Raw genomic sequence first — 57671 nt, forward strand, 5'->3', positions numbered from 1 at the left:
CTTTATCAGGGGCGCTGGAAGGGCATCCGCCAGGGTGGGCCAGAGGCCCCTATTATGCTCTACGATCAGCAAAACGATGTCGCAGAAACCACGAATGTGGCCAGGGAACATCCCGAGATTGCTGAGAAAATCAGCTCCTACTTGAAGACAGCCCGAACAGAATTGCCCGAGTGGGAACCTCGCTGGAAGGCTGACGGGAAGAAGAAAAAGAAGTGATCGTCCGCCATCAGTATTTCTCCCCATGAAAGCTGTCTTCTCCCTGTTCTCTGCGGCTTTGTGGCTGCCTTTGGTTCTGCCTGCCGCCGAGGCAAAGCCGCCTAACATCATCTTCATTCTCGCCGATGATCTGGGCTATGGCGACATCGGGGCTTACAAAAAGCAGCCTTCCAAAATCCCCACACCGAATGTGGATCGCATTGCCAAGGAGGGCATTCGTTTCACTGATGCTCATTCACCGGCCTCGGTCTGTTCACCCACCCGTTATGCCTTGATGACGGGGCGTTACGCCTGGAGGTCGAAGTTGCAGCAAGGTGTCGTGGCCCCCTGGGGCGCTCCTTTGCTCCAAGACGCGCAATATACTGTGGCTGAATTGCTGCGTGAGCATGGTTATACCACAGGGCTCATTGGCAAATGGCATCTGGGCATTCAGTGGCCGACGAAGGACGGCCAGCCTGCCGCTGCTGGTGAGGACAGGCTGAGCAATGTGGACTTCACCCAGCCTTTCAAAGGCGGTCCTTTGGACCACGGTTTTGATCATTATTTCGGTGTGGATGTTCCGAACTACCCTCCCTACTGCTTTTTGAAAAACGACCGTACGGTGGGGATTCCTACACTGCCTGATACCGGGCGTGTGGATGGCTTTAATCGCCCTGGTCCCATGATGCCCGGATGGAAGCTGGTGGACATCCTGCCTGAACTGAACCGCCAGGCCGTGAGCTTTGTGGAAACTTCCGCCAAAAGTGGCAAGCCCTTCTTTCTCTACTACGCGCTCACCTCACCCCATTATCCCGTCGTGCCCGCGAAGGAGTTTCAGGGCAAGACGACCGTGGGTGATTATGGCGACTTTGTTTTCCAGACGGACTGGTGCGTCGGCCAGATTCTTGAGGCTTTGGAGCGCGAAGGTATTGCCGACAATACTCTCGTCATCTTCACCAGTGACAATGGGCCGGAAGTCACTGGGGAGGTGAAGCCCGGCGTCTATGATCGTGTGCAACAATACAAGCACCACAGCCTGGATGGTCTCCGCGGGGCTAAACGCGACCTCTGGGAAGCCGGGCACAGGGTGCCCTTCGTCGCCCGCTGGCCCAAAAAGATCGCCGCTGGCAGCGTGAGTGATGAAACCATCTGCCATGTGGATTTCATGAGCACCGCCGCAGCCATCGTAGGTGCTGAATATCCTGCCGATACCGCAGTGGACAGCCACAACCTGCTATCCATTTTATGGAATGAAAAGCTCGGGCGGCCCGTGCGTGAAGCCACGGTTCATCACAGCGGCTCTGGCCGATTTGCCATCCGCAAAGGCGACTGGGTGCTCATCGCCCACATTATCGGAGATGACAACCGCCGCGCAGGAGAGCCAGAGTGGATGAAAAAGCAACGCGGCTACACCGCTCATGATCAGCCTGGAGAACTCTACAATCTCAAAGATGACCTCATCGAGAAGAATAACCTCTATGCTTCCAAACCCGAGATTGTGACCGAACTGCGCACCCTGCTGGAAAAATACGTGGCCGAAGGCCGCTCCACACCAGGGCCTTCCCAGGCCAATGACGTGCCGGTGAGCATCAACAAACCTCTGCCAAAACAGCCTGGTAAAAAAGCCCAGGCCGCCCGCTCATGAAGCTGATCACCCTCTGCCTTTTCCTGTTCGTAAGCCTCCTAAAAGCGGGGGATCGGCCTAACATCTTATGGATCACGAGTGAGGATAATAGCCCTTACCTCGGTTGTTATGGCGACAAGCTGGCCGTGACGCCGCATCTAGACAAGTTGGCATCTCAGGGACTGCGTTATCGTCATGCCTATTCGAATGCACCTGTTTGTTCAACCGCGCGCACCACCCTCATCACGGGTATGTATGCCAGCACCCTGGGGGTGCACAATCACCGCAGTGCCGTGGCCATTCCGCCTGTGTTCAAGCTTTATCCAGAACACCTCCGTGCCGCAGGTTACTACTGTACAAATAACAGCAAGACCGACTACAATGTGGCCGACATTGGTAAGAAGCTTTGGGATGAGAGTAGCAACAAAGCGCATTATAAAAATCGTGCGGAGGGGCAGCCCTTCTTCGCCATTTTTAACTTCACTACCAGCCATGAAAGCCAGGTTGCCCCTAAGCCCGGCAAAACCAGCTTTCGCATCGCGCCGGAGGCCATGCCCCTGCCGCCTTATCACCCGGATACGCCAGAGATCCGCCGGGACTGGGCCAACTATTATGACCAGATGACCCTGATGGATACGCAGGTGGGGCAAGTGCTGGAGGAATTGGAGAAGGCGGGTCTCGCTGATGAAACCATTGTTTTCTACTATGGCGACCACGGCGGTGCTCTGCCGCGTGGGAAACGGAATATCCACGATTCCGGCACTCGTGTGCCTTTGATCGTTCGCATCCCTCAGAAATGGCAGCATCTGGCTCCTGCCAAGCCGGGGGAATGGGTGGACGATTTGGTCAGTTTTGTGGACTTCCCAGCCACCGTTTTTAGCCTCTGCCAGGTCCCCATTCCAGCTCATTACCAGGGGCAGCCTTTCTTGGGTAAAAAGAAGGCCTCCCCCCGCGATCACGTCTTCCTTTACCGGGGGCGCATGGATGAGCGATACGACACCATTCGTGCTGTTCGCGATGCGGACTTCCGCTACGTGCGCAATTACTCCCCACATCGCCCTTGGGGGCAGCATTACAGTTATCCGTTCCAGGTGCAGCCTAGCATGCGTTCCTGGTATGCCGAATTTGCCGCAGGCCGCTGCAATGACGTTCAGTCGGTCTATTGGAAAGCGAAGCCCAGTGAGGAGCTGTACCAGCCTATGGTGGATCCCTTCGAGCTGACTAATCTAGCCCAACAAACGATGCATCAAGATCGGCTGGTCAAGATGCGTCAGGTATTGCGTGAGGAAATGCTGAGTACTCGCGATACAGTCTTCATTCCTGAAGGCATGTACAGTCAGCTCGCAGGCGACCAGACAATCTATGACTATGCTCAGAGTGATGCCTATCCTCTGGAACGGCTCATGGATCTGGCGGGTGCGGCTACAATGCGAAATGCAGCCAATCTTCCAGCATTCATGGGAGCGTTGGGGGATCCGCATCCGCTCATTCGTTATTGGGCTGCCACCGGGTGCTTGATCCTCCAGGAGAAAGCAGCTCCCGCTCAAAAGATTTTGACCTCATTGCTCCAGGACGATTTTAAAGATGTGAGAGTGGTTGCCGCAGAGGCTCTCGCCTATTTAGGCGAGAAAGATTCTTCTTTAGCCGCTGTGAAAGGCGTGATCGAAACAGGCTCCCTTTACGAATCACTGGCTGCGCTTAATGCCCTCGACTTCATGTGGAAAGCAGGACATGTCACGAGAGATGAAGCGAGAGCAATGGTCAAGAACCTGAAGACCAAGGAGCCTAACGATCGCATTCCAAAATACCTTCTATCTGAAGACTGAAAGCTGAGGCTAGGCTCTCAGCGTATCGAGTTTTATCCCGCAACAGCCTCAGACATCCACAGTATCTGAAAGGAACATCTGTTCGCACTTGCCCGTTCTATACGTATCTCTGTTCGCATGAAATTTGTCCCTTTGAGATTGCTTTCCGTTTCCGCCGCCCTGGTGCTGGTCTCGGTTTCCTTTGGTTTTGCGCAGGCACCGGGTGACTGGGCTCATTCAAGAGGGAATGAGGCGATGACGGGAGTTACGCCCACCGAGCTGCGATTTCCTCTGGAACTAGCCTGGGAATTTAAGCTTCAGGAAAAGCCCAAGGGCCAGGGGGAGATGCTTGTCAGCTCGGCTGTCGTGCGCGGGGGGAAAGTCTATGCGGGTTGCAAAGATGGTAAATTTTATGCACTGGATTTAGCCACGGGCGCTAAAAAATGGGAAGTGACTGCGAAAGGTGCTTTCGATGGTGCGGCGTCATTTGCAGGTGAACTCGTGGTCGCTGGTTGTCAGGATGGTTTTGTTTATGCCTGGAATGCGGAAACGGGGGCGGAGGTTTGGAAGTTTGAGACCGAAGCCGAGATTCATGCGGCCTCAAATACTTGGACCGATCCCAAAACCGGTGAACAGAAAATCCTCATCGGAAGTTATGACTATAATGTGTATTGCCTGGATGCGAAAACGGGCAAGAAGGCCTGGTCAGCCGAGACGGGATATTACATCAACGGAGGCTCTGCGGTGGGAGATGGGATGGTGGTATTTGGTGGCTGTGACAGTGTTCTTCATGTCCACGATGTCCAGACAGGTGTAGAGAAGCGCCAGATCGAAGTGGGCTCCTACATCGGTAATAATGTGGCCATTTCAGATGGGGTGGTGTATGTCTCCCATTACGGAAATCGAGTGGGGGCTTACAGCCTCAGCGATGGTGCTAAGGTGTGGGAGTATGGTGAACGTGAATTCGAATTTTACGCCGCTCCTGCGATCTGGGAAAAAGCCGTTTATGTAGGCGGACGTGACAAGAGATTTCACGCCATTGACCGAGTGACTGGGGCTAAGCTGTGGGAATATCGCTGCCGGGATCGCATAGATAGCAGTGCTGTTGTCTGTGCAGGTAAAGTGGCCCTTTTTGGTAGCGACGACGGTTATGTGTATGCCCTAGATCTGAAGGATGGCAAAGAGCTCTGGCAGTATGAAATCGGTGCGCCGGTAAAGACCTCTCCAGCAGTAGCTGGGGACTATGTGATTTTTGGCGCTGATGATGGGGTGCTGTATGCTTTTAAAAACGCAGCTATGAAGTGAACGAGTAAGCTGGTGAGTGGAGCTGACCAGTGAGATCTCAAGGGTGAAGACGTTCGCTTCTTTAATCCTATGAACTTCACCATCTCTAAATACCTTTGTGCAGTCCTAACCAGCCTGGTCCTAGGCCTCAGTTCGATAGTGATTGGAGCAGATGTCATTCGGGCTGATGTGTGCGTTTATGGTGGGACCAGCGGTGGAGTCGCTGCGGCTGTGCAGGCAGCGCGTATGGGGAAGAAAGTGGTTTTGGCTGAACCTGGGCGTCATTTGGGTGGAATGACTTCGGGCGGACTCAGTGCCGTGGATATTGGTGAGCCACGTAGCGTAGGTGGCATTGCTCGGGAGTATTTCACCCGACTGGCAGCCACCGTTGGGACCACTCTTTCATGGGACAAACCTTTCAACAATAAAGGAGGAGGCCCTGCCACAGGTGGAGCCTACGCAATCGAGCCTCACAAAGCCGAAGCAGTCTTCGATCAGATGGTTAACGAAGCGGGTGTTCAGCTTCATTTCCAGGCGAAGTTAGCCAAGGTCCTCAAAAAAGACGCGCGCATCACCGAATGGGAAGCGGAAGATGGGACGATCTTCCGGGCCTCCATGTTTATTGATGCCACGTATGAGGGGGATCTCATGGCTAAGGCGGGTGTCAGTTATACGGTCATGCGTGAGGGCAATGCGAAGTACGGAGAGACCTACAATGGCATCTATTATGATGCCAAATACACGCCTCGTTTAGATCACCTCCAGCCAGGTGAAAACGGACGTGTCAAAGGTGGGCAAGGGGTGTGGGACCGTGATTTTCCTCTAGACCCTTATCAAATCAAAGGCGATCCCAACAGTGGTCTGTTGCCGCTCATTCAGGCCGGTGACCCTGGGTTGGTCGGGGCTGCGGCTCCAGGCGTCCAGGCATATTGTTTCCGTTTGTGTTTAACGGATGATCCGGCCAATCGCCTCCCCATTCAGCCACCTCCCGATTACGATCCTAAAACGTACGAACTCGTGGTTCGATTCATAGATGCCTGCAAAGCCAATGGCGACGATATGGACCTTCGCTGGTTTTCCAAGTATGATGCATTGCCTAACCATAAATGGGATTTTAACACCGCCACTTTTGGAGGTAACTTGCCTGGGGCGAGTCGTGAGTGGCCGGAGGCCAGTTATGCACGCAGGGGGGAGATCGCCAAAGAGCATGAAAACTACCATCGTGGTCTATTGCACTTTTTAGCCACCGACCCACGCGTTCCTCAAAAAGTACGTGCTGACATGCAGCGTTTCGGGCTGCCTCGGGATGAGTTTACAGACACTGGAGGCTGGCCTCACCAGATCTATGTCCGTGAAGCACGCCGGATGATCAGTGACTTGGTGATGACAGAACACCATACCTTTGGGCGACAAACAGCCCCCAAGTCTGTGAGTCTTGGGAGTTACGGCACAGATACGCATGAGATTCGGCGCATCGTGAAAGACGGTGTGGTGACTCGCGAAGGAAAAACGGCCGGGGGTAGGGGAGGTTTTGGGCCTTACCCGATTGGCTACGACTGCATCGTGCCAAAGCAGAAAGAGTGTGAAAATCTTCTGGTGACTTTTGCTCTCAGTTGCAGTCACACAGCCTTTAGCAGTCTGCGAATGGAACCGGTCTTTATGGTGACCAGTCAAAGTGCCGCTACGGCTGCCGTTTTAGCTTTGGACGATGACTTGCCCGTGCAAGCATTGGACTATGAAAAATTACGCTTTCGATTGGAAAAAGATGGTCAGGTTTTGACCTGGAAATTTAAGGACAGAGGGAGCCACTGAATCATTCGTTTCGGCTCTCGATGCATAACAAAAAGCAGGAAAGGCCAGCGCCCTTCCTGCTTTTGGGAATCAATCTGCGAATCAGCCCAGATCGGCGATTGCCACAGGCTTGCCGCCTAGCTCAGCGCTTTTGTCAGAGGCGAAGATAACTTCAAATGTCCGGAGCGATTCGGTGAAACTCGTCAGAGGCATGTCCTTGTTCTCATCCAGCGCATCAAAGAAAGCCTGGAATTGAGTTTGGTAGGGATGGTCGCTCACATCACCAGAGTCCAGCATGTGCATGGACAGATTTCCCCAGGCTTTTTTGTCGGTCTTCAGTTTGTTGGAATGCAGTTTGTTATCCAGGAGGCTTCCCTCGCTGCCGACTAGATGTGTGTGGAAGTAGTAAGGTTGCAGGCAGTCCACTACGGCTGCAGTTTTGCCTACCGTGCCGTTCTTGAATTTCACCAGTGTCACACTGGTCGTGTCATACTCATAAGGGGCAAAGATTTCACTTTTTGACTTGGTGCTAAAGCTGGTCACGCTCTCCACTTCGCCAGGCATCACCATCAGCAGTGCGTCTAGTGCGTGGCAGCCTGCGGTTAGCAAGGCACTGCCGCCATCCTTTTTGCCGATGTTCCAGCGGAATTGGCCGTACCAGGGGCCAATGCCGTGATAATAGTCCACCTCGCCATAGTGAACCTCTCCCAGAAGACCTTCGTCAAGGATCGCTTTGGTGGATTGGAACTGACCTGAGAAACGGCACTCAAAACACACACAGCCCTTCACGCCATTGGCTTTGGCTGCCGCGACGATTTCTCGCACTTCCTGTAAGGAGTTCGCCATTGGTTTTTCCAGAATCACATGCTTTTTCGCATTGGCAGCGGCCACCGCTTGGTTGCGATGCTGGCTAGGGTAGCTAGTGATATCCACGACATGGATGTCTGGGTTTGCCAGCATGGCATCCAGATCCTGATAGGCCGTGATGGTGCCGCCATGTTTCGCACTCAGTTCCGCGCTGTCTAGGGGGCGGGAAGAATAAATAGCCGTCACCTGCGCCTGTTTGCTCGCATTGATCGCATCAATGTGCGCCGTGGCTGCCCAACCGTAACCGATGATACCGACATTGTATTTTTTCATGGGAAAGAAGTCACATAGCTCCAAAATGACAGGAGGTATGTCAAATCATATACCTATCCCAGCCTGCAAGACTTTCACTCACCCATGCCTGAAACACGTACTTCTGTGTGTTGATGGGCAACGTGAGTTCTTTTGCCCGCGCCTGTGCCCTATGGGTTTCTTCTCCAACGCAGCATGACCGTTCCTAAGACTAGAAAAAAGCAGCCCGCGGAAAAGACATCTCCATAGCGTGCATAAAACGTTATTTCACCAACCTTTGGCACTTTCACTTCGCCTGGTAAAAAGCCTTCAATGAAAGTGTTTCCTGTCTCTGGATCTGCTAGGCGGGATTTCACTTGGCCATTGATGTCAATGAAGCAGCTTACTCCCGTATTGGCGGCCCTCACCATGGGGCGGCGGAGTTCGATGGCGCGGAACTTGGCATTGGCCAGGTGTACCTCCGTCTCCACACTGTTAAGGAACCATCCATCATTCGTGATATTCACCAACATCTGCGCGCCAGGTCTCACAAATCGCCGAACGAGTCGTCCCACCGTATCCTCGAAGCAAATCATGGGAATCAGATCTACTTCTGGCTTGGCCAGACGCAGAGGTTCAGTGGTCACTCCAGGTTGAAAGTCTCCTTGAAGTACGCCTTGGAGGAAAGAAAATGGTGGCACATTTCGGTAGGGCAGATACTCACCAAATGGCACTAGGTGCACTTTGTGATATTCCTGCCGCTGCTCATACTTCTCGCGGAACAAAACGGCGGAGACATGCCCTACTCGAGGGGCTTCATAGATTTCGGTGCCCGTTAAGAGGCTATAGTCACCTGCGCCTAACAAATCATTGAAAAAAGACTCGTGTGCAGGTAATCCATCCACGGCTTCAGGCATCCCATGGAGGTGGACGGGCAGCGCACTTTCTGGCCAGATGACCAGGTCTGTGTGAGTTACGCCGTCTCGAGCTTCAGCATTCAGCCTGGTGAAGTCATACAAACGCTTGTAAACCTGCGGCCCTAGCGCCCCGGACCACGCATCTACCTGCGCTACGTTGGGCTGCACCAGCACGGTGCGCACGGTGACGATCTCGGCTTCCTTATTTGGAATCAGCCGCATCATGCCGTAGCCTGCTACGCTGAGTAAAAGCACCATCGCGAAAGTGAAGTCCAGTCGGGAACGGCAGGTGCCCTCACCACGATATACCGATACTATCCGTGCCATGGCATTCCAGGCCGTACAGACCACAAAGACGGGCAGGAAAGATAGCCCCATGACGCCGACCAGATCTGCGGCTTGTATCAGGACTTGGTTCTGATGTAATCCTACGCCCAAGCCATTCCAGCCGAATCCCGAGAATAACAAAAAGCTGCGCACCCACTCTAAACCTGCCCATGCTGCTGCAGCCAGGAGCGAACAACGCAGCGAATGTAAAGTGCTCATTTGCCAGGGGCCCATGGCCAACTGTTGAGGATTGGGCCGGGCAAACCGTGCGACGAACCAAGCCCAAACGCCAAAATACAAAGCACAATACAGTGCCAAGCCGATGACAGCAGCCATGCCCAGCAACTCAGCACCCCATCCGCACCAAGTGTCATCTCTAGCCCCCGCGCGCACTCGCGACGAATGTCGCAACCAGCTTAAGTTGGGTATCCAAAAAGCCACGCCGGTCAAATAACCCCATAGAAAAGGACTCCGTGGCCCTTCGCTTCCGGGGCGCACGACTGGCCATAGCAGAAATAAAAGTGGCAGCAGCCATGCCCAAACCATGACTTCCAGGTTCCATCCTGGATAAGCCAGTGATAGCGCCACGCCGCTGATCAGCGGCAGAATCAAAGGAAGGGCACGGGAAATAGAGAACATGGAAGATACTACCAAGACATGTCCACCGCTGCCGCTCTGTCCACGGCTTATTCCTGACAATGCAGTCTTCTAGGTGATGCCTCAGGCCCATTAGGCTGATCATGGGCCAATCCGCTTTTAGACAGGCTCTTGGTCAATGGGTTTCCTGAAAGCCGCGATTGGAAAAAGATGTCGATTTTCGCAAACGCGGCTCAGCACGTGGCCTGGTTTAATCGACGTTAATTGGCAGGGAAGGGACTGACCGCCAGCTTCTTGAAATCGGCCGTGATTTTGGCAACGGCAGCTTTGGGGCCTGTGAGTTTGATGAAAATGGGTGCGTCTGGTCCGGGGATGATCGCACCGAGGAGGGTGTAGTCTGCTTTAGCGGTCTTGGGACCGAACATGGCACCATCCATGTAGGTGCCAGTGGCAGTGACTAGAGATACTTTAGTGCCATTGGCATCCAGTTCTTCCGTGGAAGAGGTTGGTGGGCTTTCAAATTGACCGAGCCAGCGATCAATATTGGCTTTGGTATCGCCACCCTGTCCGCTACCGAAGTAATAGAAGACTGCCTCTAGGGGCTTATCGGTGCCTTCGACGGTGATTTGGAGCGTGGCCGCGCGCATGGGACTGCTAGTCGGCACGGCGGTCCAGAGATTTGAAGGAAGTGTGAAACTAAGATTTCCGGCGGAGACTTTGCCCTCTTCAGCGCGAAGGCTGGTGGTGGCAAGGCTGAGAAGAGCAAGGGCGGTGAGCAGGCGTTTCATGGTGGGTCGTATGGCTGGTAGAAATGGAAAGGGCGGACTCGTGAGTCCGCCCCGTAAATGCTATGAATTTATTTGGTGACGTGCAAGACTCCTTTCATGAGCAGCCAGTGACCTGGGAATGTGCACATGTAAGGATAGTCGCCCGCCTCGGCTGGAGCGGTGAATTCGATGGTTTCAGTGCCGTTTGGCATGACCAACTTGGTATTGGCAATGATGTCGTCTTTAGAAGCATCTGGAACATAGCTCTTAGCCATGGCCTGAGGATCGGTCATCATGGCATTGGCCTGTGCGCCGACCGCTTGGTCCTTGCCTGGCTTGACGAGGATGAAATTATGGGGCTGTGGGGCCACGCTGCCTGTGTTATTGAGGGTCAGCTTGACTTTCTGTCCGGCTTTCACCGAGAGATCGGTTTTGTCGTAACCCAAGGGATTGCTGGCGTGTGGCTTGAGCTCGATGGTGGCGACGTCAGCCTCCTGAGCTGAGACATTGAGGGAGAGGAGAGCGAGGGCGGTGAGGGCAGCTAGTTTCTTCATGGTATGGTTTAACGGGGGTAGTACGCTAATCGGGCGTGGAAGATCTAGATTTTCAACCAATTTCGGTAGGTTGGCTTGAACTTTGCGATTTGCGTCAAGGAAAGTTTCAGCGACGTATTAGCGTATAGTCTCTAACATCCAATGAATCCCTTTCACGAAACTGCCACTGCCGCGCATCAGATGAGCCGCCGCCACGTCCTCCGTGGACTTGGGACGATGATGTCTCTGCCTTTCTTGGAATCTCTGGGAGGAAAAGCTTTCGCCGCTGCCGCTAAAGAGCCCGTAAAGGCACCGATGCGCGCCGCCTGGCTTTACATTCCGAATGGAGTCAATGTGAAAGAGTGGTTTCCTACAGGAGAAGGCACGAGCTATGAACTGAGCCCCACGCTGAAGGAAATCGAGCGGCATCGCCAAGAATTCATGGTCGTTTCCGGTTTGGCACAGGATAAGGCTCGCTCTCATGGCAATGGTGGGGGAGACCATGCGCGGGCTACTTCGACTTTCTTGACAGGTTGCATGCCGAAAAAGACCGCTGGTTCCGATATTCAGTTAGGAGTTTCGGTAGATCAAATTGCTGCTCAGAAAATCGGTCACCTCACACGGCTGCCATCTCTGGAACTGAGCACGGATGGACAGCGCAGTTCTGGCCGCTGTGACAGTGGTTACTCTTGTGCTTATCAGTTTAATCTGGCTTGGAAAAATGAGACGATGCCAATGGCACCGGAAATGGACCCCCGGTTAGTCTTTGAACGTCTTTTTGGTTATGGCGCCGCTGGAGCCAAAGGCGCAGAGGGGGCACGCCGCCAACGTCTGCAGAAAAGCATTTTAGACACTGTTTTGGGCGAGGCAAAGTCTCTCCAGGGTAAGGTCAATGGTAATGATAAACGGAAGCTGGATGAATACTACAGCAGCGTGCGCGACATCGAGTTGCGTATCGAGCGGGCGGAAAAATTCACGGCTAGCTTGCCGAAAGATTATCCTGTGCCCGAAGGCATCCCAGAATCTTACGAAGAGCATATTCACATGATGTTCGACCTGCTGACCCTCGCTTTTCAGACTGACACGACTCGCCTTTGCACCTTCATGCTCGCTCATGACGGCAGTAACCGGAGCTTTCCTCAGATCGGTGTGCCTGATGCTCACCACTATCTGTCTCACCATGAAAGTGACGAACAGAAGTTGGAGAAAATCGCGAAAATCGATCGGTTTTACATGCGCCAATTTGGCTACTTTTTAGATAAACTGAAGGCGACAAAGGAAGGTGATGGCAATCTTTTGGACAACAGCATGATCGTATTTGGTGGCGGAATTGGTGATGGTAACCGTCATAACCATGATAATTTACCAATCCTTCTCGCTGGCCGTGCTGGTGGAACCTGGACGCCCGGCAAGCGTATTGTGCTCCCAGGAGAGACTCCAATGACTAATCTTTATCTTTCAATGCTGGATCGCTTGGGAGTGAGGGCTGAGAAAGTGGGAGATAGCTCGGGTGTCTTGCAGGTGAGTTGATGCATCTGACCTAATTCCAAGAATTTGGAAATGCCTGATTGCTGTGCGATCAGGCATTTTTTCATTCCCTTACGTGATTGGCGCGTTATCTTGTAGGAATTTAACACTTACGTATAATTAACATGAGAGGGGCGTTGCATGATAGCGTCTCCAGTTTTAATAATCACTGCTCATGGCGGCTCAAGCATCCGACTCACCCACGGCATCAGCCACTTCGCAGGAGCTCGCGCTCTTTCCCGAAGATGCTGAACAGACCCTGGCGATGGATGCGGGACCTGTGGCTTTTGCAAATGAGGCAAAGTCACCGGAAATGCTGCAAACCTCAGAGATTTCTAAAGAGAGCGAAGTTCCAGTGCGCGCACTGCCCCCGCTGCCGCAGGAACTCAAAAACGTCGCCAAGACTTTGGAAAAAGTTCTGCATGATCCTGGACAATTGCAGGGGGCTTTTGCCAGCTTTTGTGCCGCTGCCTATGTAAAGCCAGAGTGGGCGGGGGCAGCGAGTGAATATTTGACGACTCTTTTTGAGCATCAGGAAGACACGTTGGCTGAGATGACGCGGGTGCCAGATTTGATCATTGAGCTAGGCTCAGGACACTACACCCTGACTTTTATGGTGGCCTCCCGCTGGGCGGCCAAGGCAGATTTAGCACGATTGACGAGACTAGCAGAAGCTTTGATTGCGACGCAGTCAAAGATGAATAGCACAGAGGTAGTGGATCTCATGCTGGCCTTGACGACTTCGTTGTCAATCAGCCGATATTCGCGAGCGGAGCAATTGCTCTCCGCTGCAAGTGCGCACGCTGGTGAGGATGAAGAGGACGCTTTGAGAGAAGCGCACTTGTGGTTAGGCGCAGGGGGCATTGTCCGTGGCTGCACTCAAGAGGCACGAGATCTATGGGATGTGCGCTTGCGCAGACCTCGCGTCGCTTGGACATGGACGAGTGCAGAAGAATGCAGCGCATTGGCTCAGTTGGCGCATTCATTGGATCCCCACAGCGAGGCGGCAGTCCTTTTCCAAGCGGTGGTTCCTTCCTGCTGGTGGGATCTTCTTATCGGACGTGCAAGGGATGTTACCGCTTACGAAGCCGCCTTAACTGCCGCTAAAGCAGCCGCGCAGGAGCGTGCACGGCAGGTGGATGAGATCGTTCCGGAACCGCCTAAAACACTGGTGCGCCAACCAATCATCGTATGGCGTGGCGTACCCTTTTTTATTGGCGGGCTTGTCGGTGCCTGGGCATTGGTCCTGGGAATTTGGGCTGGGCCTTATGACTTGGTGAGAACGGCGACTGAACCCCCTGCACTGGCTGAAAAGAATGGAGTGTCTGAAGTGCCTCAAGCTCAATCGCCTGTATTGCCAGAACACCCGCATGCAGCATGGAGAAAGGCACAAACTGAATCCCTTGCGGCAGAGGTGCCAGAACTGCGCCATTGGGTGGAGAAAATAGAACTCGGTGAATGGAAGGAGTTTGAAACCTTGCTCAAGGGGGATTCTGCTGAATTGCCTAAAGACGATCCCAAGTATCAGAAACTCCTTCTATGGTTGCATCTGGATCCCCCATCAAATGCACAGACCCGCAGACAAGTGCCACTGCTGCTGGCGAGCTTGCGTCAGGACAGCACGGTCATTGAGCTCTGGGAAAAGCTTGTGTATCCGGGTTCTTTGAATGCACAGGAAATTCAAGAAGCAGCGTTACGCACACAGCATGAGAGTAAGGAAGCGTGGTCTCCGACACAGCGCGCCCAACTGAGCCGCCTGGTGGAGGCCAAAGTGACAGCTCCGTAGCCATTAGAGCGGGTTTCTTTTTGAAAGGAATATCGAGTGCTAAGATACCCTTTGTCCTAAAAGATGGAAGATTTGGGTAACTTTATCCGCTATCTTTAAACCACTTTCGACCGTGAATTTGCTCCAATCGCTTGATTACTCCATTCTCCAACAGTGCATGCACTGTGGCATGTGTCTGCCTACTTGCCCCACTTACATGGAGACGAAGAAGGAACGAAATAGCCCGCGAGGACGCATTTCACTGATGAGGAGTGTAGCGGATGGTGAGTTGGAGATCACCAAGGCGTTTTCAGATGAAATGTATTATTGCCTGGGTTGTCTGGCTTGCCAAACGGCCTGCCCGGCTGGAGTTAAATATGGAGAGCTTTTTGAAACTGCTCGTGCAGAAGTCGAGCGTGCTGGGGTGGCGCAAAAGGCAGAGCGTGACTTTTGGCGTTGGTTGACGCTGAATGTGCTGTTTATGCATCCGCGGCTGCTTCGCTTTGCAGGCTGGGGCCTTAGGTTATGGCAAAAAAGTGGTCTCGATATAGCATTGAGACGGGTCAAGTTTCTGGGGTTATTGCCGAAAAAACTGCAGGATCTGGAGCCTCAGACACCACGAGTAGCTGCCGTTTTTTCAGATTCATTAATCGAGCCTGTTGAGACGCCCGCGCAGAAGAAATACCAGGTGGGCTTGCTCACTGGATGCATTCAAGATCTGGCGTTTTCAAACATCAATCGTGATACTGCTGATGTTTTACTAGCCAATGGCTGTGAGGTGGTGACCCCACGCTCTCAGTCCTGCTGCGGTTCTTTGCATGCACACAATGGGGCCGTGGAATTGGCTCAAGAATTGGCTCGACGGCAGATCGATAGTTTTGATTTGGAGAGCCTAGACGCCATCATTACCAATGCGGGGGGGTGTGGCTCTCATCTCAAAACTTATGGCCACTTGCTGCATGACGATCCACTCTACGCTGAGCGTGCAAAGTTATGGGACGGTAAGGTGAAAGACATTCATGAATGGCTGGTGCAAGTGGGCATCCGAAGACCAACCCATGGAGCAGAAGTGATGGAAGTCACTTATCACGAAAGCTGTCATCTCTGTCATGGCCAAAAGGTAGTGAGCCAGCCTCGCCAAGTTTTGCAGGCGATTCCAGGTTTGGTCTTAAAAGAGCTACCGGAAAGTAATTGGTGTTGTGGCAGTGCTGGGATCTATAACATCACTCAGCCGGAACAGTCTGCTAAACTGCTGAAGCGGAAGGTCAATCACATCCAGCAAACCGGTTGTAAGGTGGTGACGACTTCCAATCCTGGGTGTCATCTGCAACTGGCCAATGGACTGGGTGCCAGCGCCGAGGTCACGCAGCCAGTGACTTTGCTAGCAAGGGCATACCGAGAAGAATCGGTCGTGGCCTAAGAGCCGCAATATTTAAAGCTGGTTAGGCTTCTACCGAAGGAAACGAAATTCAGGTGTGGCCCAGAGAGTCTGGATCAAGCGTGCCCAGGCATCTCGGCGTTCATCACGGGTGGCATTGCCAGAGATGGAGGCTTCTAGGTAATCCTTCGCGATGCTGATTTCCTGCGGCGTGGCTAGACGGTTTAAAGAGTTGCGATAGGCCTTTTGAACCCCTTCTTCAAGAGAGGTCGTTTTCAAACAGCTTTCAGATGCTGAGCGGGCAAGTTCAATGACCTGGGGGTGATTCATCAGGTAAAGAGCCTGGGTGGCTACCGTGCTGGTCGTGCGTTGAGCGATGGGCTGATTGATATCAGCAAAATCAAAGACTTCAAAGAGGGGGTGACGCACGTTTCGAAACGCTGCCGTGTAAACGCTGCGACGGGTGTCATTGAAAGGATATCCATACTCAAGGTTCTGCACCTTCGTGTCGTTGGAGTCCACGGCTTTGGCATCTCCAACATTCGGGCCAGCCCAGCGGTTATCCATGGAATCAGCCGTCGCAAGCATGGCATCACGAAGGCACTCGGCATCCATTCGCTTGCGGTTCATTCGTGATAATAAGCGATTGTCCGGATCTATGGTGGAAATCTCACCCTCTGAACTCATGCGATAAGTGTGGCTCATGACCATTTCTTTAACGAGCCGTTTCAGACTCCAACCATCTTCCATAAATCGTACCGCAAGGTGATCGAGCAATTCTGGATGAGAGGGTAATTCTCCGGTGACACCAAAGTTATCGGTACTGCGTACCAGGCCTGCCCCAAAGATCCAGTGCCAGACGCGGTTTACAAAAACGCGTGCAGTGAGCGGATGTTGGCGCGAGGTGAGCCACTCCGCCAACTGCAGGCGGCCGCTTTGCTGCGCAGGGATCATCGGCACCTGGCCTTTGACAGCGACCTGGATAAAACCTCGTGGAACGGGGACTCCAAGATTCCGAATGTTTCCACGCACATGGATGCGGGCATCCTCTGGTTTTTCATCTTCAGTCACGGTCATGGCCTCTTGCCGTGTGGGCCCTTCTTTCTGCAAGGCTTTGAGTTGTTTTTGCAGCTCAGCCATCCGGCCCTTGAGCTCTTTTTCTTCTTGGCTAGCTATGGGTGAGGGCATAGCTGGCATGTCTGCTTCGGCTGGGATAAATTGTAGGGCATCCACCGTGACGTAACCTTCAGCCCCAGCATTGGAAAGCATCACAAAATTTTGCCCAGTCGTTTCGAAACGAAAGGTGCCGAGTGAAATGAATTGTAGGCCTTCGAAGCTCTCGGTGGCTTGTTTGAAATAGACCAGTTCTTCACCATCGGCATGGAAGATGGTGGCCGGGATGCGCTCCGCCCGGCCTGGACCTCCGCTGAAGGCGACGCGTACTTCGTACTTCCCTGCCACTGGAATTTTGGGCGTAAAGGATATGGTCTTTTCTCCACGTCCTAGATTGTCGTCATGAACATACCCTCCACCAATGAAGGGTGGGTAACGGCGGCTGGATTTCCATTCTCCCACCTTCTGTGCTTCGGTGTCATCCACCACCACTCCCGGAAGATCTGCAGGGGTCAGAGTCTTGCGTTTGCGAAGGCTGAGACCGCCGACATCACGCAAGGCATCTTTGAGATTAGCTATTTCTTGAGTCAGTTGACCGACTTGTTTCTCTTTGACCTGCATTGTTGTCTCTTCGTCCCCTTCAAAAGGAAGCGGGCTATCAATCCAGTGGGCGACATTATCCGTGTAGTTTTTTAATGTGCGCGTGCTGCGCATGATGCCAGCAAGGGCATAATAATCGCGAGTGGGAATGGGATCAAATTTGTGGTCATGACAGCGGGCACAGCCGATGGTCATGCCCATGAATGACTTGCCGATGGTGTCGAGTTGTTCATCCACGATGTCCATGCGGAGCATCTGTTTGTCCTGTTCTTCATAATTGGTTGGGCCAAGGGCCAAAAAACCAGTTGCTGTGAGATTTTGCCGACGTTCACCCGCATTCTTGGCAGGCAAAAGATCCCCCGCTAGCATTTGCTTGATCATGTGGTCCACGGGCAAATTGGCCTGGATAGCTTCCAGTAAGTAATCGCGGAATCGCCATGCATCTTTGAACGGTAAGGAACGACCACCCCCTGATGACTCCGCAAAGCGTGTCATGTCCATGAAGTGTGAGGTCCAACGTTCGGCAAAAGCAGGTGAAGCGAGGAGTGAATCCACAAGGAATTCAAGTTGCTCAGGAGCCGTGCTGAAAGAGTCCTTTGGGGGCAGGCCTGTGAGGTCAAAACTCAGGCGGCGAGCAAAAGTGGCCGCGTCTGCATCTTTGGCTGGCTGCAGTTTCTCAGCTTCCAGCCGAGCGAGGATAAAGTGATCAATCGCGTTGCGTGGCCAAATGTTTTGTTGAACAGACGCAGGGGGCTTGGCAACTGGCAGTTGAAACGACCAAAAGCTGCCATCAGCTTTTGGATTGCTGGAATTGTTTTTTGTTTCAGGGGCATCATTTCTAGGATCATGCGCACCACTGGCGATCCATGTTTTAAGATCTTCCAAAGCCGCTGCCGGCAGTTTTTTCTTGGGCGGCATTTTGAGGTCGCGATCCTCGTAACTAACAACTTTCCAGAGCAGGCTTTCCTCGACTTTACCAGGGATGATGCTGGGGCCTGAATCACCCCCTGTCTGCCAACCCGCACGATGATCGAGCCTCAAGCTACCCTTTTGCTTGTCCACACCGTGGCATTCCGTGCAATGCTCAATCAGCAGAGGACGAATGCGCTTTTCAAAAAATTCCGCAGAACCTGCTGCCGCACCCTGGGCGAAGGCTGGTAGGAGTGGCAGGATCCAGCAGGCAAGGCGATGGACGACTTTCGGCATGGGCAGTCCAAACCAAACGGTATGGCGTGAATGCCTCTTTCAGTTCGAGCGATGAGGGCATCAAAGCGAGATTAATGATCACAATCATAAACAGCGTTGCCTTCGGGTGCGTAATTCCTTTACTGTCACTTTTCCCATGCGCTTCCTTCCAATCAGCGCAGCCTGGTTCTGTCTGTCCCTGGCTGTTCATGCCGCTCCAGCTTCACGGCTGGTGTGGCAGCCCGTGCAGGAGTACTTTATCCGCATTCAGCCGGGCAAGGCCCCCGTACCAGTTGCCGGCACTCAGCGGTTAAACTCCTTTGTGGCCTACACTCATTTAGGCACAGACTTTGGTTTTCATGGGCCTGCTGAGCACACGATTCAGTGGCAGACGGACGAAATCTGCGCGCATCTGGGGCAGGACCCGGATGCTTGGGCCGGTTTGTGGCATAGCTTGGCTGGATTGGCTCGTGAAAATGACAAAGTGCTGAATTTCGCAGCTCCGTGGGCAGAATTCATCAGTTCGCGCTATCAGCCGAAAATCAGTAGTGTCATGATCCAGGCCAAAGGGCAGGGGAGATTGAAGCTGGAGATCAAGTCGAACGAGCAAAAGACACTTTGGGAACATTTGCTGGATGTCCAGGCCGTGGCCTGTGAAACATATGTCCTTCCAGTGCCCACTCTGGCGATGCCTAACGCCAAGTTGATCAACTGGACGGCTGAATCGGGCAGTGAACTCTGCGTCACAAGTCTGAATTTAGGGGTGGAACTGCCACCCATAGCTTTTGACGAATATGTGGTGGCTGCGTCGTATGCGAAATTGGCGCGTTGTTATGATGCGAAGTCTGGTTTTGTCAAAGACCGTGCTCATACTGAGGATGGTGCCTTTGAGTCCCTGGCTTCTACAGGTATGTTTGCTCTGGCGACTGCGGTGCTGGCGCAGCCGCCTTTGGAGATTGTTAATCGAAATGAGGCTGCGAAGATTCTTCGTACCATCCATCGCGCCGCTCGTGCTTTGGATCGCCCCCTCGGGTTGCTACCGCATTTCGTTCGCCGTAGCGCGACGGGTTATGTCATTCATCCAGGGACTGAATATAGCACGGTGGATACAGCCATCTTTTACCATAGCCTTTTACTAGCTGCACAGGGCCTAGGAGATGAGGATCTGCACTTGGAGCTGGTCTCTGCTGTGGATCAGATAGATTTTAAAGCCCTACGCCTGCCCGATGGGAGTCTCAGTCACGGAATGAAGGATGATGGCCGCACGCTACTCCCTCATGGCTGGACGGATTGGGGCGGAGAATCTGCTTTGGTGATGATGTTAGAACGCATCGCCAATGACCAAGCGCCGCGAGTGAAGATGGAGCGGCCGGGGCAGTCCTGGCAGGGGACGGGATTCATTCCAGAGATCCAGAGCCTGTTTTATCCAGATTTTGATCAAGATGTGCCGGATGCTCTGGATGGAGTGAAGTGGCTGAGCGCACGTACCCGCATGTTACAGGCACAAAAAGATTACATTCAGCGTACCTGGCCTGACAGTCTAGCAGCTAAGATCGGAATTTATGGTCTCTCTGCTGGCGAAGGAGAGCATGGGGATCGTTACCATGTGGGAGGGGTAGATCTACCAGACCAAGCGATGATTCATCCGCATTACATTCTGATGTCTGCCGCTCTTACGCCGCCTTCCGAAACTTATGCGCTCTTGGATCGTATGGAAAAGGCTGGTTATTTCCCCCCCTGGGGCATGGTGGAAACCATCTGCATCACAGGTCATAGCTACCTGCCGATGACAGGCTCTCTTAATGCCTCCTTTGAATCTATCGGTGCCTATCATCTGCTGGCCAAAAATCGAGGGATTCCAGATCTCATCTATCAGTCCAGTCGCCAGTCACCGGAGCTGCGTCGGGCGGTGGAATTATTTTATCCTGCATCTTCACGGCCTGTGCAATCTGCAGAACTGAAAATGCCACCCGATAGTTCAACTTCGGGAACGAACTGAAAATGGGTCGTTTGTGAACACAAAAAAGCAGCCATCATTCAATGATGGCTGCTGATGAATAAAAGGGGTTATTTCAAGACCTCGAAAGTCTGGCCGATCTTTTTATCCAGAAAGTCCCGTAGCTTGTCCAGGCCTAAGCCGGTTTCACCTGAGACGGGGAAAATCTTGACACGTTTAAAGCGCTCTTTTAGGCGCTCAACATTGGCTTCGGCACCTTCGACGTCAATCTTGTTCGCCAGGATATGCCAAGGGCGTTTGGACAATTCTTTCGAATAGAGTGAGACCTCTTTGCGGACAGTTTCCAGATCTTGTACAGGGTCACGCCCTTCGGTACCGGCTGCATCCACCACAAAGAGCAAGATGCGGCAACGCATGATGTGCCGCAGAAAGTCATGACCAAGGCCAACGTTTTGGTGAGCTCCTTCGATGAGACCTGGAATATCTGCGAGGGTGCCACGGCGATGATCGCCAAAGTGAATGACCCCCACCATGGGTTGCAATGTGGTGAAGGGATAGTTAGCGATCTTGGGCTTAGCTGCGCTGAGCTTGGAAAGTAACGTGGACTTACCTGCATTTGGGAAACCAACAAAGCCTGCATCCGCAATGCTGCGCAGCTCAAAGTGGAAATAGCTCTCTTCGCCATCCTCACCAGGGGTGAACTCGCGAGGAGCTTGGTGGGTGCTGGTTTTAAAGTGAATGTTGCCTTTGCCGCCCTTACCACCTTTGCAAAGCACAAAGCGCTGCCCCACTTCCGTGAGGTCAGCGAAGGGTTCATAGCGGGTGACAATTTCACCAGTCTCGGGATCTTCTTCTTCCACCACTTTGGAAATCACGGTGCCACTGGGTACTTTATAGATGACCTCTTCAGCACTGATGCCTGTGCACATGTTGCCGCCACCTTTTTTGCCATCCTCAGCGATGAGTTTGGCATTGAAAAAGTACTGGCGCAGACTGTTGGTACTGGAGTCCACGAGGAGGACAATATCTCCACCCCGGCCTCCATCACCACCATCTGGGCCGCCTTTGGGACGGAACTTGCCACGGTGAAAGTGCATACTCCCATCCCCACCTTTACCGGCGCGGGCATAGACTTTGATTTGATCGACAAACATGAACCGGGCATGTAGCTCTTTTTTTGCCCTGTTACAAGCCGTTCGCGAACGAAGTTCTCTGTCCAAGCGATGTTTGGTGCTTTTCCCCAGGTGCAGAGGCTGCTAAACACCCTCCATGCGCTATTTTTTCGCCGTTTTATGGCTTCCTCTGATGCTCGCGGCTGCCCAAGAAATGCCGTTTGGCATTCAGGTGGTGGATGCACAAACGGGGAGGGGCGTCCCGCTAATAACGCTTACGACGACGAACCACCAAGTTTTTGTCACCGACAGTGCCGGCTGGGTATCCTTCCAAGAGCCAGGTTTCATGGACACGGAGGTCTATTTCCATGTGAGCGGTCCAGGCTATTCGGTGGCAAAGGATGGTTTTGGTTATTCGGGGGCGCGATTGCACCCGAAAGCAGGTGAAAAAACCGAGATCAAAGTGCTGCGCCATAATATCGCTGAGCGGCTTTACCGTGTGACAGGGCAGGGAATCTACCGGGATTCCACCTTGCTAGGTTTGGAGAATCCGTTACCCAAGTCTAACCTTAATGCTGCCGTGACTGGTCAAGACAGTGTGCAGGTACTGCCCTGGAAAGGCCGACTTTTTTGGTTATGGGGGGATACGAATGTAGCAAATTATCCGCTGGGCAATTTCCACACCACTTGTGCCTGGTCTGACCTGCCAGCCAAAGGCGGACTGGAGGCAAATGATGGAGTGCATCTTGAATACCTGATGGGAGGAGATGGACGGGTGCGGAAAATGGTGCCGACTCATGAGAAAGGTGTGGTGTGGGTTTTTGGTCTGCTCGGGGTGGCCGATAAAGCGGGAAACGATCATTTGTTAGGCCATTACGGGCGCTACGAACGGCTGGATAAACGGGTGGAGCACGGTCTCGTCGAGTTCGACGACGTTGAAGGACATTTTAGGCCTGTGGTGCAACTGGGTGACGAGTTTTCCTGGCAGCACCCCGAAGGGAACGCTGTTCGCGTTTCTTCCAAAGACGGCGATTTTTTTTACTTTGTGGAGAGCTTTGCGCTGACCCGAGTTAAAGCAGACTATGATAACGTCTTGAATCCCGCTAGTTATGAGGCTCTCGCGTGGTCTGAAGACACTCAAGGATATCAATGGCAATCGAAATTACCTCCAGTAACTCAGCTGTCTGAGCGCCAGCAAATACGCTCGGGAAAAATTCCTGAGGAGAAGGCGCTGCTACAAGTTCAGGATGAGGCCTCGGGTAAGCCAGTTCTCATTCACCGCGCTAGCATAAACTGGAATGCTTATCGTCAGCGCTGGATCATGATCGCAACTCAGAATCAAGGGGAAGTTTCTATGCTGGGAGAGGTCTGGTATTCAGAAGCCTCCTCCCCGGAAGGACCGTGGAACCAAGCCGTAAAAATCGCCTCGCATCCCAAATACACTTTTTACAATCCACGGCATCATCCGTTCTTTGATGAAAATGGGGGGCGAACCATTTATTTTGAGGGCACTTATACGGAGACTTTTTCAGGAAACCCCATCGCCACTCCGCGTTATGATTACAACCAAATCATGTATCGTCTGGATCTAAGTGATCCGAGATTGGCCGTATTCAAATAAAAGGCCTGAGCTTTCCATGGAAAGATCTCAGGCCTCAAAATTAACGGTCTCTAATATTAATCTCCACCTTCAGCGCGCTCAATGCCACCGCCTAGAGCTTCCGCAGCGGCAGCAATGGCGTAGTCGCGGTTAATTTTAGTGATCCAGCGCACGCTGATTTCTTTTGGGCAGGCAGCTTCACACTCATACTGGTTGGTGCAGTTTCCAAAGCCTTCTTTGTCCATCTGACGAACCATACCAAGGGTGCGGCGGTTCTTTTCAGGCTTGCCCTGGGGAAGGGAATTGAGTTGGCCAGCTTTGGCAGAAACGAAAAGCATGGCGCTAGCGTTTTTACATGCTGCAACGCAGGCCCCGCAGCCGATGCAGGCAGCGGCGTCCATGGCGGCGTCAGCCACTTCTTTGCCGACTAAGATACTGTTGGCATCTGGCGCGGCACCCGTGCGGAGACTGATGTACCCACCCGCTCTTTGGATGCGGTCAAAAGCACTGCGATCCACCATCAAGTCCTTGATGACGGGGAAAGCGCGGGCACGGAAGGGCTCAATCCAAATTGTATCCCCGGTGCGGAACTTGCGCATGTGTAGCTGGCACGTAGTCGTGGCTTTTTCGGGGCCATGAGGCATCCCATTGATGGTCATCGAACACATACCGCAGATGCCTTCACGGCAATCATGGTCAAAAGCGATTGGCTCCTGGCCTTTCTGAATCAAGCGCTCATTGACGATGTCCATCATCTCCAGGAAGGAAGCATGATCTGGAATCTCTGGCGCTTCGATATCTTGAAAATGGCCAGGCTGACCCTGATTCTGGCGCCAGACTTTGAGGTGAAGATTAAGGAGTGACATAAACCGAAAGGAGTGAGTAAGCGAGAATGGGGAAGAGGCAGATCACTTGTAGCTGCGGACGGATAGATGGACTTCTTCGAAAGTGAGTTGTTCCTTGTTCAGGATCGGTTTGGAGAAGTCCCCGGTGTATTCCCAGGCGGCGGCGTAGCAGTAGTTTTCATCATCACGCTTCGCTTCGCCATCGGGATACTGATGTTCACTGCGGAAGTGACCTCCGCAGCTTTCTTCACGATCGCTGGCATCCAGACATAGCAGTTCGGCAAACTCCATGAAGTCAGCGACACGTCCTGCTTTCTCGAGTTCAGGATTGGCCATAATGCCAGAACCTGGAATGGTGACATTGTTCCAGAATTCATCGCGCAGCTCAGGAATGCGTTTTAGGGCCTCTGCAAGTCCTGCTTTATCACGTGCCATGCCGCACTTGTCCCAAACGAGAAGGCCGAGCTCGCGGTGGAAGCTGTCCACGCTGCGTTTGCCTTTGATGTTGAGGAGGCGATTGGTGCGAGATTGGCAGTCTTCCAGGGCCTTCTGGAACTCTGGGTGGCTGGTGGTAACAGAGCCTGGGTTCTGGGTGACCAAATAAGGCGCGATGGTGGTCGGGATGACGAAGTAGCCATCTGCTAGGCCCTGCATGAGAGCACTGGCGCCGAGACGGTTGGCACCATGATCGGAGAAGTTGGCTTCCCCAAGAACGTGAAGGCCAGGAAGATTGCTCATCAGGTTATAGTCCACCCAAAGGCCACCCATGGTGTAGTGAACAGCTGGGTAAATACGCATCGGCTGCGTATAGGCGCTTTCTCCGGTAATGCGCTGATACATTTCAAAGAGGTTGCCGTAACGCTCAGCGATGGTCTTTTGGCCGAATTGACCGATGGCTTCCGCAAAGTCGAGATAAACACCTCGTCCCCCGGGACCGACACCACGACCGTCGTCGCAGGCTTCTTTGGCTGCACGGCTGGAAATGTCACGCGGTGCTAAGTTACCAAAGCTAGGATATTTGCGCTCGAGATAGTAATCACGATCGGCTTCCGGGATCTGATGGGGGGGCTTGCCGATATCAGCTGCTTTTTTGGGCACCCAGACACGGCCGTCATTGCGCAGCGACTCTGACATGAGGGTCAGTTTGCTCTGGTAGTCACCACTAACAGGGATGCAAGTCGGGTGAATCTGCGTGTAGCAAGGATTAGCAAAGTAAGCTCCCTTTTTATGAGCACGCCAAGTGGCCGTCACGTTGCAGCCCATGGCGTTAGTGGAGAGATAAAATACGTTGCCATATCCCCCTGTGCACAGCAGAACGGTATCGCCTGAGTGGGCTTCTATTTTTCCGGTGACAAGATCACGAGTAATGATGCCTTTGGCGTGACCATCCACCACCACGAGTTCCAGCATTTCGGTACGTGAATACATCTTCACGCCGCCTCGGGCGATTTCCTTGTTCAGTGCGGAGTAGGCGCCGAGAAGAAGCTGCTGTCCCGTTTGGCCGCGTGCATAGAAAGTGCGACTGACCTGGGCACCACCGAAGGAGCGGTTGGCTAGGCCACCCCCGTATTCACGGGCGAAGGGCACGCCCTGGGCGGCACATTGGTCGATGATATTGACGCTTTCTTCTGCCAAACGATGCACGTTGGCCTCACGAGCACGGAAGTCACCGCCTTTGACGGTGTCATAAAAAAGGCGATGCACGCTATCGCCATCGTTTTGATAGTTCTTGGCGGCGTTGATGCCCCCCTGGGCTGCAATCGAGTGTGCGCGGCGAGGGCTATCCTGGAAACAAAAGCACTTCACTTGGTAACCGAGCTCGGAAAGCGTAGCGGCAGCCGAGGAACCTGCAAGGCCACTGCCCACGACGAGCACGGTATACTTGCGCTTGTTCTTCGGGTTGATGAGCTTGGAGTCCTGCTTGTGTTTGGACCACTTTTCAGCCATCGGGCCGGAGGGAATCTTAGAGTCGAGAGGCATGGCGGGGAAGGTGAATGAACGGGTGCGCGTGAAAGGAGTGCCGATGGATTATCTGCCGTAGCCAAAGACCAAAATGGCGATCGGGATGGAGCAATTTCCTACCAAGATGAGCAGGGCAAAGGCAATGCCCAGCTTTTGAAACAGTGGCCACGTGCGGTGAGTAGCCAGACCGAGAGTCTGGAAAATACTAGCGACACCATGACTAAGATGGCTGCAGAGCAGGATCATGGCGAAAATATAGAACACGGAGGCTGGCCACCATGAGAAGCCATCAATGACCATTTTATAAACGTTGTGAACTTGCTCCCCATGAAGCTCGGTGCTGTAAAGAGTTGGATTGTTGTATTCATTCCCGACACGCACGGTGAAGTGCATGAGGTGATAGATAATAAAAGCCAGGATGGTGAGGCCGCTCCAGATCATGGTGCGGGAAGCTGTGCTAGAAACTTTATGAGCTTCTTTGCCATAGCGATCCTTGCGGGCGGCGCGGTTCGCTTTGGTCAGTTGGATGGTGGCGACGATGTGAATAAGCACTGCCGCGAGGAGGCCAATGCGGGCAATCCAAACGCCAGCACCGTGCAAGGAAGTTTGCAACATGTGACCATATTCATTAATAGCATCTGGCCCAGCAAACACGAGAAGGTTCCCCACCATGTGACCGAGGATAAAAACGACGAGCATCAAGCCTGTCAGGGCGACAAGAAACTTCTTGCCAATGGAGGAGCTATAAAATCGGGATAAAGAGTCTAAAACGGCGCTCATGGGTGGTGTGTTTTCACCTTGGCAATACGAACCCATCGTGCAAGCCGCAGCTCAAAAATTCATCAGTGCTGATCTTGCGAAATGATGTCAATATCTTGTCATGAAGCTGATTTTTGAGTGCTGAATCCCAACTTCTGCATAAAAGTATCCGATTCAGACACTTTCTTTTCGTCCCTTCGGGGGCATTTTCAGGCATGTCATTGCCAAATGATGAAGCTTTGCAAAAGCGACTGACGAAACTGCGAATCCATGAAGAGGATTTAGAGGAGGAATTTATCCGTGGCAGTGGGCCCGGAGGTCAAAAGATCAATAAAACTTCTTCAACAGTGGTGCTCCGGCACGTGCCTTCCGGTTTAGAGGTGCGCTGTCAGCGGGAAAGATCACAGGTGATGAACCGCTATTGGGCGCGGATGGAATTGTGCGATCGCATGGAGGCCGCAGTGAGTGAGGCTAAAATGGCGCTACAGAACGAGAGGGAAAAAGCCCGTCGCCAAAACCGCCCCCGGCCCAGAGGTCTGAAAAACCGAATCTTGAAGACCAAGAAGAATCGTTCAGGTGTGAAAAAGAATCGAGGTCGTGTCAGCGGGGATGACTGACCGGGGCAAGCTTTGAGAAGCAGCCTTTACACCAGTGTGAGGCACTCAGGAAATCCTTGGCGAAGATTGGACCAGGGTGCCTGGGCGGAAACGTCTTGAGGATCTGGGGTCGCCGCTAAATCATCGGGGAGTTTCGCTGGAGACAGAATGGCGAGAAAAACGAGAGGCTCCTGATGAGGATTGTAAGTTGCATGCACAACACCAGGAGGGATGTGCGCCATTTCTCCGGCGCTGAGGATGCGGTATTCATCTCCCACCCATTGTTCTGCCCGGCCATGGATCACGTAGATGATTTCCTCCCGATGCGGATGAAAATGAAAAGGGTGGCAATGCATGGGGGCCATGTTTGCACGGACGAGAAGTAGTTTTTCCGCCTCGACAAGATCTGGACGGCATAACCATTCATTGTTCGTCCACGGGTTGGTTTCGCGAGCCGCGTCATTGATCTGCACAAAACGGGAAGGGGAGTCTGTCATAGCGTAGCCTAGGCAACCCTGAGTTTGAAATCAATCTACGGTTACCGCCTGAGGTGCACTTTTGGCTATCTGATACCAACTTACAGGCGCTGGCGAAGCTACAAAATCGAAGGTAAAAAAGACTGGTCAAAGGAATGCCTAGACGTTATCTCCCCTCCATGCGCACGTCGAATCCCCTGCTCAATGAATCCACCTTTCAGTCTCGTGCTGTGCAAGGTCATGGCCAGATGACTCTACAGGGGACGGTAAACAAAACTGCCTTTCTGCTTTTCCTGACCTTCGCCACGGCGATTTACACATGGAATATGGCGATGACAGATCCAGCTGCGGCCATGACGTGGGTGATTGGCGGGGCCATCGCTGGTTTTGTGTTGGCTCTCATCACCAGCTTTAAGCCCGTTTGGTCCCCTGTGACCGGCAGTCTCTATGCCTTAGCGGAAGGTCTTTTCTTGGGTGGTCTGTCTGCTCGTTACGAGATGCAGTTTCAGGGGATTGCGCTTCAGGCTATCCTTCTTACTGGCGGTGTTCTCTTGGCCTTGCTTGCCGCGTATTCCATGCGCCTCATTCGCGCGACGGAAAATTTTAAACTGGGCATCTTCGCCGCCACGGGTGGCATTGCGCTGGTCTATCTAACAACAATTGTCCTTGGTTTCTTTGGCATCCAGATTCCCTACATTCATGACAGCGGCTTTATCGGTATCGGCTTTAGTGCCGCTGTGGTTGTCATCGCCGCCCTGAATCTAGTGCTCGATTTCGATTTCATCGAGAATGGCTGTACTCAGGGAGCGCCGAAATACATGGAATGGTTCGCAGCTTTTGGGCTCCTGGTCACCTTGGTCTGGCTCTATGTCGAAATTCTCCGCCTGCTTTCCAAACTGGCTCGCCGGGATTGATCGGCATAAATAGAAGTTCGCCGTTGGACAAAGACAGACTGGGGCCATCACCTGGATTTTGTAGCTGTGGAAATGGATGGCACTAGGGCAAGCGAGTCCTTTTGGACGGCTCTTTGGGTGCCGAGTCTGCCTCTACAGATAGCCGTGCTAGTGTTGCTCTTTCATCGTCGAGAGCCTCGGCAAAAGGCTGACTAACCACCCAATTCTTCAAACCTCTGCTTGCCTACTTGGCACGCCGCGCTAATTTGTCCCCCTTCATGGCCACCCAACTAGCCATCTTTGCGATTCGAATTATCAGCGGGCTCCTCTGCGCGTAACGCAGCCGCAGGAGTCCGTCACGGCCTGTTGCCGCCGCACTCAAAGGGTGCCTCCAGCGGCAAAAGTGTCTCCCGCGTTCATCGGGATTGAGCCATCCTCTCACTCCCATGTCCTGCCATCGCTTCGTATTGTTTAGCTTCTCTTTTTGACCTCCCTTTTCCTTTCATGTCAGTTCCAGTAACCATCTATGACACTACCCTGCGTGACGGCACCCAGGGCACCGGCATTTCCTTCAGTACCCTCGATAAAATCCGCGTGGCCGAGAAGCTCGATGATTTCGGCGTCCACTACATTGAGGGCGGGTGGCCTGGCTCCAATCCCAAAGATGCAGCCTTCTTTCAAGAGGCCGCCAAGCGCACCTGGAAAAAAGCCAAGATCACTGCCTTTGGTATGACCCGCCGTGGCAAGGTGAAGGTCGAGGACGACGCGCAGGTCCAGATGCTGCTTGATGCTCAGACCCCTGCCGTCACCATCGTCGGCAAGACCTGGCCCCTCCACGTTACCGAAGTCTTCCAGGTCAGCCTGGAGGAAAACCTCGCTATGATCGCGGACACCGTTGCTTACCTAAAAAAGCATGGCCGCGAAGTGCTCTACGATGCTGAACACTTCTTCGATAGCTTCCGTGAAGATCCCGAATACTCCCTGAAGACCGTCAAGGCCGCCAAGGATGCCGGCGCGGACCTCGTCGTACTTTGTGAGACCAACGGCGGGGCCTTGCCTGAATGGGTTGAAGAAGTCACGCGCAAGGTCATCGCCCATCTCGGCGGTCCTGTGGGCATCCATACTCACAACGATGGCGGCGTCGGTGTCGCCAATGCGCTCGCCGCAGTCCGTGCCGGGGCCAATCAGGTCCAGGGCACTATCAATGGTTACGGTGAACGTGTGGGGAATTGCAACCTCATCACCGTCATGCCTAACCTTCAGTTGAAAATGGGCTTTGATCTCGGGCTGGACCTCACGCGTCTGCGGGACCTCGCTTTCTTTGTGGATGAGCTGGCCAACGTCCCCCATGACATTCGTGCGCCTTATGTCGGAATCGCCGCCTTCACTCACAAAGGCGGTCTCCACGTACATGCCGTGCAAAAGCTGGCCCGTACTTATGAGCACGTGGACCCTTCTCTCGTTGGTAATGAGCGCGTCATCACCATTTCCGACATGTCCGGCCAGTCGAATGTCCTCATGAAGGCCGAGGCCATGGGCGTAGCCCTCACCAAGGGCAGCCCCGAGGTCCAGAAGATCCTCGCTACGGTCAAGCACCTGGAGAGCGAAGGTTTCGAATTCGAAGCCGCCGAAGCCAGCTTTGAACTCCTCATCCGCAAGCAGTTAGGGCAACAAACGCAGTGTTTTGACCTCATCGAGTATCACACGACTCATCGTTATCATTCGGGCTCTTCAACCGAGACCACCGAGGCCACGGTGAAGATCCACGTGAATGGCAATGACGAATACACTGTGGATGAAGGCGACGGTCCTGTGAACGCGCTGGACAAAGCCCTGCGCAAGGCCCTGCTGCCACACTTCCCAGCCATTGCCCAGGTGCGTCTAGAAGACTACAAGGTCCGCATCATTGACAGCGGCAGCGGCACTGCGGCGAAGACCCGCGTCCTCGTCGTCAGCAGTGATGGCACCCGCACCTGGGGCACCGTGGGCGTCTCCACCAACGTCATTGACGCCTCCTGGCAGGCCTTGGTGGACAGCCTGGAACACTACCTCTTCAAACAGCCTTAATATTGGTTCGCTCGAAAAAAAGGCAGAGGCATTCCCTCTGCCTTTTTTTGTGCCTTGACGGACTCATTTTGAGTCGTTGGGGTCGGCTCCAGGTCTCATCTGGATGTCCGATGATACGCCTCCGCTGCCCCATTCCATTGCTCGAATAGACCTGCTTAAGGCCATTGTCGTGGGCCTCGGTATCCAGTTATTTGTTTTTCTCCTCAGCTTAGTCATGCTGAATGGGGGTTACTTTACCCAGTGTGTCGTCCTTTCCATGGCGGCTTGGTGGTCCATGCTCTTCATCATGGCCCTGGCACGGCGCAGATCACGCTTGGGGACCTCATTGCCATTCGCTACGGTTTTTTAGTGATTGTAATCCTCGTCGTGCTTGGCCGCGTGCTTCAGAGAAATCTCCTGTCATAGCCCCGCGAGCGTCGCCCGTCCGCGTCGCTTGGTTTCTGGATCATCCTTCTCCCGGTTGGGCATCGCCAGGCCCTTGTTGATGGCTGCCTTGGCCTCCTCCGTCTTGCCCATCTGGGCATAGGTGCGGCCTAACTCAATGTGGTGTAAAAGGCGATCTGGTTTCAGGGCGATGGCCTTTTTGAAATACGTCACAGCCTCCTCGTTCGTCGCCGCCGGCAGCTCGCCATACACCAGTTGCGCAATGCCCCGTGTCAGGCTGCCCATCCCCGCCAGAGCCTGGTGCCAGCGCCCCAGCAGATGCCAGGCATAGTCATCCTTCGGGTTCAATTTTGCCGCTTTCTCCGCAGATTCTTTGATCTTCTTGGACGCCTCAATCTTTCCCCGGTTCCCCAGCAGAGGCGTCATCTTGCCATGCACGATGGCGATGGAAAGGTGCGCATCACTGCTCCTGGGGTCGGCCTTCACGGCCCGTTCTGCATAGGCCAGCGCCTTCTGGCCCTCTGTCAGTTTTTCGGTATTCGTCTTCAGTCCATCCATGCGGAATACGTGCTGCCGGGCGATCTTTACAAGCAGCGCCGCATCGTTCGGGTTCTGCTTTTCCGCAGGTAGATAGTATTTCAACGCTTCGTCAGGCTTGAATTGCTGATCGTAGATGTCGCCTTGGCGGATGAGCTCGTTCGCCGGTCCGTTGATGGCCAGAATCAAAACAGTAAGGCTCAGAATGAAGAGGCGTTTCATAAAGTTGGTCAGTTGGGTTTGATGAATCGGTAATGGGAGACAATCCATTCCTCGCCGTCGCGGTATCCCCATAGCTCGGCACAGGCCATGTAGAAAATGCGCCAGTAAGCCCACCATTTCACCGCTTGCTCTTTGCCATAAGTGTCTGCAAACAGAGGCATGATTTCCGCCTTGTTCGCGTCCATCTTGGATAGCCAGGCTTCTGAAGTCTTGCTGTAGTGCATGCCGCTCACGCACCAGTGATCCTCGATTTTGAGATCATCCTGAAAGTACAGCAACAGATCGTCAGAGGGCATCTGGCCACCCGTGAAAAAGTATTTCGCCATCCAATCTTCGTCGCTGGTGACTTCGTAATGGTAGGCATACTCACGATGTGTGAAGATATGGACGAAGAGTTTACCTCCTGGTTTTAACCAAGTCGAAACACGGCGCAGAAGTTCTTGATAGTTCTTCATGTGCTCGAACATTTCCACCGAGACGCAGCGATCAAAGATGCCGTCTCCCACGCCTTCAAAATGGATCATGTTGGCCGTGATGATGGTCAGGTTATGAAGTCCCCGTCTTTGGGCTTCCGCATCAATGAATTCTTTTTGGGTGCGTGAATTCGAGACGCTGGTGACTTGAGCGTTCGGGTAGTGTTCCGCCATCCAAAGAGAGAGAGAGCCCCATCCACAACCTAGTTCAAGGATGCGTTGACCATCTTTCAATTCTGCCCGCTCGCAGGTCATCTTCAGCATGATCGCCTCAGATTCATCAAAGGTGGTGCTGGGTTCTGGCCAGTAGCCGCTGCTGTATTTGAGGTGCTTTCCGAGGCACAGTTGGTAAAACCGAGTGGGGACCTCGTAGTGTTGTTCATTGGCCTCTGCCGTGGCGATGGCTACCGGACTCTTTTTTAATCCTTCAATGTGTTGCAGTAAGGATGCTTTTTGTGCCTCAATGTTAGGCTGCTTTTGCTTACGCAAAGTATTCGACAGACGCTGGCGAATGCCGAAGCGGATGGCTGCATCTGGAAGAATGTCTTTGGCGAGTAGATCGTTAAGATTGAGCATGACTTGAGGGACGATGAAAAATGCGTTCAGGGTTGAGCCCTGGATTCACTTCTTGGGGAACCAAGGTATGAAAGCGCTGGTGCGGCGCTGGTAGTCCCGATAAACATCGCCGCGCTTTTCGACGGAAAGTTTCTCGGTGAGAGGGATGCCAGTGACGTTTAACAGAAAGTGTAACATAGCCAACGGAGCTACAATCGCGGTCCAGCCCCAAGGTGCCGGTAAGGCCATCAGAAACAGTCCCCACCAGAGCAGCGATTGGAAAAAATAATTTGGGTGGCGACTGTAATTCCAAAGCCCTTCTTCACAGATGATTTTGGGATCTGAATTGGTTCTTTTGAAGTGAGCGAGCTGTGCATCTGAAATTGCCTCTCCAATTAAGGAGATAAACCAAAGTCCTAAACCCAAGTATTCGAGGATATGAAAAGTCTGTGAAGGCTGCTGGGAAGTATGGTGCACTGGCAGCATCAACAGCCAAACAAGCAATGCCTGAACGAGAAAAAACCAAAGAAAAGAAAGAGGTAAATTGGATTTCCACTTTTCTCTAAGCACAGCATAACGCACATCTTCTTTGGGGTGATGACTGGCCACTCGCTTCCAGAGGTGAATTCCCAAACGCAAACTCCAGGCTGATACCAAAACGGCAATCGCAAAGCGACGAGGCAACCATCCATTGCCACTGACCGCGTACCAAATAGCCAAGGGGGTGAAGGCCAAAGACCAGGTAACATCTACAAAAGAATAGTTGTCCAGCTTCTTACTTAACCACCAAGTGAATAAAAATAAAACCAATAGAATACAGCCACCGATTGCGAGGATCATGATGAAGTGCGGGTAGAGGTGCTATGCGCCAAACGCTCAATGAGCGGTTTGGTGCTAAAATAGAGAATTGCTAAAATCACTGGGGCGAATAGGCACCACACAACGACTCCGTATAATGCTGTCATTCCATAGTCTTTGAAGAAAGGACCCGGCTCTGCGAAAAATCGCTCAATCATACTAGGGATGTGAATGCTCACATGAGGTGCATTGAACAACCATTCTCCTGCGCGATAAAACGCCAAAAGTAGCGTCCATTGAAGAGGGTAAGTTAACGTTTTGAAGATCTGTAGAATAGGCTGGTTAAGCTTGAGCGGAATGCCCACCAGCAGAGTGAGTAGCGTGTTAGAACCAATGATGGGGAAAATCCCGAGAGCGACTCCAAAAGCGATGGCTTGTGCAATTTTGGCGGGCTGAGTTCCCTGCGTCAGTTGTTGCTTGATAGGCGATAGGACCCATCTATGCCACGCAGATGGTTTGGGTTCATTCATGCCATCCTCCTCAAAAGCACGTCTTCGATTTTAGCAGTCACAGGTACTCGGAAGAGTTGAATGAGTGCGTAAAGAGCCATTGCAATATTGCCTAACAACAAGATGGCGATGAGCCAACCAGCACGGCTAATCCCTGAAACTTCTTTATAAACGACCCAGCAGTAAAAAGTAAGAAAGCCCCAATACGCATCAAACAAGGTCGCAATCCACCAAGGGTGAGTCCAAGTCTCATACGGGATTTTCCACAGGGGCAACTGTTTGCTTGCCCAGGTGGTGACCGCCAGCATGGAAATCAAAACAACGATGAAGAAGATGCGAAGGGGCAAGATCATAAAAAATGAGTGAGTGAATTCGACGTGAATCACCAAGTGCGATGCAAGGCTCCATTGTTAGGCCGAGTGTAAACTGCCTGAACCACACTGATGTTACGCGTGGCAAATGCAGCCTCGCAGTATTGCAGGTAAAAATTCCATTTTCGGATGAATGTCTCATCGAATCCAAGATCCTTCACTTCTTGCACTCGCGCGTTAAATCGTTCGAACCAAAGTCGCAGAGTTTTAGCATAACCAGCGCCTAAATCTTCGAGTCCATGCAAGAACATGTCCCCCGTTTTATTGATGGCCTGATTCACGCGAGCCATGCTGAGTAACAGCGAGCCTGGAAAAATGTGTTTTTGAATCCAGTCCACCCCTTGAACCAGGTTTTTGTAACGACAGTCAGGAACGGTGATGACCTGGAAAGCGAGAAGGCCATGAGGTTTGAGGACCTCATGACATTTGGCGAAATATCCATCAACATAAGCTTCCCCCACAGCTTCTAACATTTCGATGGACGCGATTTTATCGAATTGTCCTGTGACTAAACGATAGTCCTGAAGACGAATTTCGATTAGATGTTCTAAACCTTCTTTTCTAACTCTCTCGGTCGCATATTTGTGCTGTTCTTGAGATATGGTGACGGCGGTCACTCGGCAGCCATATTGGCGAGCCGCATGGGTACAAAAGCCTCCCCAGCCACAACCGATTTCAAGAACGTGATCGGTATCTTTCAATTCTAATTTCTGGCAAAGCGCATCGTATTTACTGAATTGAGCCTCTTCGAGAGTTTGCTCAGGAAATTCAAAACGCGCAGCCGAATACGTCATCGTCTTATCCAACCAGAGAGAATAAAAATCATTACCAAGATCATAGTGCTCAGCAATGTTTCTCCGGCTGATTTGCAGGCTGTTAGGTCGGAGTCGATGCAAGAATCGGTTGTAGATTTTTAACAGATTCATGCATTTCAACTTGGTGGATGATGCCGTGCTCCCTTGCGTGTGATGGATGTTCTGGATGAACCAAGAGATCACACCGGCAATGTCTTCCGTATCCCAGTCTCCGTGAACGTAGGATTCTCCAAAACCAATGTTTCCATAAAGGGCGCAGTGTCGAAAGAACTCCAAGTTGTGAATCCGCATTTCAAGACTCGGCGAAGTTTCCTGACTTCCCAGACGATATTCGCGGCCATCAGGTAAAATCATTCGCAGTGCCCCAGAAGGAAACTTTTTGAGTGTGTGCATGACCAGCCGCTCATAGAAACCCACGCGATCGGCTAAACTGAGATCAGGGGAGACAACTTCATCTTCTTCGAGGCTGAGCGTGGTGGAGTTCATGGCTTAATAGGAGAAATGGAGTGATGCGGGTTGTGGACACCCCGTTGCAATTCTGGATGAGCGGCTTTTCGATAAACGGTTAGACCTTTCATCCAGAGGCGCAAAGCATGCCAGTGAATGAGAAAAATCACGCGAAGAGTGAGCAATGGATATTTAATGGCACAAACAAGAAGCGCCGAATCTGTGAGATTACGACGCTTGCCAGTGAGGCTGGTCAACATCACCCGTTCATCTCCTTGACGGTCATCAATGTGTATTTCGAGGTGATCCGCAGGGAGACGCAGCTTGAAGTCGAAATTCAGTTCCAAGTCAAAAAATGGGGAAACGTAAAAATGCTTGGGTGTGATGAGTCTGAAGGTCCCTCCGTCTTGTTCCGTGAGCACATAGGGCTTTTGTTCATGAAACGTGTTTGTCACTTCAGCCACAGCACAAAGGGGCTTTTCATGGACATCAAAACAGTAATAAAAACAAACTGGATTGAAAATGTAACCGAGAATTCGAGGGAAGGTAAGCAGTCGTATTTTTGCGATGCTGGATGTTTCCACGCCGGATTCTTTGAGTGTCTGCAAGAGACTCTCTTTAGTCTGTAAACTGTTCTTCGAAATATGATCAGTATCAAAGAAGGAGAATAGAGACCACTGGTTGTGTTTAAAGAAGCGTAGCCGGCTCGAAAGGAGGTCCAACTCGTCCAGGTCTAACCACAAATAAAAGAGGCGGTAGCTAAACCGATGCACTTTCGGACTGAGCCGATGATGCATCACATTGCATTCGTAGATGGCTGATGGCGAATTCACCACGGATCCTCCCCGAGCAGATCTCGGCATAGATTGACCGCAGACATAAAACCATCCTCATGGAAGCCATAGCGAAACCAAGCCCCAGCATAATAAGTGGTCTGATCTGGTGAGATTCGATTCAAATCAGGGAGGCGTTTTTGGGCAACCGTCGCTTCGACGTCAAACAAAGGATGCTCATAAGAAATCCGTCGAAGAACCTTAGCAGGATCAATCGCTTCAGCGCCATTGATGCTAACGAAATAATTCGTTTTTTTGGAGACTCCTTGAAGGAGATTCATCCAATAGTGAGTGCTGGGTTGGATGATCCCTGATTGGTCAAATTCGATATGATAATTCCATGCAGCCCAGCATTTTTTTGTTCGAGGCATGAACTGATCATCCGTATGCAAAGTGGCGAGATTGGCCTGATATTTGAAGCGTGGAAGCAGTTCTTGCTCTAAAGGTGTGGGGTCAGCCAGCATCTTCAAAGAAGTGGGCGCATGAGTCGCTAAGATAACTTTATCGTAAATTTCAGGCGCATGATCTTTGGCATAAAGAATGACTTTGCCGTTTTTTCGCTCAATTCGTTCGACTGGGGTTTTAAGACGGATGCGATCTTGAAACGGGGGGATGAGTTTGCGAACATACTGGCGAGATCCATCCACCACGGTCCACCACGGGTGGCGCGTTTCCATGCCTAAAAATCCATGGTTAAACCAAAAGTGCATCAGCGTGCGAGCTGGGAACTCCAACATCAAATCTGGCGGTGTGGACCACACTGCACTGCCCATAGGAATCACATAAAAGTCCAAGAAATCTTGTCCGTAGCCTCTGGCTGCCACATACTCACGCAGAGTCATATGTTCAAACCGGGGATCATTCATCGCTGCCACGGTCTCTTCATTGAAGCGTTTGATTTTAAGAAGGAACTTCCAAAAACGTGGGCTGAGAAGGTTGCGTCGTTGTCCAAAAATGGTGTCCAAATTCTTGCCATTGTATTCGTAACCGGTGGGCAAATGACGCAGACTAAAGGACATGTCTGTGCGTTTGGTCTCCACGCCTAGCTCTTTAAACAAACGGCAGAGCAGGGGGTAGGTTTGATGATTGAAGACCATAAAACCCGTATCAATCGGTAATTCCTGCCCGTCTTCGGTTACCGTAACGGTATTGGTGTGCCCACCAACATAATCTGCAGCTTCATAGATCGTCAGATCATACCGGGTGTGCAAAAAGTGAGCACAACCCAGCCCTGAAATACCGGATCCGATGATGGCGAGACGTGGGAGAGACATTTTGTCGAAGATGCTTTTGTCTAAGTTCTTCATTTCTTCGACTGAGACCGCTTGGCGGATTCATCTCGTTTGGTTCACCCGCGATAAAAGTACCTGTTCCTGTGATCGCCTGGGGAGAGGGTTGACTCGCGGAAGCGTTTGTTCAGGGGTATTTCTCGTTATGAAGCAACTTCTCTTTTTCACTTTGAGCTTCGCTGGATTTGTTTTGGCTGCGCCTCCACCCGCCAATAACATCAAGTCCAAGACCACTCATGCCGAAGCCTACGGTCCTACTCAAAATGCCGTGACGGTGGATCCTGCCAAAGATTTACCGCGTTACCCAGCCGTAGAACCCAAGGGTGCGCGTGAAACGTGGCAGGTAAAAAAGGGATTTGACCTGGAACTGGCTGCCCACGAACCGCTCGTTCGAGATCCCATTGCCGTTTGTTTTGATGAACGTGGACGAATGTTTGTGTGCGAAATGATCGATTACTCCGAGATGCGCGACGTCACCCCCCATCTCGGGCGCGTTTCTATGCTGGAGGACAAAGATGGCGATGGCTTCTTTGAAACCAGTCAAGTCTTTGCCGATAACTTGCCCTGGCCCACGGGCGTTATCTGGGCGAACGGCGGCCTCTATGTTGGGGCCACGCCGGACATCTGGCGCTTCGAGGACAAGGATGGCGATGGCAAAGCCGAGGTCCGCGAAAAGGCCTTCACTGGTTTTGGCACCGGCCTGAAAATCCTCAATGTCCAGGGCCTGATGAACAGCTTTCAGTGGGGCCAGGATAACCGCGTCCACATCCTCGCCGGAGGCGGAAATCGGGGCATTGTCACCTGCCTCAAACGACCCGACCTGCCTGGTATCGAGATCGGTGGTAAGGACTTCTGGTTTGATCCGCTGACTCATGAGTTCGGTCTTGAGGGCGGCGGTGCCCAGTATGGCATGAGCTTTGACAACTACGGTCGCAAATTCGGCTGCTCGAATTCAGACCATCTCCAGTACTGGGTCTATGACGGCCGTTATGCTTCCCGGAATCCACTTTACTCCATGCCCGCCGCGCGCAAAAGCATCGCCGTGGATGGCGGCGCGGCCGAGGTCTTCCGCCTCAGCCCGGATGAGCCTTGGCGCATCATCCGCACCCGCTGGCGCATCGCTGGGGTCGTTAAAGGCTCGGTCGAAGGTGGGGGCCGAGTCAGTGGTTACTTTACGGGCGCTACTGGCACCACCCTTTACCGCGGTGATGCCTATGGTCCGGAGTTTATAAACAACAGCTTCAGCGGCGATGCTGGCGGCCAGCTCATCCATCGCAAGCAGATCCGTTATGCCGACAATGGCATTGATCTTCTGGGGGAACGACCCGCCGATGAACACGGCTACGAATTCGCTGCCAGCAAGGACACCTGGGTTCGTGTGGTCAATTTTGCCAATGCTCCCGATGGCCACCTGTACGTCTGTGACATGTATCGAGAAGTCATCGAGCATCCCTGGAGTGTGCCCGATGAAATCAAAAAACATCTTGATCTCAATAGCGGCAGTGATCGTGGTCGCATCTGGAGAATAACCAAAAGTGGCGAAACGAAAGCTGCCTCCCGTCGCACTCGTCCCGCCTTGGACAAAGCCAGCCTCGAAGATCTGGTGGCCGCTCTCGCCCATCCAAATGGCTGGCACCGCGATACCGCCGCCCGGCTCCTCTATGAGCGTCAGGACAAGGCCGCCGTGGCTCTTCTCGAAAAAGACTTCGCAGATCTCAAGAATCCTCTCGCTGTCATCCATCGCCTCAATGTCCTCCAGGGTCTCAAGTCCCTCAGCCCAGATGTCCTCATCATCGCTTTGCAAAACGAAGATGCCCATGTCCGCGAGCACGCCATCTTCCTGGCCGAGCCCCTTCTTCAGGCTGCATCATCCCCAGAGGCCCTTTGGCAGAAGCTGCTTACCTTGACGGCAGATCCGAGTTCCCGTGTCCGGTTCCAGCTCGCCCTCACCCTCGGCCAAGTTTCTCATCCTGGGCAAGCTCTGGCTCTCGCCTCCATTGCTCCTAGCGAAGACTGGCTCCGTCATGCCCTCCTTTCCGCCCCGCCGGAACAGGCCTTCGCGGTCTATCAGACCCGCTCCTCAGGCAAGACGGCGGCCGACGAAGCCCTATCTCTCGGCCTCATTGAAACCATCGCCGCCCGCAACAAGGCGGCAGAAGTAACGGCCCTAATTCAGTCTCTCGGGACCTCGCCATCCCCCAAAACCATCCGTGCTCTGGCCGAAGGTCTTCGCCGGTCCGGTACAACCCTTGAGGCCGTGGATAAAGAGAAAAAACTCACCCCCGCTTTTGCCACAGCTACCGAAACCCTGGCCAATCTGAAAGCTTCCGACAAAGACCGCCTTGCCGCCATGGAGCTGGTGGCCCTTTCCCGCCCGGCCTCCGTCATCCCTAGCTTACAGATCTGCTTGGCCGAAGGTCAATCGGAAGCCCTGCAGGCTGCCGCCATCCGTCACCTCGCTACCTTTAGCCAGCCTAAGGTCACTCAGGCACTCATCACCTCCTGGCCTCACCTCGCCCCTCAGGCTCGCACCGCCGCCCTGGCAGCCCTCGTTTCCCGTGATGATCGCGCCACGGCTCTGCTGACGGCCCTGGGCAAAACCGAAGGTGCCCCCACAGCGGCAGATCTCTCCGCATCCCAGGTCCAGGACCTCGCGAAGCATAAAAACGCCCAAGTCGCCGCTCTCGCCCGCACTACTCTCGCCGCCGTCATTCCTCCATCGCGTGAGGAAGTGGTGAAAAAATTTCAGACGGCTCTCTCCCTCAAAGGAGACGCCACCGCAGGCAGTGCCGTTTTCATGTCCCGCTGTCTCGCCTGCCACGTGGCCAACGGGCAGGGGATCGAAGTAGGCCCCAACTTCACCACCGTGAAGACCCGTGGCAAAGACGGCCTCCTCACTGCCATAGTCGAGCCGCATAAAGAAGTCGCCTCCCAATACATCGCCTACACCGTCAATACCAAGGACGGCCAGACCCTCAGCGGCATCATCGCCAAGGACGACGCCAGCAGCATGACGCTCAAAATGATGGGCGGAGCCGAAATCACTGTGCAACGTTCCAACATCCTCGGCAGCTCCTCCTCCGGCCAAAGCCTCATGCCAGAAGGACTGGAGCAGGGGATGACCGAGCAGGACATGGCCGATCTCATCAGCTTCATCGAGGCCGTTGAATAGCCATCAGCACCACAAAGCTTCGTTCAGAACCTCGCGCCTCAATTTGACCTCCCCGCTGCGCTGCCCATCTTGGAAGGATGAATCTCTCCATCCGTCCGCGCCGCAACCGCCAGTCTCCCGCCATCCGGGACATGGTGCGCGAAACTGTGCTCACTCCTGGGAATCTGATCTACCCGCTCTTCCTTCAGGAGGGGGATGAAAACACCCCCATTAGCGCCATGCCTGGCTGCCAGCGCTGGTGCCTGGCAGATCTCGTCCAGGAAGCAGGTGAAGCCCACGCTCTCGGCATTCCGGGTGTCGTACTTTTCCCACGCATTCCCGATGAGCTGAAAACTCCCGGTGCCGAGGAATGCTACAATGACGATGGCCTCGTCCCTCGCGCCATCCGTGCGCTCAAGGCCGCCCATCCCACGCTCATGGTCATCACTGACGTGGCGCTGGATCCCTACAACAGCGATGGTCACGATGGTCTTGTGGCTGCCGATGGCCGCATCCTCAATGATGAGACCGTCGAGGTCCTGTGTCAGCAGGCCCTCTGCCATGCCCGCGCTGGGGCAGACATTGTCGCTCCCAGCGACATGATGGATGGCCGTGTCGCCGCCCTTCGTGCAGCCCTGGATCAGGCCGGATTCACTCAGGTCTCCATCATGAGCTACACTGCCAAGTACGCCAGCGCCTACTATGGTCCCTTCCGTGGTGCGCTCGATTCCGCCCCCAAGGCGGGCGACAAAAAAACCTATCAGATGGACCCTGCTAACACCATTGAGGCCCTTCGTGAAGCTGCCCTCGATGAATCTGAAGGTGCCGACATTCTCATGGTCAAGCCCGCAGGCCCGTACCTCGATATCATCGCCCGCATCCGTGATGTCAGCACCCTTCCCATCGCCGCCTATCAGGTGAGTGGCGAGTATCTTATGATCAAGGCCGGGGCCGCCGCTGGCTGGCTGGATGAGGACAAAGTGGCCATGGAATCCCTCCTCGGCATTCGCCGCGCCGGGGCCAATATGATCCTAACCTACTTTGCCAAAAAGATTGCCGCCGTCCTGTAATCATGTCCACTTCCTCCCGACTCATCCAGGCTGCGCGTGATCTCAGCAGCAGCCTCGCCTTCCTCACCTTCGCTCCGCCAACAGCCTACGTTTACAACCCCCTCGAATACGCCCGCGCTCCTCACGAACTCTACCTCAGCCGCTATGGCGAAGGTAAAAAGCGCGTCGTTTTCGTCGGCATGAATCCAGGCCCTTTCGGCATGACCCAGACCGGCGTTCCTTTTGGTGAAATCGCCGCTGTCCGCGACTGGATGAAGATCGAAACGGAAGTCGGGCATCCCGAGCACGAGCACCCCAAACGCCGCGTCACCGGCTTTGCCTGCAAAAACTCCGAAGTCAGCGGCCGTCGCCTCTGGGGCCTCTTCGCCCAGCGTTTCGGCGCGGCTGAAAACTTCTTCAAGGAGCATTTTGTGGCTAATTACTGCCCCCTCGTCTTCATGGAGGAAGGCGGTCGCAACCGCACCCCGGACAAGCTCCCTGCCAGTGAAACCGAGGCCATGGAAAAGCTCTGCGATGCCCACCTCTGCGAAGTCATCGCCACCCTTGATCCCGAATGGGTCATCGGCGTCGGTGCGTTTGCCGAGGCCCGCGCCCAGCGTGCCAAAGACACCCTCGGCACCCCCTTCAAAGTCGGTCGCGTCCTCCACCCCAGCCCCGCCAGCCCGCTCGCCAACCGCGACTGGCCCGGCGAAGCCACGAAGCAGCTCATCAAACAGGGCGTCTGGGAGGCCTAACCCGTTTCATCATGCCCAGGATCCACCTGCCGACGAATGCTCGTTCTTGAGGCTTCCCGCCAGATCCACCTGCACCTTCATCGTTTTCATTCTTTTATTTGTGATGACTCAAGAGGTGGTCAAAACTAAGATCCAATCACGATACTTCCAATGGAAGGCCTTTTTAGTGGCATGAAAATACAAGTCATTTTGGCAATTTGCACAGCAGTTTTCACTCTCGCATCATGCGAGTCTAAACAGTCCGTTGGTCAGCAAGATTCGATCTGGTTTCGGCCTTTAACAAAAGTGGATTTCAAAGATGTTCCCATAGCCCGCGCTGTCGAAGAACTGGTCGCCATTTATAGAAAACAATATCCCAATGATCAGCGGCTTTCCGGCTATCTGGTAGCTGCTGAGAAAGCTGGGGGATCTCGTGTGACCATGGATTTAAAAGATGTTCCTCTTGGCGAAGCCTGTCAGCTTTTGGCGACATCTTCAGGATGGAAGTATTCCTTGCATGAGCGCACTTTGTGTCTGTTCCCGGGTGGCCAAGAGAACTACCAGGCCTCCACTGAAGTGTTATCATTCTCATCGCAGGTGCGCAGCGCTCTTCGACTCAGCAACACGCCCTCAGAGGGGGAGGTCGTGAGCCAGCTCAAGGAGTTGAAAATTCGAACCATCGAATTCGATAGCGTCAGGCTTTTTGAAAAAGACGGAAATCAGTATCTAATTGTGTCGGGGACCCGAGAAGAGCTCGATACATTACATCATTTGTGGAAGCTCTTGGAAAGAGGGCTGGCTACGGGACCGTGAATAAAGACGCATCTGCGGCAGGACGTCTTCGTGTTTGAGGGGCAGACGGTTGAGTATCGCTTTCACGCGATACAGTTGCTCATGAGTTTTAATAAACCTCGAAGCACAAGCCCTAAACCCCTGTCGCCACCGCCAGCGCATCACGCACCCGCAGAATGTCCTCGTCCTTCATCGCGGGGAACATGGGAAGCGTGATCGCTTCCTGGTAATACTGCTCCGCCTCTGGGAACATCCCCTCGTTAAAGCCCAGCCTCACATAGTCAGGCTGCAAATGCACCGGGATGTAGTGCACATTCACTCCAATGCCCTGCGCGCGCAGGCTGTCAAAGACCTGCCTGCGTGTCTGCGAGATCTCGGCCAGGTTGAGCCGGATCATGTAAAGGTGCCATCCGCTGACGCCCTTCGGGTCCCTCGCAAGAGGTCGCAGCGGCAGCCCGCCTAACTCCTGATCGTACAACGCCGCGATCTCCCGCCGCCTCGCGGAAAAGGCATCCAGCTTCGTCATCTGGCTAGCCCCCAGCGCGGCTTGGATGTCCGTCATGCGGAAGTTGTAGCCCAGCTCCAGTTGCTGATAATACCACGGCCCCTCGGATTCTCCCACCATCCGGTCAGCATCGCGCGTGATGCCGTGCGTGCGCAGCATGCCGATCTTCCAGGCCAGTTCGTCATCGTTGGTCGTGATCATTCCACCCTCGCCACTCGTCACGATTTTCACTGGGTGAAAGCTATGCGAAACCGCATCTGACCACCGGCAGTTGCCGATCCGTTCGCCCTCATAGCTGCCGCCTAGAGCATGGGCACCATCTTCCAGGATCTTAAAGCCATATTTCTGCCCCAGCGCATGGATGCGGTCCATCGCGCAGGGCTGGCCGGTGAAGTGTACCGGCACCACGATCTTCGGCAGCTTCCCCTCTTTTTCAGCCTGCTGCAGTTTCGCTTCCAACCGCTCCGGGCACAGGTTCACCGTTCCTGGATCCACATCCACAAAGTCCACGTTCGCTCCGCAATAACGCCCCGCATTGGCCGAGGCGACAAAGGTGATGGGGCTGGTCCAAAGCCAATCTCCGTGTTTGAGGCCCATGGCTTTAGCGGCAAGGTGCAGCGTGGCGGTACCATTTGACATTGCTACGCCATGTTTGGCACCACACCAGCCAGCGACAGCTTCTTCGAAACGACCGATGGCGGGCCCTTGGGTGAGGAAGTCCGACTTCAGCACATCCATCACCGCCTGGAGGTCTTCAGCATCAAGAGACTGGCGACCGTAAGGAAGGAAAGAACTCATGAGTCAGAGTGAAAATTTTCGGCCAATTTGCTAGCGACAATGCTTTGGCTACTACGCAGACAAGGGATCCCACCCAGAATAGGATAAGCCCGCATGGATTCTTTACTGTACCAGCAGTCGCGCATGGGCGTGAGTTCAGTTTTATAAACAGGGCAGCAGCGGCGGGGTGTTACAGGAGCCGCTGTTTCGTCTTTGGCCAGAATCAGGAGCGCTGTGGGGTTGAGAGGATTGCGATTGCCCGCAAAGATCTCGTGCCGCATCACTCGAAAGCCTAAATGTTGAGCAAGGCCGACCAAATTGCGGCAGTAACCATGTTCATCCATGCGCTTGCGAGCTTCATCACTACCTAGTTCATAAGCAGGCTCCAGCATGACCACGTAGCGACTACAAACACGATAAAGCTCCGACAAAATCGCTGCCTCTCGCCCGTGATTCGGTTCAATGGAATGATTCGTCCAGACCACATCCACACTGCTGTCCATGTAAGGAATTTCAGTGAGGCTGCCAGTGCTGATTTGAATGTCGAAACTGGGTTCTTGCTTTTCTAGCCATTGGTTAGCGACAGCCATGCGCGACCAGCAAAGATCAAATCCGTGGATTTGCACGGGTGGCTGGGTCATTTGTGAGAGGGTCAGCCAAAGCATGTTACCTTCCCCCATCCCGGCATCCAGAATACTGCGGATCGGGCCTAGACTATCAAGTAAAGCCGCCACGTGACTGCAATACTCACGCTTATGAGCAAGCAGAGCTGGGTCTGCCAGAGCACCTACATATGACCCCGCTTGTAGGTCGTATGAGAGTTCGATCATCTTTTCATCATTGCCCTGAGCTCCCGCTTCTTGACGAAGCATCTTCATCAAATTTTGTCCCTGTTGATAGGCACTTTTCAACTCCCAAGGCTTGATGCTCGAACTCATAAGCTAAATAGAGGACTAGATGACGAAGCTTGGATCAACATGTGATTGGATGAGCGTGCGTATCTCTTCTACCGTCATCCATTCCGTGTTGGTGCCTGAATTGTAAGCAAGGCCGGACGATACCGGCGTGGCACCGTGATGATCGCAGAACGCCTTGATGGTGACATCCAAAGGCTGGCGATGTTTGTTTGGCACGATGATGTAGTGTTTGTCCGTGGAGATGGTTTGCAGGGCATCTGTGGCCGTGACCATTTCTTCGTGAATCTTTTCACCGGGTCGAATGCCGACAACAGGTTTTTCGCACTCTGGTCCGATGGCTTCCGCCACATCTGTAATGCGGTAGCTCGGAATTTTAGGCACAAAGATTTCACCACCAATGGCGTGTTCCAGCGCGTGCATCACGAGTTCCACACCTTCTTCCAGCGTGATGTTGAAGCGGGTCATTTCAGGATCTGTGATCGGCAAGACTCCGGTCTTACGCTTTTCCAAGAAAAACGGAATCACAGAGCCGCGTGACCCCATGACATTGCCATAACGGACCACACTGAACTTGATCTTCCGATCTCCGCGCACGTTGTTTGCAGCGATGAAAAGTTTATCCGAGCACAATTTCGTCGCCCCATAAAGATTGATTGGGGCCGCAGCTTTGTCTGTCGAAAGGGCAACAACGTTTTGAACATCGCTATCAAGACAAGCCTCAATGAGATTTTCTGCGCCGAGGACATTCGTTTTGATGAATTCCATCGGGTTATACTCAGCCGCAGGGACCTGCTTGAGCGCAGCTGCATGAATGACGGTATCTACCCCCTCCAGAGCACGCTGGAGGCGGTCCTTATCCCGAACGTCGCCAATGAAGAAACGCAGACGTGGGTCAGTGAACTTTTGGCCCATTTCAAACTGCTTCAGCTCATCGCGTGAATAAATTACGATGCGCTTTACCTCCGGGTTGGCAAGCAGGGTGGTAATGCATTTTTGACCGAACGAACCGGTGCCTCCGGTGACGAGAATCGAGCGAGCTGATGACACGATGATAGAAATTCCTGGGTTGTAAAAGGGCGATGGCCCGAAAGGTGACACTTGTACGCAGGCAAGGGCCTCGCAAGGTCTAAATGTCAGTTGGGTGGGCTTAGCGGCAGTTGGGTGGTTTTCCCTCCAGCTTGGTTTTCGAGGTCAGCGAGGGTGAATTTTTTGATTTGGCCTGCTTGATTGGCTTGGGTGAATTCTCCGCTATTCACATCCATGCAGGTGAGCCATCCTTCACCATAAGCCCAGGTGTCGAGGCAGATAGCATGCGGACGCAGGCTGGGGATGCCACTCTTTTGGGCCGTGTGCCCACAGATCATGGTTTTACCTGAAACATGAGGGTAACTATCATCAAAGCGCGTCCAGAACAGCCAATCATCACTTTGTTCCTTAAGAGGAAAAACCGCGTTGGCATTGGCATGAACAAAGAGATGCTTGTCGCTTTCCCAATGGCGGAGGCAGCGCTCATTCAAAAATTCCATGTGTTCTGGCGAAACATGATTCCAGGAAAGCGTGGTGCGATCTGGTGCATAGGAGAGTAGGGTCTCTCGGCCTCCGACACGCAGCCAGGCTTCTACGTCCAATTGCTCCGACATGGCATCGATGAAGAGGATTTCATGGTTGCCGAGGAGCGGTTTTAACTGTGTGGTTTTTTCTAGGTCAAGAAGGATGCTGATGACCCCTTTGGAATCGGGTCCACGATCGACGTAATCACCTAAAGTGATCAATACATCATCGCTCCCTGGCTTCACTGCATCCAGCAGTGTTTGGAGAGCGATGGAACAGCCGTGGATGTCTCCGATAGCCAGGATTCGCATCAGCCCACCTTTGCGCGTCCTAGCACAGGCGTAAACACTATTTTGCAGGCAGACGTGACTTGGGCGCCAGCGGCTGGGTTTCATTCATCCGCGCAAATTCCTCAGGCATCAGCAGTTCCACATCCGAGCCAAAGCTCATCGGGCCGAGAAAATGGAGTTCGGTCAGCTCCGCAGACTCTGCCAACCAGGCGTAGGACTGGTGGTAAAGGTGAAGAAACCGATCCACAAAGGGCGCGATGACCTCGGAGGCATCGGCTGCCATTTTCGCAGACAAAGCGCGGATATCCACCGCAGCTCCGGGATTCATCGAAATGTTAATGGGTTCGGGTAACTTCCCTTGGAGTAAGTGCTCATTTAGGGGAATCGGGCGTTTAATGGGGGGCAGGGCATACATGGCCCCATCCATGGTGGAGAGGATCTGCCGGACGAGGTTAGTCATTTTTGGCACCACTGACTGCAAAGCGGTGAAAAAACTCCCGGTATCATCAAGACTGGCATATCGAGCCCCTAAGGTTTGAAAAGCGAAGAAGGTCGTCAGCAATTCACGAAAGCTGGGAAGGGCCCCTGCCATGGCCTCATAGACTGAAACCCAGGCTGCGAGGTCCCGGCGGCGATCTGAAAGCCTATCGTCCAGATCACTTTTTTCGCTCCACCACAGCAGGCCTAGTGCGCTGGCAAATCGGCTTTCCATCTTCATTTCGTAGGCAACGAGGGCGGTCTCCATGTGCTCCATCAGCATGCGCTGGCGGGCAGCTTCACTCCGCAAAGATTGGGGTGTAGTATCATCGGTGCCAAATTGAATCCGAGAGACGGTGAAGCCTGCCAGGCTGAGAACGGCTGCCGCTTCTAGATCCCGCCGCCGCTGCCAGGCGAGGTTCCATTCCTGCAGGGCTAATTTGAGTCGGCTACCCCATTCACGGAGCTCTTTGCGAACGCGTAAAATTTCCTCCTGCAACTGAGCCCGACCAGGAGAAAATTGATGAGTGGCACCAAGACCACACATGGCACGTTCAGGATGGGCTAAGCCTCCGAAATAACGACGAATGGTGACCAAAGATTCATCTTCCCGTCGGTTTTGATGCAGCACTTCCTCGTCTGCAACCAGTCGGTTTTCATGAAGGCCGATGCCCAATTCATGCTGGTAATAAAAACAAGTAACCTGCCGTGCTAGATCGACAAACCCACGAATGAGAGCCGCAGCAGGAGCATCGGCGGGCAGCTCTTGTAAAAAATCTGCAACGGGCGCTGTTGCTGATTGTGGCTCATGAAAGCTAGCTGGACTTTTTTGGCGAGAGGCCCGGGCTACATGCCGTGCTAGAAGGAGAGCTAAGTTTTCAGGCAGACGCTGCTGAGTGATGCCGCGCTGGATCTCTGTGCGAGATGCGTCCCAGGCAATTTGGAGTAAATCCATTTTTTCCTGGAGATTTTTCCAGGCCTCTTTGCCCAGGACTTTGATTCCGGCACTGTTTGCTCCGCTGCTGAGCCTGATCAAAGCTGCTGCACTGATGAGCTTCGCCCCCATCACAAAAAGCCCAAACGGAAGTTTAGACACTCCCATCCAGAGCCAAGTGGTGACCCGTATCGAACGTTGGAGAGAGGTTTCCTTCAGGCGTTTGTTTTGCAATTCCAATTCCCATGGGTCGCGCTCATGCAATGCACGGTAGAACCACGTGTTGAGTTCACGAACCAGATGCGAAAACGTTGTTCCTAGTCCTCCGGCATTCAGGGCTAATTCGCGAACTAAAAGAGCGGCAAATTCTCGGGCACTTACCACTGAAACGATGGGCAATCCGATGTGTAGGATGAGCTCTCCACCAGCTACACCGAGGACGCCATCCTTTACAGAAGAACGGATGCCGATGGAGGTATCCAACCAAATTTCCTGCGGGGGGTCCAACTTCAAATGCCAACAGATTTCATCCACCAACTCAAAGATGCGCGGTTGGCTAGAAGGTGTGATTTGCAGGGCCACATGAACGGAGCGGGGGCGCGGCATCAAGGGGCGTAGCGTGAAAATCCAAGTGACTACACCCGCAGCGATGTAAGCTACAGGGAGAGCATCCTGCCAACTCCAGCTATCTGCTAGGGCTAGAGAAGTCACCCACTCAAATCCTAGCCACCCCACAAAGAAACCTGAGATAATGACCAAAAGCAGGTAGGCTAGAGGCAGCATCAGTGTAAGACTGCTGGTCGCCAGCAATAGCAAAAAATGGAATGGCCCGCGCCAGGGAGTCAGGCGCACACGCTTCAGCGGCGGAGGGGCGATGGGTTCAGGCATTATGTGTCATTTTGATGAAAATATCTCATAATTATGGAAATTAAAGTAAACAGATCGAGAAAATGAACTTTTCCAGAGGTTGGCTATCGAGTTGCCAAAAGATCATCCCACTCCCTCATTGTACTTTTCTAAATCATGGAATCTCTGAATAAAGCTCTGGTGCTGGCCCACATCCAAAAAACGCTGGATGAAGAATTGGCCGTGCTGACACGGGGAGCTCGTGCCTCTTTTGCGGCTGCGACTGATCCCGATAGCCGCGCAGAAAACAAATATGATACCCGCACTCTGGAGGCTTCCTACGTCGCTCGCGGACAGGCACAGCGTGTTCAGGAGTTACAATCTGCAATCCATCTTTTCCAAGCTCTTACTCAGGAGACCTCGTCCAGTCCCAGCATTCAACTTGGCTCTTTTATTCTTTTGGATGAAGATCAATATTACTTCATGGGGCCTGGTGCAGGTGGGACTGAGATCACCCTAGACGGAAAGGAAATTCTCGTCATCACTCCTGCCTCACCCTTGGGAAAAAAACTCATGGGGAAACGAGTGGGAGATCGTGTGGAACACAGACCTGGGATGGGATTCCGAATCACGCTGGTGGAGTAGTGCAGAGGCGCCATCTTTGGGTTTCCCCGGGGAAGATTGTTCGTGGTATAATGATGGATGTTTCCGTTCTACGGGTCATCATTTATGCTGTTTTGGCCATGAAACCGTTTTGAACGTGAATTCTAATTGCGGCTTTCTGAAGTTGTCGAGACATGATCGGAACAGCGAATTCTCACGCGGCCACAGCTCCTGAATTCGCTCTGATTGTACCGAGATATTCCCTTTTGCACCCAAGCCTCTTGCGTTTGGCGAAACAGCTTCTTCTTTTCGTTCGTTATCAGAGCCCTCCACCATGCGTCTTTCTTCTCTTTTGGTCTTCCTCGGCCTTGTCGGCCATCTCCCAGCCGCGGAGAAAAAAGAACAGCCGATGACACCCGGAGGTGTGTATCGTGCGCATGACATGCAGCGCCCCCGGCCCCAGGTGATCAGCCCACCGGGATTCAGCACCCATGAAAAGGCGGGCTCCCCCCCCTCAGATGCCAAGATCCTCTTTGATGGCAAAGATCTTTCTCATTGGAAGCGCGAGCCGCGCAAAGACTCTGGAACTGGCGATGACAAGCCCCAATGGAAAGTCGAGAACGGCTACATGGAAATCGTTGGCCGCAGCGGGAGCATCCGTACGCGTGACACGTTTAAGGGCGACGGCCACCTGCACTTGGAGTGGGCCACGCCCGCCACCGTCGCCGGCAACGGCCAGGGCCGCGGCAATAGCGGTGTCTTCATCGGCGGTTTCCCTGAAATCCAAGTGCTTGACTCTTACCAGAACGATACTTATCCGGATGGTCAAGCCTCGGGCCTTTACAGCCATTACCCACCTATGGTCAATGCTAGTCGCAAGCCCGGCGAGTGGCAGACCTACGATATCTTTTTTGAGCGGGCCAAACCCGGCGCTAAGGCAAAACTGACCGTCATTCACAATGGCATCGTCGTTCACTTCCAGCGTGAGTTTGATAGCATTGCTCAGGAGGGTGACCTGATGCTCCAAGATCACCTGAATCCCGTCCGCTTTCGTAACATTTGGTTACGTCCCCTACGAGTGGATTCCGACAAAGCTGGCCTGCTAACTCCAGCAAAAGCAGCGATTGAGATAAAAAAATCTCCGGGTTCAGCTCCCCTCAAAATCATTCGCATCAAAACCATGACGGCTCAGATGAAGTATGATCAAAATGAGTTTGTTGTTCGTCCAGGCGAGGCCGTGAAAGTCATCTTTGAAAACGGAGACGATTTGCCGCACAACATCGTCTTTTGTCAGCCAGGCACCGATACCGCTGCCATGGCCCTGAAGCAGATGGAAAACGTCGAGGCTGCTCTCAAGCGGAATTGGGTGCCAGATGACAAGCGCGTGTGGCTGCATTCGAAAATGCTCAATCCTCATGAAGAGGAAGCCCTCACCTTCACAGCTCCAGAAAAAGCAGGGGATTATCCCTTTGTCTGCACCTTTCCGGGCCATGCCCTTACTATGAACGGCAAGATGAAAGTCTTGCCTCTCGGCGATGGCCTCAAAGACCTCAAATTCGCCCTTTATCAGGGAGCCTGGAAAAGCCTTCCAGATTTTTCGAAACTCAAACCGCACCGTGAAGGCATGGTCGAAGACAACCTCATTCAGATCAAGCTCGACGACTACAAGAACGAGTTCGGCGTCGTCTTCACCGGCAAGCTTCATGCTCCGCGCAAGGGCAGCTACCGTTTTTACATCACAGGGGATGATGGGGTCCGACTTCTTGTGGATGGTAAAAACATCGTCGAATTCGACGGTATTCACCCAGCCGGAGACATTAAGGAAGGTTCCGCCCAGCTTGAGGAAGGTCTCCATGATTTCCGTCTCGAATATTTCCAAGCTGGAGGAGACATCGCCGTCTTTGCAGCCTGGAAAGGTAGCCATTTCGACATCACGCCCCTCTCAAAGTGGACACCCAAAGGCTGGGAAAAAGGGGCCAAACCGAAGCAGAAGAAGGATTTCGATCCCATCCCTCTTGTGGTTAAAAATGAGCCTGTCATCTACCGCAATTTCATTGCTGGAGCGGGCAATCGGGGCATCGCCGTCGGGTATCCGGGGGGGATCAGCGTTGCCTGGAGTGCGGAACAGATGAACCTCGCCCTTATTTGGCGCGGAGCTTTCATGGATGCCTCCAAACATTGGAATAGCCGCGGCGGTGGTTACCAGGCCCCTCTTGGTTATGATGTTCTCAGCCCTTCCCAGGGGCAGCCTTTCGCCATCCTCGCGACGCCAGAGGCTGCCTGGCCAGAAAAACAGGAGCGGGCTCCGGGGTACGCCTGGAAAGGCTATCGTCTTGATACCTCACGCCATCCCACCTTCCTTTATGAATGGAATGGTCTGAAAGTGGCAGATCGCTGCGCAGCCGCACCTAACCAATTGCAACGAACGCTGAAGATCGATGGCCAGGTGCCTGCAAACATGTGGCTGCGCATCGCCTCTGGTAAGATCGAAGCCAAGGACGGAGGCTTCCTCATTGATGCAGGAAAGCTTAATCTTGAAGGGCGTGCTTTTGAAAACAAGCTCCGCATCACTGCTGCAGGAGCCCGCATCGTGGGGGGGAATCTCCTCCTCCCCATCACTGGTTCAGAGGTCTCCGTCACGTATTCCTGGCCTCAGTGATCCGCCCTCGATCCCACGTCTTCTTTTTCGTTCTCATGAAACGTTTTGTTTTTCTTTCCCTCGTGGTCTCGCTCTGCAGCACTCTTTCTGCTGCGGATCCTGTCGAAGCCGATTTTTACAAGATCACCACCTACACGACTCCGGCAGAGACTGCCCTGGAAGTGGGGTCCATTGAGCTTTTACCGGACGACAAACTCGCTTTAGGAACTCGCCGCGGGGAGATCTGGATCGTCTCCAATGCGCAGCAGTCCGATCCCTCAAAAATCAGTTACAAGCTATTTGCCTCCGGCCTGCATGAAGTTCTGGGCCTGGGTTACAAAGAGGGCGCTCTTTACGCCACGACTCGTTATGAAATTACCCGCCTCAAGGATGAGGATGGCGATGGTCGGGCTGATGTGTTTGAGAACGTGAACGACCAATGGGGCGTCTCTGGCGACTACCATGAGTATGCTCTTGGCAGCCGTTTTGATAAACAGGGCGACCTTTGGGTCACCCTCTGTCTCACAGGATCATTCGACAGCAAGGTGCCGTTCCGTGGCTGGGCCGTCCGTATCAAGCCAGATGGCACCCTTGTTCCCACTTGCAGCGGCATTCGTAGCCCTGGCGGTGTCGGCTTTGATGCCGATGGCGAAGTCTATTATGTGGACAATCAGGGCCCCTGGCATGGTTCCTCCACCCTTCAGCACCTCGTCCCGGGCAGCTTCCAGGGGCATCCTGCTGGCAATATCTGGTATTCTCTCGCTCCGAACATGGGGCCTCGGCCTGTGGATCCCATCCCGGAAGCTTTCAAGGGCAACCGCAAACGGGGCGAAGCTAATCCCAATGGCGATCCTGACCGCATTGTCACTGAGCGCAAACGCATCAAGGAACTCCTTCCTCCTGCCGTATATCTCGTTCATGGCAAGGTCGGCAACTCTCCCACCTTCATCCTCTGCGATGAATCCGGCGGCAAATTTGGCCCTTTCCAAAAGCAGCTTTTTATTGCCGACCAGAGCCACAGCAATGTCAGCCGCGTCTTTCTTGAAACCGTCAACGGCATCAAACAGGGCGCTGTCATTCCTTTCCGCACCGGTTTTGCTAGTGGTCTCATTGGTGGGCGCATGGATGCTGAAGGCCATCTTTACACCGGCGGCAGTGATCGTGGCTGGGGTGCCCGTGGTGGCAAACCGTTTTGCTTTGAGAAGCTGGAATGGACCGGAAAGTTGCCCTTTGAAATCCATGAAATGCGTGCCACTCCGGATGGCTTCGAGCTGACCTTTACCGAACCCGTGGATGTTAAATCCGCCAGTGATGTGACCAGTTACTCCATGCGCGAGTTTACCTATGCTTACCGCGAAGACTACGGAGGTCCCGAGGTGGATGAGATCCTTGCCAAAATCAGTTCGGCCAAAGTCGGTGCTGACGGTAAGTCTGTGAAGTTGACTCTCTCTCCCATGACGCAGGGACACGTTCATGAACTCCACCTCGATGGGGTGAAGAACGCCAAAAGCCAGCCACTTCTTCATTCCGTCGCTTACTACACGCTCAATGAAATTCCGAAGCGATAGAGGCTAGGTCAGATAGCGTTATCAGAGGCGTTATGAAGCCTCTCTTTTTACTCCTGACCTTTGGGTTAGCCCTCCAAACTTGGGCGGGGGATGCACGACCGAATGTTCTGTTGATGGTTTCGGACGACCTTGCAGCGACGCTTGGCTGCTATGGTCATCCTCAGGCGCAAACTCCACATTTAGATGCACTGGCCAAGGAAGGGGTGCTCTTTAGCCGCGCTTACTGCCAGTTCCCACACTGCAATCCATCCCGCTCTTCTTTTCTGAGTGGTCTGCGGCCTAACCAGACCCGTGTCACGGACAATGCCGACAGCCTCTACGTCAACATCCCGGACGTCCTCACCCTGCCGCACCACTTTCGCCAGCAAGGTTACGCCACTGCTCGCTGTGGCAAGCTCTTCCACCTCGGCATCCCCACTGGCCTGGAAAGCATGGATGATCCGCACGCCTGGGACTTCGGCACGCCCTTTAAGGACGAGCGTCCTTATCCGCCCAAACGCAACTCTATCGTCACCGTTCAGACAGGCAAGAAGCAGGGGTTGGTCTGGCAGGAAATCCCGGGGGATGACGACCAGCTCTGCGACGGTGCCTTTGCCACCACCGCCATCGGCTGGTTGAAGAAGCGCGATGCCGACAAGCCCTTCTTCCTCGCTGTCGGCTTTCACCGTCCGCATCTGCCCCTCGTTGCTCCGGCTAAATACTTTGACCTCTATCCTCTGGATGAGATCACCCTGCCTGACTCTCCCGCCAATGATGTCGAGGACATCCCCGCTCCGGCTCGCAATGGTTCCGTGCCCGGTTATGCCATGACCTCCACGCCGGAACAGCGCCGCGCATCCATCCGCGCTTACCTCGCCTGTGTCAGTTATGTGGATGCGCAGGCTGGTCGTCTGCTGGCCTCGCTGAAGGAGCAAGGCCTCTTGGAGAACACCATCATCATCTTCACCAGTGACCACGGCTGGCACCTCGGTGAACATGGCCTCTGGCATAAGCGAAGTCTTTTCGAGGAAAGCGCCCGCGTCCCGCTCATCGTCTCCGCTCCCGGCATGAAGGGCAATGGCCGCACCGCCGTGGGCCTTGCGGAGCTTACCGATCTCTATCCCACGCTGTGCGATCTCTGCGGTATTTCGGCCCCTTCTCACTTGCAGGGCAAAAGCCTTCGCCCCGTGCTGAACGACCCCGCCTCATCCGTTCATGTCGCCGCCTTCACTCAGGCCCGCCGTGGAAAAGATGCAGAGCATTGGGGCCGCAGCGTGCGCACTCCCCGCTGGCGCTGCACGGAGTGGGACGAGGGCCGAAACGGCATCGAACTCTATGATCACGAGGCCGATCCGCATGAATACACCAATCTTGCCCAGGTCCCTGAGCATGCCCCCACCTTGAAGGAACTGCGTGCCATGCTCGCTAAACACCTTCCGCAGATGGTGCTTTCTGAGAAACGCTGATTGGAGTGACTCAGAAAGCTTCGTCATTCGCTCAAGCTTCCAGTTTCCAAGGACCGCGATATTCACGGGTCAACAGCTTGCTGGCTTCTGGATCGTTGAGAATCACTTCTTTCACTGGGTCCCATTTGATCGGACGATTCACCAGGAAGGCTATCAGGGCGAGGTGGCCCGGTGTGGCGCTCCGGTGGGCCGTTTCCACAGGGGTCACCGTCGGCTTACGGTTCTTCACACAATCCAGGAAGTTGCGGTGATGGCCCGGGGTTTCATAGAGGCGGGTCTTGATGACGTCGTCACCCATTTTGGGGGCCGTGGCTGCTTCCACTACCTTGTCGCCCTCACGCTTCTTGATGATCTTCTTCAACTCGGGCTTGGAGGCATCGTATGAGCCGCGGTTTACATGGACCCAGCCATCTGTGCCGATCCACTTGGTTCCCATTTTGATGTCATCATGACCGCCTGCGATGGTCATCACGATGTCACCAGCATAGGTCGCTTCGGCTCGGTACTTGGTTGCTGTGTTCCAAATGTCTGTGCGGGGCGGCATGTCCACTTGCAGAGGTTTGACGAGAGAAGGGCCGCTGCTGTCCATATCCATGCCCCAGTGGGCGATGTCGCAGTGGTGACCGATCCAGTCGAGGAGCTGGCCGCCGCCGATGTTGTAGTCCCAGCGCCAGTTTTTATGGACTCGGCACTCAATGTACTCCTGCATCGCCGCAGGCCCGATCCACATCTCATAGTCTAGCTCCGCTGGCGGTGGGGTGACGCTGCGCTTGTCCCCCGTCTTGGCAAAGTCGTTGTGGCCTGCGGGCAGGCCTACTTCTACATGAGTAAGTTTGCCAATGAGTCCATTGCGGACGACTTCCGCACCGATGCGGAAGTTATTTTCACTGCGCTGCCAAGATCCAGTCTGCCAGATGCGACCATAGCGTTTGACGGCATTCACGATGGCCTGCTGCTCGGCAACGGTGCGAGCAAGGGGCTTTTCTCCATAGATATCCTTACCGTTCTTGGCGGCTTCGATGGAGGTCAGTGCATGCCAATTGTCCGGCAGGGCCAGCATGACGCTGTCAATGTCCTTACGGGCCATTACTTCACGGTAGTCATGATAGCCTTTACAGTCGGTATTCTTGTAGGCGGCATTGACGGTGTTCACGGCCTTTTCCAGGTTCCGTTTGTCAATATCACAGGCCGCTACGATCTGGCAGTCGGCCTCAGCGAGGAATTTATTGGTGTTACTGGGGCCCATCATGCCCCAGCCCAAAACGGCCATGGTGATCTTATTGGAAGGAGCATTCTGCCCAAGAACACTGGCAGGAATGATGGCTGGAAAACCGAGTACACCTGCCGACTTGGCCAGGAATTGACGGCGAGAAGATAGGGGAATGCGT

At 53.5% G+C, this 57671-nt stretch carries 45 protein-coding genes (2 of these 45 running past the window's edge); 21 read left to right on the top strand and 24 right to left on the bottom strand.

What is annotated here, in order from left to right; all coding sequences use genetic code 11:
• The 5 genes from HNQ64_RS16230 to HNQ64_RS16250 form a co-directional block, all read left to right on the top strand.
• Window positions 1-216, top strand: the 3' portion of a protein-coding gene (locus HNQ64_RS16230) for an arylsulfatase (RefSeq protein ID WP_184210494.1). It extends 1224 nt beyond the left edge of the window; 216 of the gene's 1440 nt are visible here — the last part of the coding sequence; its start codon lies off the left edge, out of view; it ends in the stop codon at window positions 214-216.
• A gap of 25 nt (window positions 217-241) precedes the next feature.
• Entirely contained in the window at window positions 242-1840 is a 1599-nt protein-coding gene (locus HNQ64_RS16235) for a sulfatase family protein (RefSeq protein WP_184210496.1), read from the top strand.
• The gene (locus tag HNQ64_RS16240; RefSeq protein WP_184210497.1) at window positions 1837-3645 is read left to right on the top strand and encodes a sulfatase-like hydrolase/transferase; all 1809 of its coding nucleotides are present in this window, start codon (window positions 1837-1839) and stop codon (window positions 3643-3645) included. Before HNQ64_RS16235 ends, HNQ64_RS16240 begins: the two co-directional genes overlap by 4 nt.
• Window positions 3646-3762: 117 nt before the next feature.
• Window positions 3763-4929 (top strand): outer membrane protein assembly factor BamB family protein, encoded by a 1167-nt coding sequence (locus tag HNQ64_RS16245; RefSeq protein ID WP_184210499.1) that lies wholly within the window; start codon window positions 3763-3765, stop codon window positions 4927-4929.
• 69 nt (window positions 4930-4998) lie between these two features.
• The gene (locus tag HNQ64_RS16250) at window positions 4999-6720 is read left to right on the top strand and encodes an FAD-dependent oxidoreductase (protein ID WP_184210501.1); all 1722 of its coding nucleotides are present in this window, start codon (window positions 4999-5001) and stop codon (window positions 6718-6720) included.
• A gap of 81 nt (window positions 6721-6801) precedes the next feature.
• Here HNQ64_RS16250 and HNQ64_RS16255 read toward each other — a convergent pair whose 3' ends face one another.
• The 4 genes from HNQ64_RS16255 to HNQ64_RS16270 all read right to left on the bottom strand — a co-directional run bounded on the left by HNQ64_RS16255 (window position 6802) and on the right by HNQ64_RS16270 (window position 10959).
• Window positions 6802-7839, bottom strand: a complete 1038-nt coding sequence (locus HNQ64_RS16255; protein ID WP_184210503.1) for a Gfo/Idh/MocA family protein — start codon at window positions 7837-7839, stop codon at window positions 6802-6804.
• 149 nt (window positions 7840-7988) lie between these two features.
• Window positions 7989-9680 carry an apolipoprotein N-acyltransferase gene (gene lnt / locus HNQ64_RS16260; RefSeq protein WP_281382933.1) on the bottom strand — a complete coding sequence of 564 codons (1692 nt, stop codon included), beginning with the start codon at window positions 9678-9680 and terminating at the stop codon, window positions 7989-7991.
• Window positions 9681-9898: 218 nt separating this feature from the next.
• A complete protein-coding gene (locus tag HNQ64_RS16265; RefSeq protein WP_184210508.1) occupies window positions 9899-10426 on the bottom strand; it encodes a hypothetical protein in 528 nt (175 codons plus the stop codon).
• A gap of 68 nt (window positions 10427-10494) precedes the next feature.
• A complete protein-coding gene (locus tag HNQ64_RS16270) occupies window positions 10495-10959 on the bottom strand; it encodes a plastocyanin/azurin family copper-binding protein (RefSeq protein ID WP_184210510.1) in 465 nt (154 codons plus the stop codon).
• 180 nt (window positions 10960-11139) lie between these two features.
• Here HNQ64_RS16270 and HNQ64_RS16275 point away from each other — a divergent pair, with 180 nt between their 5' ends.
• The 3 genes from HNQ64_RS16275 (at window position 11140) to HNQ64_RS16285 (ending at window position 15650) form a co-directional block, all read left to right on the top strand.
• The gene (locus HNQ64_RS16275) at window positions 11140-12468 is read left to right on the top strand and encodes a DUF1552 domain-containing protein (RefSeq protein ID WP_246431074.1); all 1329 of its coding nucleotides are present in this window, start codon (window positions 11140-11142) and stop codon (window positions 12466-12468) included.
• A gap of 172 nt (window positions 12469-12640) precedes the next feature.
• Window positions 12641-14251: a hypothetical protein gene (locus tag HNQ64_RS16280; RefSeq protein WP_184210514.1), complete on the top strand. Its 1611-nt coding sequence runs from the start codon at window positions 12641-12643 to the stop codon at window positions 14249-14251.
• A gap of 112 nt (window positions 14252-14363) precedes the next feature.
• Complete coding sequence (locus HNQ64_RS16285) at window positions 14364-15650, top strand: (Fe-S)-binding protein (protein ID WP_343075905.1); 1287 nt, start codon at window positions 14364-14366, stop codon at window positions 15648-15650.
• A 30-nt stretch (window positions 15651-15680) separates the two neighbouring features.
• Here the strand turns inward: HNQ64_RS16285 and HNQ64_RS16290 are convergent, their stop codons facing one another.
• Window positions 15681-18527: a DUF1553 domain-containing protein gene (locus HNQ64_RS16290; protein ID WP_184210516.1), complete on the bottom strand. Its 2847-nt coding sequence runs from the start codon at window positions 18525-18527 to the stop codon at window positions 15681-15683.
• Between the two features lie 136 nt (window positions 18528-18663).
• Between HNQ64_RS16290 and HNQ64_RS16295 the strand changes: the two genes are divergently transcribed.
• Window positions 18664-20505 carry a hypothetical protein gene (locus HNQ64_RS16295; protein WP_184210518.1) on the top strand — a complete coding sequence of 614 codons (1842 nt, stop codon included), beginning with the start codon at window positions 18664-18666 and terminating at the stop codon, window positions 20503-20505.
• Window positions 20506-20573: 68 nt separating this feature from the next.
• Here HNQ64_RS16295 and obgE read toward each other — a convergent pair whose 3' ends face one another.
• Window positions 20574-21617: a GTPase ObgE gene (gene obgE, locus HNQ64_RS16300; protein ID WP_184210520.1), complete on the bottom strand. Its 1044-nt coding sequence runs from the start codon at window positions 21615-21617 to the stop codon at window positions 20574-20576.
• 115 nt (window positions 21618-21732) lie between these two features.
• Between obgE and HNQ64_RS16305 the strand changes: the two genes are divergently transcribed.
• A complete protein-coding gene (locus HNQ64_RS16305) occupies window positions 21733-23196 on the top strand; it encodes a hypothetical protein (RefSeq protein WP_184210522.1) in 1464 nt (487 codons plus the stop codon).
• 56 nt (window positions 23197-23252) lie between these two features.
• On the opposite strand, the gene HNQ64_RS16310 is transcribed toward HNQ64_RS16305, so the two are convergent.
• Genes HNQ64_RS16310 through HNQ64_RS16320 form a run of 3 tightly spaced genes read right to left on the bottom strand, consistent with a single transcriptional unit; the run spans window position 23253 to window position 26762 of the window.
• Window positions 23253-24041, bottom strand: coding sequence for a succinate dehydrogenase/fumarate reductase iron-sulfur subunit (locus HNQ64_RS16310; RefSeq protein ID WP_184210524.1), 789 nt, complete (start codon window positions 24039-24041; stop codon window positions 23253-23255).
• Between the two features lie 42 nt (window positions 24042-24083).
• Window positions 24084-26000: a fumarate reductase/succinate dehydrogenase flavoprotein subunit gene (locus HNQ64_RS16315; RefSeq protein ID WP_184210526.1), complete on the bottom strand. Its 1917-nt coding sequence runs from the start codon at window positions 25998-26000 to the stop codon at window positions 24084-24086.
• Window positions 26001-26048: 48 nt separating this feature from the next.
• Window positions 26049-26762, bottom strand: a complete 714-nt coding sequence (locus tag HNQ64_RS16320; protein ID WP_184210528.1) for a succinate dehydrogenase cytochrome b subunit — start codon at window positions 26760-26762, stop codon at window positions 26049-26051.
• Between the two features lie 194 nt (window positions 26763-26956).
• Here HNQ64_RS16320 and HNQ64_RS16325 point away from each other — a divergent pair, with 194 nt between their 5' ends.
• Window positions 26957-27358 (top strand): peptide chain release factor family protein, encoded by a 402-nt coding sequence (locus HNQ64_RS16325; RefSeq protein ID WP_184210530.1) that lies wholly within the window; start codon window positions 26957-26959, stop codon window positions 27356-27358.
• 26 nt (window positions 27359-27384) lie between these two features.
• On the opposite strand, the gene HNQ64_RS16330 is transcribed toward HNQ64_RS16325, so the two are convergent.
• Window positions 27385-27834, bottom strand: a complete 450-nt coding sequence (locus HNQ64_RS16330; RefSeq protein ID WP_184210532.1) for a cupin domain-containing protein — start codon at window positions 27832-27834, stop codon at window positions 27385-27387.
• Between the two features lie 158 nt (window positions 27835-27992).
• Between HNQ64_RS16330 and HNQ64_RS16335 the strand changes: the two genes are divergently transcribed.
• Window positions 27993-28727 carry a Bax inhibitor-1/YccA family membrane protein gene (locus tag HNQ64_RS16335; RefSeq protein WP_184210846.1) on the top strand — a complete coding sequence of 245 codons (735 nt, stop codon included), beginning with the start codon at window positions 27993-27995 and terminating at the stop codon, window positions 28725-28727.
• Between the two features lie 483 nt (window positions 28728-29210).
• Window positions 29211-30773: a citramalate synthase gene (cimA, locus tag HNQ64_RS16340; protein WP_184210534.1), complete on the top strand. Its 1563-nt coding sequence runs from the start codon at window positions 29211-29213 to the stop codon at window positions 30771-30773.
• A 399-nt stretch (window positions 30774-31172) separates the two neighbouring features.
• Here the strand turns inward: cimA and HNQ64_RS16345 are convergent, their stop codons facing one another.
• From HNQ64_RS16345 to HNQ64_RS16380, 8 genes are read right to left on the bottom strand one after another with little or no spacing between them, the layout of a single operon-like run.
• Window positions 31173-31916 carry a tetratricopeptide repeat protein gene (locus HNQ64_RS16345; RefSeq protein WP_184210536.1) on the bottom strand — a complete coding sequence of 248 codons (744 nt, stop codon included), beginning with the start codon at window positions 31914-31916 and terminating at the stop codon, window positions 31173-31175.
• Between the two features lie 8 nt (window positions 31917-31924).
• Window positions 31925-32965 carry an SAM-dependent methyltransferase gene (locus HNQ64_RS16350; protein ID WP_184210538.1) on the bottom strand — a complete coding sequence of 347 codons (1041 nt, stop codon included), beginning with the start codon at window positions 32963-32965 and terminating at the stop codon, window positions 31925-31927.
• Window positions 32966-33010: 45 nt separating this feature from the next.
• On the bottom strand, window positions 33011-33784 hold the full coding sequence (locus HNQ64_RS16355) for a DUF1295 domain-containing protein (protein ID WP_184210540.1): 774 nt from the start codon (window positions 33782-33784) through the stop codon (window positions 33011-33013).
• Window positions 33781-34272 carry a DUF2062 domain-containing protein gene (locus HNQ64_RS16360; protein ID WP_184210542.1) on the bottom strand — a complete coding sequence of 164 codons (492 nt, stop codon included), beginning with the start codon at window positions 34270-34272 and terminating at the stop codon, window positions 33781-33783. The genes HNQ64_RS16355 and HNQ64_RS16360 overlap by 4 nt, the downstream gene beginning before the upstream one ends.
• Window positions 34269-34604, bottom strand: a complete 336-nt coding sequence (locus tag HNQ64_RS16365; RefSeq protein ID WP_184210544.1) for a DUF1475 family protein — start codon at window positions 34602-34604, stop codon at window positions 34269-34271. Before HNQ64_RS16365 ends, HNQ64_RS16360 begins: the two co-directional genes overlap by 4 nt.
• A gap of 29 nt (window positions 34605-34633) precedes the next feature.
• Window positions 34634-35923 carry an SAM-dependent methyltransferase gene (locus HNQ64_RS16370; RefSeq protein ID WP_184210547.1) on the bottom strand — a complete coding sequence of 430 codons (1290 nt, stop codon included), beginning with the start codon at window positions 35921-35923 and terminating at the stop codon, window positions 34634-34636.
• Window positions 35920-36747, bottom strand: coding sequence for a DUF1365 domain-containing protein (locus HNQ64_RS16375; RefSeq protein WP_184210549.1), 828 nt, complete (start codon window positions 36745-36747; stop codon window positions 35920-35922). Before HNQ64_RS16375 ends, HNQ64_RS16370 begins: the two co-directional genes overlap by 4 nt.
• Window positions 36714-38024, bottom strand: coding sequence for an NAD(P)/FAD-dependent oxidoreductase (locus HNQ64_RS16380; protein WP_246431077.1), 1311 nt, complete (start codon window positions 38022-38024; stop codon window positions 36714-36716). The genes HNQ64_RS16375 and HNQ64_RS16380 overlap by 34 nt, the downstream gene beginning before the upstream one ends.
• A gap of 127 nt (window positions 38025-38151) precedes the next feature.
• Here HNQ64_RS16380 and HNQ64_RS16385 point away from each other — a divergent pair, with 127 nt between their 5' ends.
• The 4 genes from HNQ64_RS16385 to HNQ64_RS16400 all read left to right on the top strand — a co-directional run bounded on the left by HNQ64_RS16385 (window position 38152) and on the right by HNQ64_RS16400 (window position 43753).
• Window positions 38152-41178: a PVC-type heme-binding CxxCH protein gene (locus HNQ64_RS16385; protein ID WP_184210551.1), complete on the top strand. Its 3027-nt coding sequence runs from the start codon at window positions 38152-38154 to the stop codon at window positions 41176-41178.
• A 77-nt stretch (window positions 41179-41255) separates the two neighbouring features.
• The gene (gene hemB, locus HNQ64_RS16390; RefSeq protein WP_184210553.1) at window positions 41256-42227 is read left to right on the top strand and encodes a porphobilinogen synthase; all 972 of its coding nucleotides are present in this window, start codon (window positions 41256-41258) and stop codon (window positions 42225-42227) included.
• A 2-nt stretch (window positions 42228-42229) separates the two neighbouring features.
• Window positions 42230-42961 (top strand): uracil-DNA glycosylase family protein, encoded by a 732-nt coding sequence (locus HNQ64_RS16395; RefSeq protein ID WP_184210555.1) that lies wholly within the window; start codon window positions 42230-42232, stop codon window positions 42959-42961.
• Between the two features lie 171 nt (window positions 42962-43132).
• A complete protein-coding gene (locus HNQ64_RS16400; protein ID WP_184210556.1) occupies window positions 43133-43753 on the top strand; it encodes a hypothetical protein in 621 nt (206 codons plus the stop codon).
• Window positions 43754-43865: 112 nt separating this feature from the next.
• Here the strand turns inward: HNQ64_RS16400 and pseC are convergent, their stop codons facing one another.
• The 5 genes from pseC to HNQ64_RS16425 all read right to left on the bottom strand — a co-directional run bounded on the left by pseC (window position 43866) and on the right by HNQ64_RS16425 (window position 50071).
• On the bottom strand, window positions 43866-45035 hold the full coding sequence (pseC, locus tag HNQ64_RS16405) for a UDP-4-amino-4,6-dideoxy-N-acetyl-beta-L-altrosamine transaminase (protein WP_184210558.1): 1170 nt from the start codon (window positions 45033-45035) through the stop codon (window positions 43866-43868).
• Window positions 45032-45886 carry a class I SAM-dependent methyltransferase gene (locus HNQ64_RS16410; RefSeq protein WP_184210560.1) on the bottom strand — a complete coding sequence of 285 codons (855 nt, stop codon included), beginning with the start codon at window positions 45884-45886 and terminating at the stop codon, window positions 45032-45034. Before HNQ64_RS16410 ends, pseC begins: the two co-directional genes overlap by 4 nt.
• 81 nt (window positions 45887-45967) lie before the next feature.
• Window positions 45968-46984 (bottom strand): UDP-N-acetylglucosamine 4,6-dehydratase (inverting), encoded by a 1017-nt coding sequence (gene pseB / locus HNQ64_RS16415; RefSeq protein WP_184210850.1) that lies wholly within the window; start codon window positions 46982-46984, stop codon window positions 45968-45970.
• An 80-nt stretch (window positions 46985-47064) separates the two neighbouring features.
• Window positions 47065-47877, bottom strand: a complete 813-nt coding sequence (locus HNQ64_RS16420; RefSeq protein WP_221305472.1) for a metallophosphoesterase family protein — start codon at window positions 47875-47877, stop codon at window positions 47065-47067.
• A complete protein-coding gene (locus HNQ64_RS16425) occupies window positions 47831-50071 on the bottom strand; it encodes a M48 family metalloprotease (RefSeq protein ID WP_184210563.1) in 2241 nt (746 codons plus the stop codon). The genes HNQ64_RS16420 and HNQ64_RS16425 overlap by 47 nt, the downstream gene beginning before the upstream one ends.
• A 135-nt stretch (window positions 50072-50206) precedes the next feature.
• Here HNQ64_RS16425 and HNQ64_RS16430 point away from each other — a divergent pair, with 135 nt between their 5' ends.
• From HNQ64_RS16430 to HNQ64_RS16445, 4 genes are all read left to right on the top strand, one after another.
• Window positions 50207-50674 carry a GreA/GreB family elongation factor gene (locus HNQ64_RS16430; protein ID WP_184210565.1) on the top strand — a complete coding sequence of 156 codons (468 nt, stop codon included), beginning with the start codon at window positions 50207-50209 and terminating at the stop codon, window positions 50672-50674.
• A 292-nt stretch (window positions 50675-50966) separates the two neighbouring features.
• The gene (locus tag HNQ64_RS16435; RefSeq protein ID WP_184210567.1) at window positions 50967-53291 is read left to right on the top strand and encodes a family 16 glycoside hydrolase; all 2325 of its coding nucleotides are present in this window, start codon (window positions 50967-50969) and stop codon (window positions 53289-53291) included.
• A 35-nt stretch (window positions 53292-53326) separates the two neighbouring features.
• The gene (locus HNQ64_RS16440) at window positions 53327-54838 is read left to right on the top strand and encodes a DUF7133 domain-containing protein (RefSeq protein WP_184210569.1); all 1512 of its coding nucleotides are present in this window, start codon (window positions 53327-53329) and stop codon (window positions 54836-54838) included.
• Between the two features lie 32 nt (window positions 54839-54870).
• Window positions 54871-56283 carry a sulfatase gene (locus tag HNQ64_RS16445; protein WP_184210571.1) on the top strand — a complete coding sequence of 471 codons (1413 nt, stop codon included), beginning with the start codon at window positions 54871-54873 and terminating at the stop codon, window positions 56281-56283.
• A gap of 31 nt (window positions 56284-56314) precedes the next feature.
• On the opposite strand, the gene HNQ64_RS16450 is transcribed toward HNQ64_RS16445, so the two are convergent.
• A protein-coding gene (locus HNQ64_RS16450) for a Gfo/Idh/MocA family protein (protein WP_184210574.1) crosses the window boundary here: on the bottom strand, window positions 56315-57671 show its 3' portion. Its footprint extends 5 nt past the window's final position; 1357 of the gene's 1362 nt are visible here — the last part of the coding sequence; its start codon lies beyond the right edge, outside the window; the stop codon is at window positions 56315-56317.

Origin of the sequence: Prosthecobacter dejongeii, assembly GCF_014203045.1 — a bacterium.
Taxonomy (GTDB): domain Bacteria; phylum Verrucomicrobiota; class Verrucomicrobiia; order Verrucomicrobiales; family Verrucomicrobiaceae; genus Prosthecobacter; species Prosthecobacter dejongeii.

Bases quoted from the DNA above. Each gene is read 5' to 3' on its own strand.
- HNQ64_RS16410 (WP_184210560.1), bottom strand. From the start codon at position 45,886: ATGCTTCGTCAAGAAGCGGGAGCTCAGGGCAATGATGAAAAGATGATC.
- HNQ64_RS16360 (WP_184210542.1), bottom strand. From the start codon at position 34,272: ATGAATGAACCCAAACCATCTGCGTGGCATAGATGGGTCCTATCGCCT.
- HNQ64_RS16380 (WP_246431077.1), bottom strand. From the start codon at position 38,024: ATGAAGAACTTAGACAAAAGCATCTTCGACAAAATGTCTCTCCCACGT.
- obgE (WP_184210520.1), bottom strand. From the start codon at position 21,617: ATGTTTGTCGATCAAATCAAAGTCTATGCCCGCGCCGGTAAAGGTGGG.
- HNQ64_RS16365 (WP_184210544.1), bottom strand. From the start codon at position 34,604: ATGATCTTGCCCCTTCGCATCTTCTTCATCGTTGTTTTGATTTCCATG.
- HNQ64_RS16395 (WP_184210555.1), top strand. From the start codon at position 42,230: ATGTCCACTTCCTCCCGACTCATCCAGGCTGCGCGTGATCTCAGCAGC.
- HNQ64_RS16440 (WP_184210569.1), top strand. From the start codon at position 53,327: ATGAAACGTTTTGTTTTTCTTTCCCTCGTGGTCTCGCTCTGCAGCACT.
- HNQ64_RS16290 (WP_184210516.1), bottom strand. From the start codon at position 18,527: ATGCCGAAAGTCGTCCATCGCCTTGCCTGCTGGATCCTGCCACTCCTA.
- HNQ64_RS16330 (WP_184210532.1), bottom strand. From the start codon at position 27,834: ATGACAGACTCCCCTTCCCGTTTTGTGCAGATCAATGACGCGGCTCGC.
- HNQ64_RS16240 (WP_184210497.1), top strand. From the start codon at position 1,837: ATGAAGCTGATCACCCTCTGCCTTTTCCTGTTCGTAAGCCTCCTAAAA.
- HNQ64_RS16385 (WP_184210551.1), top strand. From the start codon at position 38,152: ATGAAGCAACTTCTCTTTTTCACTTTGAGCTTCGCTGGATTTGTTTTG.
- HNQ64_RS16315 (WP_184210526.1), bottom strand. From the start codon at position 26,000: ATGCCTCTCGACTCTAAGATTCCCTCCGGCCCGATGGCTGAAAAGTGG.
- HNQ64_RS16255 (WP_184210503.1), bottom strand. From the start codon at position 7,839: ATGAAAAAATACAATGTCGGTATCATCGGTTACGGTTGGGCAGCCACG.
- HNQ64_RS16400 (WP_184210556.1), top strand. From the start codon at position 43,133: ATGAAAATACAAGTCATTTTGGCAATTTGCACAGCAGTTTTCACTCTC.
- HNQ64_RS16265 (WP_184210508.1), bottom strand. From the start codon at position 10,426: ATGAAACGCCTGCTCACCGCCCTTGCTCTTCTCAGCCTTGCCACCACC.
- HNQ64_RS16270 (WP_184210510.1), bottom strand. From the start codon at position 10,959: ATGAAGAAACTAGCTGCCCTCACCGCCCTCGCTCTCCTCTCCCTCAAT.
- HNQ64_RS16430 (WP_184210565.1), top strand. From the start codon at position 50,207: ATGGAATCTCTGAATAAAGCTCTGGTGCTGGCCCACATCCAAAAAACG.
- HNQ64_RS16355 (WP_184210540.1), bottom strand. From the start codon at position 33,784: ATGATCCTCGCAATCGGTGGCTGTATTCTATTGGTTTTATTTTTATTC.
- cimA (WP_184210534.1), top strand. From the start codon at position 29,211: ATGTCAGTTCCAGTAACCATCTATGACACTACCCTGCGTGACGGCACC.
- HNQ64_RS16370 (WP_184210547.1), bottom strand. From the start codon at position 35,923: ATGAACTCCACCACGCTCAGCCTCGAAGAAGATGAAGTTGTCTCCCCT.
- HNQ64_RS16345 (WP_184210536.1), bottom strand. From the start codon at position 31,916: ATGAAACGCCTCTTCATTCTGAGCCTTACTGTTTTGATTCTGGCCATC.
- HNQ64_RS16320 (WP_184210528.1), bottom strand. From the start codon at position 26,762: ATGAGCGCCGTTTTAGACTCTTTATCCCGATTTTATAGCTCCTCCATT.
- HNQ64_RS16335 (WP_184210846.1), top strand. From the start codon at position 27,993: ATGCGCACGTCGAATCCCCTGCTCAATGAATCCACCTTTCAGTCTCGT.
- HNQ64_RS16310 (WP_184210524.1), bottom strand. From the start codon at position 24,041: ATGTCACTCCTTAATCTTCACCTCAAAGTCTGGCGCCAGAATCAGGGT.
- HNQ64_RS16250 (WP_184210501.1), top strand. From the start codon at position 4,999: ATGAACTTCACCATCTCTAAATACCTTTGTGCAGTCCTAACCAGCCTG.
- HNQ64_RS16425 (WP_184210563.1), bottom strand. From the start codon at position 50,071: ATGCCTGAACCCATCGCCCCTCCGCCGCTGAAGCGTGTGCGCCTGACT.
- HNQ64_RS16305 (WP_184210522.1), top strand. From the start codon at position 21,733: ATGCGCTATTTTTTCGCCGTTTTATGGCTTCCTCTGATGCTCGCGGCT.
- HNQ64_RS16280 (WP_184210514.1), top strand. From the start codon at position 12,641: ATGGCGGCTCAAGCATCCGACTCACCCACGGCATCAGCCACTTCGCAG.
- HNQ64_RS16295 (WP_184210518.1), top strand. From the start codon at position 18,664: ATGCGCTTCCTTCCAATCAGCGCAGCCTGGTTCTGTCTGTCCCTGGCT.
- HNQ64_RS16275 (WP_246431074.1), top strand. From the start codon at position 11,140: ATGAGCCGCCGCCACGTCCTCCGTGGACTTGGGACGATGATGTCTCTG.
- HNQ64_RS16445 (WP_184210571.1), top strand. From the start codon at position 54,871: ATGAAGCCTCTCTTTTTACTCCTGACCTTTGGGTTAGCCCTCCAAACT.
- HNQ64_RS16350 (WP_184210538.1), bottom strand. From the start codon at position 32,965: ATGCTCAATCTTAACGATCTACTCGCCAAAGACATTCTTCCAGATGCA.
- HNQ64_RS16420 (WP_221305472.1), bottom strand. From the start codon at position 47,877: ATGAAACCCAGCCGCTGGCGCCCAAGTCACGTCTGCCTGCAAAATAGT.
- hemB (WP_184210553.1), top strand. From the start codon at position 41,256: ATGAATCTCTCCATCCGTCCGCGCCGCAACCGCCAGTCTCCCGCCATC.
- HNQ64_RS16325 (WP_184210530.1), top strand. From the start codon at position 26,957: ATGTCATTGCCAAATGATGAAGCTTTGCAAAAGCGACTGACGAAACTG.
- pseC (WP_184210558.1), bottom strand. From the start codon at position 45,035: ATGAGTTCTTTCCTTCCTTACGGTCGCCAGTCTCTTGATGCTGAAGAC.
- HNQ64_RS16245 (WP_184210499.1), top strand. From the start codon at position 3,763: ATGAAATTTGTCCCTTTGAGATTGCTTTCCGTTTCCGCCGCCCTGGTG.
- HNQ64_RS16435 (WP_184210567.1), top strand. From the start codon at position 50,967: ATGCGTCTTTCTTCTCTTTTGGTCTTCCTCGGCCTTGTCGGCCATCTC.
- HNQ64_RS16375 (WP_184210549.1), bottom strand. From the start codon at position 36,747: ATGCCGAGATCTGCTCGGGGAGGATCCGTGGTGAATTCGCCATCAGCC.
- lnt (WP_281382933.1), bottom strand. From the start codon at position 9,680: ATGTTCTCTATTTCCCGTGCCCTTCCTTTGATTCTGCCGCTGATCAGC.
- HNQ64_RS16235 (WP_184210496.1), top strand. From the start codon at position 242: ATGAAAGCTGTCTTCTCCCTGTTCTCTGCGGCTTTGTGGCTGCCTTTG.